We start from the raw sequence: 57,671 nt of genomic DNA on the forward strand, positions 1-57,671 counted from the left end.
CGGGCGGTTCGGCTCGCGCGGTTGCCGATGCCGTGGACGTCGAGCGGATCGGTGAGGATGTCGGCCACCGTCATTCGCGGATTGAGCGCGGTAGCCGGGTCCTGGAAGACGATCGAGATCGCCCGCCCGAACTCCTTGCGCACGCCCGCCGACCGGGTCAGAGCGCTTCGGCCGCGAAATACCACGTCGCCCGACGTCGGTTTCTGCAATCCGACCATGACTTTGGCCAGAGTGGACTTGCCGCAACCCGACTCGCCCACGATGCCGATCGTCGCCCCTCGTCGTACGACGATACTGACATCGTTGACCGCGTGAACCGTGCCGGGTTTGAACAGTGATCCCGAACGGGTCTTGTGGACGACGTGAATGTTCTTCAGTTCCAGGATGGGTGCTTCAGCTGTAGTCATCGCACGCTCTCCAATTCCGATTCTGCGTGTGCGGGAGTCGCGGACTGGTTCGCGAAGAAATGCTCGGTCTCGCCGATCCGAACCATCTCGGGCTTTCGGTTTGGATCGGAATCCGGACGCAGGGAACGTTCGGCAAAACGGTCACCGGTGGCGAAGCTGCCGGGCGACGGTACGGTTCCCTGGATCTGGTGGAGCCGCGGAGCCTCGTCCTCGATGGAGAGAACGGCGCCGAGGAGGCCCTGAGTGTATTCGTGACGCGGATCGACGAGTAGATCGCTGGTGGGCGCAGACTCGACGACCTGACCGGCGTACATCACCGTGATCTTGTGAGCGAGTGAAGCAACGAGTGCAAGATCGTGGCTCACGAAAACCATGGCAAAGCCGAGCTTTTCCCGAAGATCGTTGAGCAAGTCCACGACCTGCGCCTGGACGGTGACGTCGAGAGCGGTGGTGGGCTCGTCCGCGACGATCAACCGCGGACTGCGGGTGAGCGACATGGCGATCAGAACGCGCTGACGCTGACCACCGGAAAGCTCGTGTGGGTAGCTGGAGAGAGTGCGCACCGGATCGAGTCCGACGAGTTCGAGCAGTTCCTCGGCTGTGCGGGTACCGCCGCGCTTGGTGAGCTGCTTGAACTGCGCGCGGATCAGCATCGCCGGGTTCAAAGAACTCAGCGCATCCTGGTAGATCATCGCCATGTCGTGTCCGCGCAGCTTGTTTCGCTCCCGGTTGTTCAGTTCGAGGACATTGACGCCGTCGAACAGGATCTCGCCGGTCACCACTGCTGTCTTGGGCAGTAGACCCATGATCGCCAGCGAAGTGAGCGACTTTCCGCAACCGGACTCGCCGACCAGTGCCATCGTCTCGTTCGGGCGGACGGTGAAGCTCACGTTGTCGACGATCGCCGTGTCTCCGTAGCGTTCGGGGAACCGGATCGTGAGATTGCGGACCTCGAGGAGGGGCGCTGCATCGCCCTCGTACACAAGACGATCGGACCGAGACCGCTCGGTTTCTGCCAGGATCTTCAGGTGAGTTTCGAGAGGAGTCGGCTCGGCCGCCGGCTTCAGGACATCTTTCACGACGCTCGGGTCGGCGAAGTCGTCGATCAACTCCGGAGTGTTGGCGACCGATGCGGCTTCGTCCTCCAGAATGAGCTCGTTGGAGGTCTCCTCCGCTGCGGCAGTCTGCGCTGCTTCCAGTGCGGAGGGCGTCTTCTTGGTTTTCTTCAGACTCGGATCGGCCATCGCGTCCGTCAGGCCCTCGGCGAGCACGTTGAGGGAGAGCACCGTCAGAAGAATCAGCAGACCGGGGAACACCGTTGCCCACCAACCACCGAGAAGGACCATGTTCTTGCCGTCGGCGATCACCGATCCCCACGACGGATCCGGGGGACGGACACCTGCTCCGATGAACGACAGGCTGGCCTCCAGCACGATGGCGTCCGCGACCATGACAGTGCAGAAGACGAGAACCGGCGCAGCACAGTTGGCTACGACGTGCTTGACGACGATGTGTGAAGTTCTTGCGCCGATGACCTTTTCGGCCGCGACGTAGTCCTCACCGTACTGAGCGAGAACGTTCGCGCGAACGACGCGGGCCACCATCGGTGTGTAGAGGAACGCGATAGTGACGATCAGAACCGGAATCGAACCACCGAAGGCTGCGACGAGTACGGCAGCGAGCGCGATGCCCGGGAACGCCATGACCACGTCGAGCACTCGCATGATGGTCTCGTCGACGCCTTTTCGGCTCGTTGCGGCGACCGACCCGATGAGAGCACCGGCGCACAATGCGAGGAAGGTGGACCCGAGACCGATGGTCAACGACCAACGTCCGCCGTAGAGCAAGCGGCTGAACAGATCTCGGCCGAGACTGTCCTGACCGAACCAGTGATCGGCGCTGGGGCCCGCGGTACCCACCGCCTGTTCGAGCGGGGTGTACTGCGTGATCAGTGGCGCGAAGAGGCAGGCGAGCACGATGATCGCGAGAACCGCCATCGACAGCCAGGCCGAGAGAGGGAAGCGAGAAAAGGTGATGCCGGGTCGCGAAAGCTTCTCGGTGAGTTTTCTTCTCATCATGCTGCGCTCCGAAGTCGTGGATTGACGAGCAGGTAGAGGATGTCGACGGCGAGGTTGACGACGACGAAGCCGACCGCGATGACGATGACAACACCCTGAACTACTGCGGGGTCACCGTTGGTGACGCCGTTGATCATGAGCTGACCCATTCCGGGAAGACCGAAGATCTGCTCGATGACCACAGCGCCACCGAGGAGGTATCCGACCCGTAGACCCAGGACGGTGAGCGGGTTGATCAGTGCGTTACGCAAGACATTTCGCCCGATCACCACGTGATAGGGCAGGCCGCTGCCGATCGCGGTACGGACGTAGTCCTTGTCCAACTCCTCGACCATCGACGTGCGAATGATGCGCGTGAGTTGTGCCGCGACGGGCAGTGACAGGGACAGCGCCGGGAGCGCCATGTACCAGAGCCAGTCGGTGACGGAGTCGCTCGGATTGACGTAGCCACCGGTGGGGAACCATCCGAGTTGGACGGCCAGATACTGAATCATCAGCAGTGCCAACCAGAATGACGGTGCTGCCACACCACCGAGGGAGATCACTCGGATGACCTGATCCGGCCAACGATCGCGGAACAGTGCGCTGGTGACACCGAAGATCAGCGAGAGCACGATGGCGATCACCAGTCCGAGAACCGTGAGCTGAATGGTCAGTGGCAGAGCGGTGGAGATCGAGTCCAACACCGGGGTACCGGAAATCAGACTGTCACCCATATTGCCGCTGACCAGATCGGTCACGAAGTGAACGTATTGCAGCGGAAGCGGATCGAGCAGTCCGTTCTCTTCCTTGAACTGCTGCAACTGTTCCGCAGTCGGGTTGCCGCCGTTGAACGCCGCCGTTGCGGGATCGGTGGGCGCGAACTGCATCACGATGAAGACGAACGCGATGATGCCGAGGATCAGGGGGATCAGTATCAGTAATCGCCTGATCAGCATGGGGAGGACTCTTGCCATCGGGGAATCTCTCAGTTGTGGGAAACGGCCGAGCGGGCGGGTATCAGGCCGGCTTCGCCTGAAGCAGGTTGACGCCGGGGTACGGCAGCGGAGTGACGTCGGCGATCTTCTTCGGATCCCACGCAGTCAGGAGTTCCTGATGGAGAACCGGGTAGTAGACAGCGTTTTCGGCGATCTGGTTCAGGTACGACTGCACAAGGGTGCTGCGCTTTGCCGGGTCTGTCTCGCGGGTGGCCTCGTCCATGGTGGCGTAGATCTTCTGTGCCTCGGGGGTGTCGTCCCACTTGGCGTAGGTCTTCGTCCACAGGCCGCCCTTGCTGTACGTGTAGCGCACGAGGAGGTCGACGTCGCTGCCGAATGCCTGTGGGTTGGACGTACCCGCAGCGATCTGGAACTTCTGGCCGCTGTTGAGCTTGCTCACCATGGCGCTGGTGTCCTGCGGTTCGAGCGTCGTGTTGAATCCGACTGCGTCCCAAGACTCTTTGATGGTCGGCAAGCAGTCGGCCAACCAGCTGACGTTGGTGGAGAGCAGCGTCAGGTCGAGGCCACTGACACCGGCGGCAGTGAGGAGCGAGCGGGCCTTGTCCGGATCGTACGAGTAGACAGTGGACGCTCGCGCGTAGTCGGGGTTGCGCTCGTACAGGTAGCTCGTGGCCGGTGCTGCCTTGCCGCCGAGGGCGATCTCGATCATCTTCGGGGTGTTGATCGCATAGAACATCGCCTGGCGAACACGAACGTCGTCGAACGGTGCCTGAGTGGTGTCGAAGAGCAGGTACATGAGGTTCATGCCCGGGTTGCCCTCGACGGTGCGCCCACCGGAGGTGAGGGTGGGGACGTTGGCGACGGGGATGTTGTCGGCGAGTTGTGCACCGGCATTGTTGCCCGAGACGCGCGCGATGCGTGAGGAGGTGTCGACGATGGAGAGCCAGTTCATGGTCGCGAAGTTGGCCGGACGCGGCCCGTTGTACGCCTCGAACGCCTCGAAAGCTGTGTTGCTCTTGGGGGTGTGGCTCTTGAGCTTGTACGGACCGGAACCGACGACCAGCGCTCCGGACTTGGCCTCGTCCCAGTGGCCGTCGAAGACGTGCTTGGGCATGATCTTGGCGATCGAGAGACGCTGTGCGGCAGCGCTGAACGGGTAGTTGAAGTTCAGGGTCACCGTTTGGTCGTCGACCTTGGTGACGGACTGCAACCAGGAGGAGAAGAAGGAGCGGATCAGTACGTTCTGCTGTGGATCGAGGATGCGATCGAAGGTGAAGACGACGTCGTCCGAGGTGACCGGAGTGCCGTCGTGCCAGGTTGCTCCCTCGCGGATTTTCATGGTCCAGCTCGAGGCGGTGGCGTCGGTCGGGACGGCCTGTGCGAGCGCCGCATACGTCTCACCGGTGCCTGGATCGTTTTCGAGCAGTCCCTCGTAGACGTGGTTGATCGCTGCCATGAGGAAACCGGATGCAGTCTGCATCGGGTCGAAGCTCTGGTCGTTGCCGTATCCGATGGCGGTGGTCAGATCGCCGGTGCTCGCGGAACCGCCGACAACCGAGGTCGACGACGGGCCGCCGCCACAGGCCGCGAGAGTCGCGGTGATACCTGCTGCAGCTCCCAATAGCCCGGTGTACCGGAACAGGTCTCGGCGTGTGAACGCGGAGCTCAGCGGTCGTTCGTTCTTCAAGGCGGCCTCCAAGGCGGGGAGCGGGACATCAAGGGAGTGGATAGGGGATGTCCTATGTTCGACGTCCGATGTTGCGTAACTTACATTGTGGATCAGAAAGCGTCTAGAGAATCTTCGGAACTGGCGGCGCTGAACTTGGACGTTTCGCCGGTTTTGAACCAAAAATAGTGCGCTCACCTGCATAGATGAAGACTGCGTTACCGACGTCGAATTGACGACCGATGACGCTGGCCGTATAACATAGGACATCCCTCATCCAATCTTTGGAGACTTCATGACCCGATACAAAGTCGGTGTGGTCGGTTGCGGATTCTTCGGTAGTTCCCTCGCTCGCGAGCTGGCTGCCCATCCACGTTTCGAACTGGCGATGCTGTGCGACCGTGACTTCGAGCGGGCCAAGGACGTCGCCGCAGAGTTCTCGGCAACCCCGACAGACGATCACGACGCGGTGGCCGCTCACCCGGAGTTGGCCCTCGTTGTCGTCGCGACGCCCAATCACGCGCACGCCGAACCTGCCATCGCGGCACTCGAACACGGCAAGGCAGTTTTTGTCGAGAAGCCACTTGCCGTCGAACTGGTCGATGCGCAGAACATGATCGCGAGCGCCGACGCGAGCGGTTCGCCGTTGATGGTCGGGCACATCATGCGGATGATGCCGGGTGTACGACGTCTGGCGGACCTGCTGGCGTCGGGGGAGCTCGGCGAGGTCGCTGCGATCGAAACGTCTCGCTCACGCTGGATCGACACCGACGGCGCAGATCCACAGTGGTGGAAGCTCGACAAGAGCCGAACGGGTGGAGAACTGACTCACGAGATTCACGAACTGGACCTGATGTGCTGGCTCGGCGGCGAGGTGACTGCCGTGTCGAGCATCGCCACCGCAGACGACGGCTTCCGCAACACAGTGGTGTCGTTCGCCGGCGGCGCGATCGGCAGGCACACCATCTCGACGCGTTCACACACTTCTTCGTGGGAGCTGACGGTCGATGCCGCCGAAGGCTCGGTCCACGCGGACTTCCACACCGGCCGGGTCAGCCGACTGCGCGGGGGACGGGTCGAAGAGTCGTGGCAGATCTTCGACGTCGACGCCGAGAACCAATCGTTGATCGACTCTGCGAGCAGGACGCAGAAGTACAACTCGGGGAACGGAGGATCCTCGCTGTGGATGCAGGCTGCGATTCGCCACGAAATCGACGAGATGGCAGCAGTTCTCGACGGCAAGGCTGACTCCGGCTCACCGTTGACATACGCACGTGAACGCGCACTCGTCGTCGCCGAGCAGGTGCGACTCGGTGGCGGGGAACCGGCGGCGCTGTCGGGAAGTGCGAAGTGACCGTGCGTGTAGCCGTCATCGGCAGCGGCGCAATCGCGCGGGACCACGTCAGCGCTTTGGCGCGCATCCCGTCGGTCGAAGTCGTCTACGTATTCGGCAGTGACTTGGACCGTGCCGCATCGGTTGCGGCATTGGCGCCGGGCGCGAAGGCCAGTACCGATCTGGCGAAGATTCTCGCAGACCCGAGCGTGCACGCGGTCAACGTCGTCGGGGCCACTCCGGACCACGCGCCCGTGACGATAGCCGCAGGCCGCGCGGGAAAGCATGTGCACGTGGAGAAGCCGGCCGCGCTGACAGTCGCGGACTTCGACGCGATGGTCGAGGCCACCGAAGGTGGCGGCGCCTCACTGATGGTCGGACAGACCGTACGATTCCAGCCGTCGATCACCTCGATCGGAAACTCGGTTGCACAAGGCGCCATCGGCGACCCCCGGTTGATCCACCTCAGTTGGTACACCGGCCACGTCTGGCCAGGGGGCTGGCGAGGCTGGCAACACGACAAGGAACGCTCGGGTGGTCACCCCGTTCACAACGGAACCCACGCTCTCGATCTGGTGACGTGGCTGATCGGTCGTCGTGCGATCCGTGTGTTCGCTCGTAGTTTCCCCACCTTCGCGGCGGGGATGCCCGTGCACGACAGCTTCCATCTGACCGTTCGCTTCGAGGACGGATCGCTGGCGCTCATCGAATTGGCTTACGCACTGCCGCAATCGGGAAAGATGGTGCGCCGGATCGTGGTGTCGGGGACATCCGGCACGCTCGCGCACGACACCGGCGACGACCCGGGACTGATGACGGATACGACAAACGCGCCGCCGTCGTCGATCGAAGATGCGATGGCGCATCAGATGCGCCACTGGATCGCCACTCTCGACGGTTCCGCGACCCCGATAGTCGAGAACTGGCAGGTACGTGCAGCTCTCGCGACTGCCATCGCTGCACAACAGTCACTCGACACCGGCCGCGCGATCTCGATCGGAGAACACCAATGACCGGCACCGGTTCGATCCGCGTCGGATTTGTCAGCGGCGTAAGGCATGCCGGCTCCTATGCGGACCTGTTGCGCTCCGATCCTCGAGTGAGCTTGATCGGGGCCTCCGACGAATCCTCGGTCACCGATTGGATTCGTGAGGACGGAATCGCGATGGCAAAGGCCGCAGACATCGAGTGGATCGACGAACTCGGCGAGCTGCTCGACCCCGAACGGATAGACCTGGCGATCATCTGCAGTGAGCCGACCAGGCATGCACGGCTTGCGATTGCCGCACTGAACGCGGGACTCGACGTCCTGGTGGACAAGCCGGTGGGTATCGACGAGTCGGAGGCCGCGGCGGTCGAGGAAGCGGCACGGTCGAACGGGCGAATCTGTACGGTGGTGAACCGCACTCATTCACCTGCGCTCCGGCGACTGCGCCGCTGGATCGATGCCGGAAACCTCGGACTGCCGCGCCACGTGGACATCGAGTTCCTGGCAAGCGGAACACATTTCGCGACGTCCGTCGAGCGTCCCGAACTGGTGGTGGATCCCGCGCTTTCCGGTGGGGGAGAAGTAGTGAACTTCGCCGGTTACGCCGCCGACTACCTCAGATACCTCACCGGCCTGGACGTCACCGAGGTGTACGCCGAGACGAGCACACTCTACGGCGGGGCCCACCAGCAGTTCGGAGTCGAAGACACGGCGTTGATCTCGCTCGCCCTGGAAAACGGCGTCACCGCGACGGTGACCGTCGGAAGAATCCCCGCAGCACCGGGTTTCGGCGCGAATACCGCGACGGTTCGGGTCCTCGGCTCCCACGGATACGCGAGTTCCGACGACGACAAGCCCGCGGTGACCCACTTCGCATCCTCGGGAGACGTGACCGCACTACCCATCGGCGGCTTCGGTTCGGACAACGCGGTGTCGAGCTTTCTCTCTCACGTGCTCGATCGACTTCCCACACGGACCGAACCCGACTACACCGTGGCAGACGCCCGCGCGTCGATGCGCGTGATCGATGCTGCCTATCTGTCCGCCTCGAGCGGTCAGCCGGTCTCCGTTTCTCCCTGACAGCCGCACCCACAACTCAATCCGACAACCAACATATGGAGACCCCATGAGCACGGAAACCACCACCTTCAGCGGAATCGTCCCGCCGATCGTCACACCACTGACGCTCGAGGGCGAGGTCGACACCACGTCGCTCGAACGCCTGCTCTCACTGCAGATCGAAGCCGGAGTCGACGGCTTGTTCGTCCTCGGTTCCTCGGGTGAGGTCGGTTACCTCACCGACGCTCAGCGCGCCCAGGTGGTGCAGACGGCCATCGGTCACGTCGGCGGCCAGGTACCGGTCCTCGTCGGCGTGAACGACATGACCACCAACCGGGTCATCGCCGTCGCCGAGCAGGCGCGCGAAGCGGGTGCGGATGCCATCGTCGCGACGGCGCCGTTCTACGCGATCACCGACGCAGCCGAGACGGCAACGCATTTTCGCTCCATCCACGCCGCAGTGGATCTTCCGTTGTTCGCCTACGACGTCCCGGTTCGTGTCCACAGCAAGCTCAGCCCGGCAATGCTGGTCGAGCTCGGTCGCGAGGGAGTCATCGCCGGCGTGAAGGATTCGAGCGGCGACGACGTCAGTTTCCGTATGTTGCTCCGTCAGTCGGCCGGGCTCGAAAACTTCGCCGTCTTCACCGGGCACGAGGTAGTCGTCGACGGATGCCTGCTGATGGGTGCTTCGGGCGCTGTGCCCGGCCTGGCGAACGTGGACCCGCACGGTTACGTGCGACTGTGGCGCGCTGCGCAGGCAGGAAACTGGGCGGCGGCGAAGGCCGAGCAGGATCGACTCACCGATCTGTTCTCCATCGTCGAGGCACCGACACCGGGTCGCGTCAGTGCCGGTGCCGCGGGTCTGGGCGCATTCAAGACGGCTCTGGCCCTGCGCGGCGTCATCACCGGCAACACGATGTGCGCCCCGATGCTCTCGCTCGACGAGTCCGAGACCGCAACGATCAAGGTCGTTCTGGAACAGGCCGGGCTCCTCTGACATGACATCTGGGCAGAAGCGATGGATCGGCATCGACATCGGCGGCACCAAAGTGGCTGCCGCGATGGTGACGTCCGACGGATACGTGATCGACACCGTTCGTGCGGCAACACCGACGGCCGGTAGGGAGGCTGTTCTCGAGACCGCCACCGCGTTGGTCGACCGTTTGAGGGCGGATCACCCGGTAGCCGGAATCGGAGTCGGTGCACCGGGAATCATCGATCTGGTGCGTGGCCGCGTCGTCTTCGCCTCCGACATTCTGTCCGGATGGAGTGGCGCCGAGGTTCGCGGGGAACTCGAGGCGCACTCGGGTCTACCGGTGACGGTGGACAACGACGTGCGCGCGATGGCCCACGGCGAGAACATGATCGGCGCCGGTCGCGGTCGAAGCTCTGCACTGTTCGTCTCGATCGGTACTGGAATCGGTGGCGCGTTGACCGTGGGCGGACAGCTGTATCACGGCGCCCACGGAACAGCCGGCGAGCTCGCGCATCTGCTGGTTCCGGTCTCCGGGGCGATAGGTTGCGGTTGCGGTAGAACCGATCACCTCGAGGCAGTCGCCTCTGGCCCGGCGATGGAGGCCGAGTACGCAGCGCGGGCGGGTGTGCCCACTCAACCGTTGCAGAAGGTGGTGGCACTCATGCGCTCCGGCGACCCGATCGCCCGTGCCGTGGTCACCGACGCCGGTACTCTGCTCGGCCGAGTCCTGGCCGGCGTCGCCACCGCATTCGATCCCGAGGTGATCGTCATCGGCGGCGGCGCAGCCCAGATCGGAGCCGACCTCTTGTCGCCGCTGACGTCCGCTTTCCGGGTGGAAGCGATGGGTCCCATTGCCGAAACCGCCATTCTTCCTGCCCGTTTGGGCACCGATGCGCCGCTCGTCGGAGCTGCGCTCCTGGCCGCCGCAACACGAATCGAGGTAACACCGTGACTGTCGAAGAACTGCTCACCATCATCAGCGGGAAGCTGATCGTGTCCTGTCAGGCCGGACACGGCCATGCCTTGCGCGACACCGGGACCATCGAGAGGATGGCCCGCGCCGCGGTCGACGGCGGTGCAGTGGCGATCCGCTGCGGCGGTGTGGGCGGAACCCCGGATGTCGCCGCAGTCGTGTCGGCAGTGAAGGTACCGGTGATCGGTTTGACGAAGATCGGCTCGGAGGGCGTGTTCATCACGCCGACAAGGGAATCAGCCCTCGAAGTCGTGGATTCGGGTGCGCAGATCGTGGCTGCCGACGCCACCCTGCGACCTCGTCCGGACGGGCTGACCTTTGCCGACACCGTCGACGCGGTCCATGATCGCGGCGGCCTCGTCATGGCTGATTGTGGAACACTCGAGGACGGCATCGCTGCCGCCGCGGCGGGCGCCGACATCATCTCCAGCACACTGGCGGGATATACCGAGAACAGCCGACGCCTGGCCGGCCCGGATCTGGAGCTGATCTCGGAACTGCGGCAGGCACTTCCAGATGTAGTCCTCATCGCCGAGGGGCGATACCACAGCCCGGAGGATGCGGCACGCGCCATCGCCCTGGGTGCAGACTCGGTGGTTGTCGGAACCGCAATCACGGATCCGGCGTTCATCACGTCGAAATTTGCAGCCGCAGTATCGGGCGCCGAAGGGCAGAGGGTGTGACCCCGACGTCGAAGGCTTTGAAGTCCAAGACTGCTGAACGGATTCGACTGGAGACTTTGCTCGTAGACTCGTCGACGCCGATCCGGTGGGTCTTCACCGGCGACAGCATCACTCAGGGATTGACGCACACCGACGGTCATCGAAGTTACGTCGAACACTGCGCCGAGCGCGTCCGTGGTGAACTTTCCTTGTTCAACCACGTCCTTGTCAACACCGGGGTGAGCGGCAATCGATCCTCCGATGTGCGTGCAGGTTTCGCACACCGCATCGAAGTGTTCGAACCCTCGGTGGTGTTGATCATGCTCGGTACGAATGACGCATTGAATGGCGAAGAAGGACTGGAGCGGTTTCGAGACGACCTCTCGGACATGATTTTCCGGACGCGAGCGATCGGTGCGGTGCCGATCCTGCAGACGCCGCCACCGATCGACGTCGAGAATGCGCCCACCAGAGCGGGATTGGTTCAGTACGTCGAGGTCGTGCGGCAGGTTGCCGCCTCGACGCGTGCGGTGTTCGTCGACCACTACGCGCAGTGGACGGCCGATTCTCCCGAGGGTCCACCGCCGGCTCTCCTGGCTGACGCGTTCCATCCGAACGAACAAGGGCACTACGTGCTCGCGGACGCCGTGCTCCGTGAGTTGTCGATCGCGGATGCCGAAGTTCCCGTTGTACCGCAGGTGATGTCGTGACACTTCGTGGACAAATTCTGCGTGGACAATTGGTGACCGGTGGTCGATTGCTCTCGGACGGGGTTGTCGAGATCTCGGGTGATCGTGTGGTGTGGGCCGGACCCGCGTCGCAGCGAACCGACCCGTTACCCGAACGGGCAGCTGCGGGAACAACGATCATTCCGGGTTTGGTCGACGTTCACTGCCACGGCGCCGGCGGATTCGGTTTCCCCGAGGCAGACGAGTTCGGATCCACCGTGGCTGCCGATCACCATCGGACGAACGGCACGACCTCGGTGATCGGCTCGCTCGTCTCCGCGCCGCCGCAGATCCTGCGCAGTCGCATCGAGCTCCTGGCAGGACTGGTGGACGAGGGCACGCTGGTCGGAATTCACCTGGAAGGTCCATTCCTTTCGGTACTTCGTTGTGGCGCCCAGGATCCCGACAGCATTCTCGACGGCGACCCGGCTCTGCTCGAGTCGCTGCTCGAAGCCGGCCGTGGGCGCATTCGCTCGATGACGATCGCTCCGGAGACAGCACACTTCGACGAACTTGCCTCATTGCTGGAGCGTCACGGTGCCGTCGTGAGTATCGGACACACCGATGCGTCCAACCCGATTGCGACACGTTCGATCGCACACTCGGCGCATGCACCGCTCAGTGCCACTCACCTGTTCAACGGTATGGCGCCGATGCATCACCGTGCTCCCGGCGCAGTGGCGGCATGTCTTGCCGCGGCTGCGAAAGGACAGATGGTGGTCGAGTTGGTCGGGGACGGAGTACATCTGGCCGACGAGACGGTAGCGACGGTGTTCGATCTTGTCGGTCCGCATCAGATCGCGTTGGTCTCCGACGCGATGGCTGCCGCCGGAATGCCCGACGGCCGTTACCCGCTCGGGCCTCTCGACGTCGACGTGGTCGGTGGCGTGGCGCGATTGGCCGGCCAGGGGGAAACGGCCATTGCCGGCGGGACGAGTCGGTTGATGGACATAGTCCGCCGGGCTGTCAATCACGCCGGCGTCGATCTGCTTTCGGCTGTCATCGCAGCGACGGCAACGCCTGCTTCGCTGATGGGGCTGGCCGGAATGGTCGGCGATCTCGTGCCGGGTTGCCGCGCCGATCTGATCGTCACCGGTCCAGAACTCGAAACCCGCGCCGTCATGGCCGCTGGGAACTGGCTCATGAACTACACCGAAAGCTGAGGAATCAACCGATGGAAATTGTCATTGTCGACAGTGCGGATGCGGCCGGCACCGTTGTTGCCGACATCTTCGAACACGCGGTGCATTCAGGTTCAAGGACTTTGGGCCTGGCGACGGGGTCTTCACCGCTCTCTGTCTACCGCGAACTCGCGCGCCGTCACCGCGAGGACGGGTTGAGTTTTGCCGGCGTGCAGGCGTTCCTGTTGGACGAATACGTCGGCCTGCCGGAAGGCCACCCGGAGTCGTATGCCCAGGTGATCCGCACCGAGTTGGTGAATCACCTGGACCTGGACGCGGCAAGGGTATTCAGCCCCGACGGCACCGCGCCGGATCCATTTGCCGCCGCGGCAGCCTACGACCGGGCGATTGCGTCGAATGGTCCGGTGGACGTACAACTTCTGGGCATCGGCGGCAACGGTCACATCGGTTTCAACGAACCGACGTCCTCGCTGAATTCGAGGACCCGGGTCAAGACGCTGACGGAACAGACTCGAACCGACAACGCCCGATTCTTCGAGAGTCCGGACGAGGTACCACGGCATGTGATCACCCAGGGCCTCGGAACTATCTGCGAAGCAAATCATCTGGTGATGATCGCGACCGGCGAGCACAAGGCCGCTGCGATTGCCGCTGCCGTCGAGGGGCCTCTGGCCGCGGTGTGCCCGGCATCGGTTCTCCAACTGCATCCACACGCGACGGTGGTGATCGACGATGCAGCGGCATCACAGCTTCGGCTCACCGAGTTCTACAAAACGGTGTCTGCGCACAAACCGCTTGCTCAGCACTACTGAGATATCGGGCTAGACGGGCTCTCGCGTCTTCTCGAGGCCGAGTGCCATTTCGGGAGTGAGTAATTGGAAGTCGGATTCTCCGCGCCGGCGGATCCACACCGGATCGGATGTGTTCCATCGTTCGGCGCTCTGCGTTCGAGTGACCACCTTGAACGTCGCCGTTCTCGGGAACTCACTGCACACGCGGATCAAGGTCGGTTTCTGCTTCGGCCCGAGTTCCGGCCGGGAATCGATGTATTCGGCTACGGCTGCCGGGTCGAAGTTGTCGACGTCGCCGACCGGAATCACCGACGCCATGACGCGGTCGCCGACATCGCTGTCGGGGACTGCGTACACGGACACCTGCGCGAAGCCCGGGTAACCGACGAGCGAGCGTTCGATGGGTGCGGCGCCGATGTTCTCGCCGTCCACTCGTAGCCAACCGGAACTGCGTCCCGCGAAGTAGACGTAGCCGTCGACATCGGTGTACGCCAGATCGCCGCTCCAGTACTGGCCGTTGCGCATTCGCTCGGCGTCGGCTTCCGGGTTCTTGTAGTACCCGGCGAATGTGCCTGGGCCGGTGACGTTGACCAGTTCACCGGTTGCCTCGTCGGCATTGGTGATCCGGCCGTCAGCGTCGAAGACTGCAGGCGGGCATGGGGCTCCGGTCTCGGGATCGAGGATCTTGACCCCGTCCGGGAGAAGTCCGAGGGCGCCGGTCCGCGGCACCGGCGCCGCGGAAATCGAAATGCCGCCCTCGGTGGAACCGAACCCGTCGATGACGCGGGCATCGAAGCGCCGGACGAAGGTGGCGACGGCGGGCGCCGAACCCTCGTTGCCGTACATGATCTTCAAGGTGTTCTCCCGCTCGTTCGGCACCTCGGGGGTGGAAGCGATGAAGGACAACGGCTTTCCGACGTAGTTGGAGTACGTGATTCCGTACTTGTGAACGTCGGGCAGAAAGCCCGAAGCGGAGAACTTGCGGCGCATGGCAATTCCCGCACGAGCGTGCAGCGCGACCGTCCACGCCGCCATCATGGCGTTGGAATGGAACATGGGCATCGCCATGTAGACGACGTCGTCGGCGCCGAGCCCGAAACGATCGGCAAGCATGACTCCGGGAGAGGCCAACTTGTGGTGCGTGCACCGAACCGCTTTGGGATCACCGCTTGTACCGGAAGTGAAAATGAGCATCAACAGATCGTCGGGCTGCGCCGTCGACGCGTAGGTCGGCGTATCGGCGAAGGGCGCCAACAATTGCGTCCAGGCCGGAGAATCCACGTTGATCACCCGGACGTCACCGAGATCGACGTCGTCGAGTAGATGTGCCTGGTTGTTCTCGGTGAAGATGACCTGGCAGTCGGAGAGTTGGATGTCTCGCGCCAATGCCGGGCCGCGCCTGGTCGTGTTCAGTCCGGCAGCAACCGAACCCGAGAACGATGCTGCGCCGAGCAGTAGTGAGAATTCGGGGACGTTCTCCATCAGAAGACCGAAATGCCGGGGGCGCGTTCGATCGAGCAGCGTGTCCAGCAGCGCTGCTCGATCGAACGAGCCTTGAATGTGCTCGCGCCAGGTGATGACCTGGTCCTCGAAACGGATACCGCGGTCGTCGATCTCGCTGACTCCGAGGAGTAGATCGGAAACAGTGGGGCTCTGACTCATAGCTGCATCATCATCGATTCGTCTCGGACCAGGTCATGGATTTCCACTCGGTGGGACGCACTCAGGCAGGAACTGCGGCAAGTTCCTTACCCAGTGCGCGAAGCTGATCTGTTGCGTTGCCGAGCAGGAACTCGTGATGCTTGGCCGCGAGGAAGTAGCGGTGAACCGGATGGTCCTCGTCCAGACCAACACCGCCGTGAACGTGAACAGCGGTGTGCCCGACGCGGTGTCCCGCATCTGCAGCCCAGAACTTGGCCGTCTGCACGGCCCCGTCGGACGGAAGTCCTTCGCTCAGACGCCACGCTGCGGCCCAGAGAGTCAGGCGAACGCCCTTGACGTCGATGTATCCGTCGGCGAGGCGCTGGGCCACGGCCTGGAAACTACCGATCGGACGGCCGAACTGCACACGCTCGGTGGCGTATTCGGCGGTCAGCTTCAGCGCTTGATCGAGCACCCCGTACTGGTAGGCGCTGGAACCGAGCTGAATTCGTTCGACGATCCACGCCGCGATGTCGGATCCTTGGGCAACCGAGCCGAGAACACGATCGGCCGGGATCTGCACCGAATCGAACTCGACCAGGGCCGCACTCGAGAAATCCGTGGTCGATTGCCTGGTAATGCTCACGCCCGCGTCCGACGGTTCGACGAGGAAGACCGCGACACCGTCCTCGGTGATGGCGGGGACGAGGAACAGATCTGCGAGCGGAGCACTGTCGACGGTGATCTTTGCTCCGTCGATGCGCCAACCATCGGCGGTCTTCTCGGCACGCGTGATCGGGTGTGCCGGGTCGTCGTTGTATTCCTCGGCGAGGGCCGCGGTGAGTATCTTCTCACCGGCAGCGGCAGCGCTTGCCCAGTCGTCGCGCTGCTTGTCCGAGCCGAATTCGGCTATCGCTGCGGCGGACCCGACGATGGACGTCAGGAACGGAACAGCTGCGACGCCGCGGCCGAGTTCGGCCAGGATGCTGCACTGCTCGAGGACACCGAATCCGTCGCCGCCCACCGATTCCGGAAGGGCCGCGCCGAGAACGCCGGCCGAAGCCAGAGCGTTCCACAAGAGGGCGTCGAAACGGTCTTCGGCGGCGTCGAGTTCACGAAGGCGGTCGTTGGTGACCAGTTCGGTGACGACGGATCGTGTCAGTCCGGACAGGTCCTGCTGGGCCTCGGTAAGGGTGAATTCCATGATCGTTGGTCCTTATCGCTTCGATGCGGGAAGCCGCAGAGCTGTCATGCCGATGATGTCGCGTTGCACTTCGTTGGTACCGCCGCCGAACGTCAGGATCAGCGAAGAACGATGCATGCGTTCGATGCGTCCGCGTAGAAGAGCGCCGGGGGAGTTCTGCCTGATCGTGGCGGAGGATCCGAGGATCTCCATCAGCAAGCGGTAAGCCTCGGTGGCGAATTCGGTACCGAACACCTTGTTGGCCGACGCCGCTTCGGGACCTGGAGCGTGATCGGTTGCGGAGGCGATTTCCCAGTTCATCAACTTCAGGTACTCGGCCTTGGCATGCACGCGAGCCAGATTGATCTGCACCCATTCCTGGTCGATCATGCGTCGGCCGTCGGGCAGCTTGGTGTTCTGTGCCCACTCGCGGACCTCACGCTGCGCGGTCAGAATCGGTCCGGCCGAGGTGAGGGCAACACGCTCGTGGTTGAGCTGATTGGTGATCAGTGCCCAGCCGCCGTGTTCCTGGCCGACTATCGACGACGCCGGGACCCGTACGTCCTGGTAGTAAGTGGCGCTGGTGTCGGGGCCGGCCATGGTGTGAACCGGGGTGTAGGAGAAGCCTTCTGCGGTGGTCGGGACGATCAGCATGCTGATTCCCTTGTGCTTCTTGGCTTCCGGATCGGTGCGGCACGCCAACCACACGTAATCGGCGTACTGGATCAGGCTCGTCCACATCTTCTGCCCGTTGATGACGTAATCGTCACCGTCACGGACGGCCGACGTGCGCAGAGACGCCAGGTCGGTGCCGGCCTCGGGCTCGGAGTAGCCGATCGCGAAGTGGAGCTCACCGCGGGAGATCTTGGGCAGGAAGAAGGCCTTCTGCTCGTCCGTACCGAAATGCATGATTGTCGGCGCTACGGAATTGATCGTCAGGAACGGCACGGGCGCACCGGCAATGGCAGCTTCGTCGGTGAAGATCAGCTGGTCCATCGCGGAGCGTTCCTGTCCGCCGTACTCTTTCGGCCAACCCAGCGTGAGCCAGCCGTCCTGGCCCATCTGCGCGACGACTTCGCGGTACACATTGCCTTCGCCGTACTCACCCGTCGTGGCAGCGAGTGCTTCACGCCGCTCGGGAGTCATCAGTTGTGCGAAGTAGGCACGCAACTCCTCCTGGAGCTGTTGCTGCTCAGGGGTGTAGGTGATGTGCATGGTTACCTCTCCATAGAGATACGAATCAAAGCGCCAACCATTCGATTGACACAGGTTCTATCGATGCGTACATCGGCGACAAGGGACGCTCTCGCCGTCTCCGGCGGATCGTTCGACGTCCGTTCTCGGTACTTTTTCGAATCATTGCACACGACTGAAACAGGTTCTAGTGTTATCGCCAGGAACGGTGTGCGGCACAGCCCTGCGGCACTCGTTTCGTATCCGTGTTCGCGCCAGTAGTAGTGAGTAGAGAAGAGGAATCGCCATGGAGGTCAGGGTTGATCTGGACCGTTGCGAGGCAAACGGTGTGTGTGTAGGGATCGCACCCGATATTTTCGACCTCGACGACAACGAGGAGCTCGTGATCAGTTCCGTGCGTCCGCCGGAGGATCGCTGGGAAGATGTCCGTTCCGCGATCGCTCAGTGCCCGCGTGCGGCGCTGACCGAACATCCGTGACGATGGTTGCCCAAAACAAGAACACGTTCTAAAGTTGCGAACTCGTGGGTCACGGCAATCGAGCCGGGTAACTCGACACACGACCGCAGAGAACCGGGAGAGCGCTTCGATGAATGCTGTGAACAGCCCAGAAACCAGTCTCGAAGGCAAGGTCGCCATCGTGACCGGTGCCGGATCGGGGCTCGGAAAGTTCGAGGCCATCGGTCTGGCGAAGGCCGGTGCGTCGTTGGTCGTCAACGATCTGGCCCCGAACGAGGCCGTCGAAGCAACGCTCGAGGAGATCCGCGGTCTCGGCGCCAAAGTCGAATTCGTGGCAGGCAACGTCGGTGAGCGTTCTACCGCCGACGCACTGATGGAAGCAGCGCAGGGGCAGTTCGGCAGTGTCGATATTGTCGTCAACAATGCCGGCGTCGTGCGCGACCGGATGCTGTTCAACATGTCCGACGAAGACTGGGATCTGGTACTCGAAGTTCATCTTCGCGGCCATTTCCTCCTGTGCCGCAACGCCGCTGCCTACTGGCGGGCGAAATCCAAGGAAGCCGGGGCGCCGGTGTACGGGCGCATCGTCAACACTTCTTCGGAGGCGGGCCTTCTCGGACCGGAAGGGCAGCCCAACTACGGCGCTGCAAAAGCCGGAATCACGGCGCTGACGTTGTCGGCCGCACGTGGGCTCTCGCGCTACGGCGTTCGGGCCAACGCGATCTGCCCGCGGGCACGGACGTCGATGACCGAAGGTGTGTTCGGCGACGCGCCGGCGGACGGCATCGATCCACTCTCGCCCGAGCATGTGGCGTCGCTCGTCTCGTATCTGGCGTCACCGGCGGCCGACGCCGTCAACGGTCAGGTATTCGTGGTGTACGGACCGATGGTTGCGCTGATGGCGGCGCCCGTCGTCGAGCAGCGGTTCGACGCAGAGGGAGATTCCTGGTCGCCGGAAACGCTGTCCGCGGTGATGGGTGACTACTTCGCCGACCGTGACCCGGCAAAGATGTTCTCGGCATCGGCGGCCCTGCGCGCGTTGGGCTGATCGACGGGGCTGATTCTCGGGTGCGCGACACGTAGAACCGTTGTTCACACTTAGACGGTCTACGTGTCCACTTCCTGGTAGAAATAGCGTGTTCACGAGTCGGTGGGCGCGGCACTCTGCCTGCGTTCTACAACGAGACCAACGGTCTCGAAAAAACTAGACTGTGTTCCAATTTTGCATTCCTGTGAACGATGCGATATTCGATCGACGTGCCCGGTCAAGGCTGGCACGGCAGCAGGGTCTCGATCCGGCGCCGATAAGCGCAGATCATTCAAAAGTATTAATTTCCAGGATATTTCGGCGAAAATCCCACCGAATAGGGATGCTTCCCATGGTCCGAACCTTCGGGTTTCGGATCGGCGCCGTGAGGCTACTTCTTAGAGTTGGACACTTGTTTTTGACAGGTGAACACGTTCTAGTTAATATGACCTGAGTCACAAGCTGTCGGGGGCTGGACTATGAGAACAGACAGTACTGCGGCAACCAAGGACGAGGAGGGCGAATGGTAGACCTCGTCGAGGTGCCATTACGAGCGGTCGGTGGCTTCTTTCAGATGTCCGCCCAAACCTTGAGGGCAGTCTTCTCCCGCCCCTTCCAGCGTCAAGAGTTCATCGATCAGGCCTGGTTCGTGGCGCGAGTCTCGATGGTGCCGACGGTGCTGGTCGCAATCCCGTTCACGGTGCTGGTCAGTTTCACCATCAACATTCTCTTGCGCGAGATCGGTGCAGCCGACCTCAGTGGTGCCGGAGCTGCGCTCGGTACCGTCACACAGGTCGGCCCCATCGTCACCGTGCTGATCGTCGCCGGCGCCGGCGCAACCGCCATCTGCGCGGACCTCTCGGCCAGAACCATTCGCGAAGAGATCGACGCCATGAAGGTGCTCGGTATCAATCCGATCCACCGGTTGGTCGTTCCCCGGGTGCTCGCGTCGACGGGAGTGGCGCTGCTCCTCAACGGACTGGTCTGCACCATCGGCATCCTCGGCGGTTTCGTCTTTTCTGTGTTCATCCAGGACGTGAATCCCGGCGCCTTCGTCAACGGCATCACACTGCTCACCGGATTCGGTGAGCTCATGCTCTCCATGGTCAAAGCAGGACTGTTCGGCATGATCGCCGGCCTGGTTGCGGCCTACCTCGGACTCAACGTCAAGGGCGGCGCCAAGAGCGTCGGTGACGCGGTCAACCAGACCGTCGTGTTCGCGTTCATGGCGCTCTTCGTCGTCAACGTGCTCATCACGACCATCGGTATCAAGTTGACGGCCGGATGAGGCACACGGCAGTCGGAGAGATCGAAGTGGACAGAACGACGAACGACGGACGGGAGGAGATCTGATGGCGTTGGCCGCAGCGGGACGCTTCCCGCGCACACGTCGACAGATCGGCTCGATCTCTCGCAGTATCGACAGCATCGGTGATCAAGCGCTGTTCTTCGCGAAGGCTCTCGGTCACGCTCCCAAGGCGCTGATGCGTTATCCGCGTGAAACTCTGCGACTGATCGCCGAGATCAGCATGGGCACCGGTGCTCTCGCCGTCATCGGTGGCACCGTCGTGATCGTCGGATTCCTGACGCTGTTCACCGGTGGCACCATCGCCGTTCAGGGCTACAGCTCGCTGGGCAACATCGGTGTCGAAGCACTGACGGGCTTCTTCGCCGCCTTCATCAACGTTCGCATCGCAGCGCCGGTCATCGCCGGAATCGGCCTCGCCGCGACCATCGGCGCCGGCTCCACCGCGCAGCTCGGTGCGATGCGCGTCTCCGAAGAGATCGACGCCCTGGAGACGATGGCGATCCCGTCGATTCCGTATCTGGTCAGCACCCGCGTCATGGCCGGCATGATCGCGATCATCCCGCTGTACTCCCTGGCGGTGATCGCGTCGTTCGTCGCCAGCCGCTTTGCGACGGTGTTCCTCTACAACCAGTCCGGCGGCGTGTACGACCACTACTTCACGACCTTCCTGATACCCACGGACATACTGTGGTCGTTCGCCCAGGCGATAGTCATGGCGCTGGCCGTCATGCTCATCCACACCTACTACGGCTTCAACGCAACCGGTGGCCCGGTCGGCGTCGGTGTCGCGGTGGGTAACGCAGTGCGCGCCTCGTTGATCGCGGTCGTCACGGTCACCCTGCTCATCTCACTCGCCATCTACGGCGGGTCCGGCAACTTCAACCTGTCGGGATAGGCGGGCAAGCGATGACCGTACCCAGATGGCACAAGAAGTTGGCCGCAGCCGGCCTGGTCCTCGGACTCGTGGCGATCGTCGCCGTTGCTCTCACCATGTTCTCGGGTGGGTTCACCAAGAGCACGCCCATCACCGTGACGTCCACGCGTGCAGGCCTGGTCATGGAACCGAATGCCAAGGTGAAGCTTCGCGGAGTGCAGGTCGGCCGCGTCGAATCGATCTCCCTCGTCGGCGACCAGGCAAACCTGAAGTTGGCGATGGATCCGGGCCAGATGTCGAAGATTCCGTCGAACGCCCGGGTGGAAATCAAGACCACCACGGTGTTCGGTGCGAAGTACGTCAACATCGTGATTCCCGACGATCCGTCGACCCAGCCGATCCAGGAGGGTGCTGTCATCGCCTCGGACAGCGTCACCGTCGAGTTCAACAGTGTCTTCGAACATCTTTCGGACGTACTCGCGAAGATCGAACCGGAAAAGCTCAACGCCACACTCGGCGCGATCTCCACTGCACTCAACGGGCGCGGCGAGTCGCTGGGTGAGGTTCTCGAGCTCGGTGACACCTATCTGAAGAAGATGAATCCGGTTCTGCCGCAGCTCCAGGAAGACTTGGTCGGCGCCGCCGATGTCACCAACCTGTACGCCGACGTGGCACCGGATCTGATGCGCATCCTCGACAACGCCACCGCGGCAAGCGGATCGATCGTGGCGGAGCAGGCAAACCTCGACCTGCTGTTGCTGAACGTCACCGGCCTCGCGGACACCGGCAACGCGTTGTTGACCGACAACGAGCAGAACCTGACCACCGCCCTCGACACTCTGACCGCGACGACGACCCTGCTCGACAAGTACTCGTCGGGTCTGACGTGCTTCATCGTCGGGTTGAACGACGGCCGGATCAAGTTCGAGCCACTGGCAGGCACCGGGGACAAGGCGGCACTGATGCTGAGTGCGAGCTTCATGTACGGCGCCGAGGCGTACCAGAACCCGCAATCTCTCCCCAAGGTCGCGGCCTCCGGTGGACCCAATTGTTATGGTCTGCCCGAATTCGATCCGAAGGTCGACGGGCATGCCCCGTTCGCAGTCACCAACACCGGCAACGTGCCTTTCGTTCCCAACACCGAACTGCGCGTCACCGTGCCGACCATTTTCCAGTATCTCTTCGGTGACTCCTACGAGCAGGAAGACGGGAAGTGATGAGACCGACCACGGTCAAGCTGCTGATTTTCACCGTCGTCATGGCGGTCATCTTCGCCGGACTGGCGATCGTCTTCAGTCAGGTGCGCTTCAGCAGCAGCAACGGATTTCACGCCACGTTCTCGGACGTCTCGGGACTCAAGTCCGGCGACAAGGTACGTATCGCCGGTGTTCCGGTCGGGTCGGTCACCGGAGTGTCCATCGGTGACTCCAACCAGGCCGAGGTCGAGTTCGACGTCGATACCAAGTACTCACTGATGAAGAGCACCAAAGCGACTGTGCGCTACGAGAACCTGGTGGGCGACCGCTACATGGAACTGCTCGAGGGCGCTGGTTCCACCGAGACGCTTTCGTCAGGTGGATCGATTCCAGTCGACCAGACGTCGCCCGCGCTCGATCTGGATCTGCTGCTCGGCGGATTCAAGCCGCTGCTTCGCTCTCTCGACCCCCAGCAGGTCAACGACCTCTCCGGGGCCCTGCTCCAAGTACTCCAAGGCCAGGGTGGAACATTGGTTTCGCTTCTGGGAAACACCAGTTCGTTCACCAGCACGTTGGCGGACCGAGATCAGCTGATCGGGGACGTCATCACCAACCTCAACGACGTACTCGGCACGATCAACGACAAGGGTGATCAGTTCTCCACCACGATCGATCAGCTCCAGCAGTTGGTCAGTGGATTGGCGAAGGACAGTGGCCCGATCGGTAATTCGATCACCGAGATCGCCGGCGCGACCGGAGATCTCGCATCGCTGCTGCAGGCGACACGTCCGGACATCCAGACCCTGATCGGGGAGACCAACCGAACGATGACGCAGCTGGACCTGGGCAAGGACGACATCAATACCGCTCTCGGTCGTCTGCCGTCCGACTACCGGAAGCTGATCCGAGTGGGCACGTACGGAGCGTTCTTCCAGTTCTATCTGTGCGCCAACACTTTCAAGTTCTCCGGACCTGACGGAACGACGATCATCTTGCCCACGGCAGTCCAGGACACGGGAAGGTGCGCAAAAGTCTCATGACCCCTACCCGTGAACGCAATCCGGTACAGATCGGTGTCATCGGTCTCGTCCTGGCGGTGGCAACCGTGGGTGCCACGCTTCAATACGATCAACTCCAGTTCATCAACGGCGGCATTCGCTACTCGGCGTATTTCCAAGATGCCGGCGGCCTGGTCGCCGGCGACAATGTGACCATGGCCGGAGTGAATGTCGGCAAGGTCAGCGACGTCGAACTCGACGACCAGAAGGTACTGGTCACCTTCACCGTTCAGGACGGCGTCGCCCTGGGCGAGCAGACCGCGGCTGACATCAAGACCAACACGGTTCTCGGCCGAAAGTCGTTGGCGGTGCGGCCGGAAGGATCCGGACTGCTGCGCACGGACACGCCGATTCCTATCGAGCGCACCAACTCCCCGTACTCGCTCAACGACGCGCTCGGCGACCTCGGTACCACGGTGTCCGAACTCGACACGGACCAGATCAACGATTCGCTCAACGCTATCTCGGACACGCTGGCCGATACTCCGCCCGAACTGCGCACCGCGTTGGACGGAATGACGCGGCTTTCGCAGAGCATCAACTCACGCGACGAGAGCCTGCTCCAATTGCTCTCGCGGGCCGAAGATGTCACCAAGATCCTCTCCGACAGAAGCGGTCAGATCGATTCGTTGCTGGTTGACGGCAACAAGCTGTTTGCCGAACTCAGCTTGCGGCGTGACGCGATCAGCGAACTGATCGTCAACACCGGCGCAGTCTCACGTCAACTGTCAGCGCTTGTGCAGGAGAACGAGGCTCAGATGGGGCCGACCCTCGAGAAGCTGAATTCGGTCGCCGAGGTTCTTCAGCAGAACAAGGACAACATCGCCGGGGCGCTCGACGGCCTCGGACCGTACATCACCGCGCTCGGCGAGACCGTGGCCAGCGGCCCGTTCTTCGATGCCTTCATCATCAACATTCTGCCGAGTAACTGGTGGAAGACCTTGGTGGACACCAGCGTCGCGCCCGAGCAGGTTCCGGGCGACCTGGAAGACTTCTTCCCCGGCATTCCACCGACGATCAGGGGGCCGGGAGAATGACCGAGACCATGACTTCACAGGATTCACAGGGCTCCACCAACCCACGCAAGAAGTGGGTGCTGATCGGAGCGGGTGTGCTGGTCGCGCTGCTCGTGGCGGGTGCGGCCTACCTCTTCATCCCTGGCCTGGGCAAGACCAAGATCTCCGCGCACTTCGTCTCGACGACAGGTCTCTACGAGGGCGACGTCGTGCGAGTGCTCGGTGTCAACGTCGGCAAGGTGACGAAGATCGAACCGCGTGATCGGGACACGTACGTCGAGATGAAGATCGACTCGAGCGTCGACGTTCCGGCAGATGCCAAGGCGCTCATCGTTGCTCAAAGCCTCGTGTCCGCACGCTTCGTGCAATTGACCCCCGTGTACTCCGGCGGGGAACAGATGCCCAATGGCGGCGAGATCCCGATCGAGCGCACCGCCGTTCCGGTGGAGTGGGACGAGATCAAGACCGAACTGACCAAACTGTCTGACGCCCTCGGACCGGAGGGTCTGGACGATCAGGGTTCCCTCGGCCGATTCATCGACACCGTGGGAACGAACCTCGACGGTAACGGTGAGTCCATTCGGTCGACGTTGCGCGAACTCTCGGCCACGATGCACACGCTGTCCGAAGGCCGGACCGATTTGTTCTCCACCATTCGGAACCTGCAGGCGTTTGTCACTGCCTTGTCCTCGAGCAACGAGCAGATCGTGCAGTTCAGCGGTCACCTCGCTTCGGTGACAAGCGTTCTCGCAAGCAGCTCCGACGAGTTGGGCACCGCCCTCAGCGATCTCGACCTGGCGGTGGGCGACGTTCAGCGGTTCGTCAAGGACAACAGCGAGGGACTGAGCGAATCGGTCGCGCGTCTGGCCGATGCCACCCAGGTACTGACGGACAAGCGCCCGGAGATCGAGCAGGTTCTGCACTCCGGACCGACGTCGCTTGCCAACTTCTATCAGATCTACAAACCGGCTCAGGGCAGCATGACCGGTGCAATTGCACTGAGTAACTTCAAGAATCCGATCCAGTGGATCTGTGGTTCCATCGAAGGCATCGACAGTGGTAACTCCCAGAACAGTGCCGACCTGTGTAAGCAGTACCTCGGGCCGGTGCTCAGCACGATGATCGGCAACTACCCCGGATTCCTGTTCAACCCGGTCGCGGGCGTGCAGGCTTTCCCGGATCAGATCGTCTACACCGAACCGGGATTGGAAGCGGCAAGTCAGAATCAGCCGGAAACTGTCGCAGGACCGATGTCAGGTGCTCCCATGACGAGTGTTCCCAAGGATCTCGCCGAACTCTTCAACATGGGCGGAGGGAACTGATGCGGGTAGCTCGCAAGACCACGGTTGCTGTGTTGGCCACGGCAGTGGCACTCGGCGCCAGCGGTTGTGAATGGAACGGTCTCAACTCTGTGCCGATGCCAGGAACTCAGGGCCGGGGCGAAGGCGCATACGAGGTCCAGATCGAGATGCCGAACGTGACTACGCTGTCGCAGAATTCGCCCGTCCGGGTGGATGACGTGGCAGTGGGAAGCGTTTCGAACATCGAGGTTCAGGGCTGGCACGCTCTGGTGACGGTGTCGCTGAATCCCGAGGTTCAGTTGCCCGCCAACGCGACGGCAAAAATCGGCCAGACAAGCTTGCTCGGCTCTCAGCACATCGAGTTGGCGCCGCCGGTTGGAGAAGAGCCCGAGGGCCGACTCGAAGCCGGTGACCTGATTCCCATCGAGCGGGCGGGCGCTTACCCGACGACGGAACAGACGCTGTCGTCTCTGTCGGTTGTTCTCAACGGCGGCGGTCTCGCTCAGGTTCAGGACATCACGAAGGAACTCAACGCCGCTCTCGGTGGGCGTGAAGATTCCGTTCGAGACCTCCTGCCTCAGCTCGATCAGCTGGTCGGAAGTCTGGACAAGCAACGAGGCGACATCGTTTCGGCGATGGAAGGACTCGATCGACTGTCCTCGACCGTCCAGGCACAGCACGACACCTTGAACAAAGCGCTCGAAGGTATTCCGCCGGCCCTCGAGGTTCTTGTCGCTCAGCGTCAGGACATCACCAACGCGTTGACCTCCCTCGGTGGTCTCAGCGAGGTGGCGAGCCGTGTCATCCAGGAGAGCGGCGACGATTTCGCGACCAATGTTCGGGCTCTTTCGCCGACTCTGAAGGCCTTGGCGGATTCGGGTAACGCTCTCACTCAAGTTCTCGGAGTCCTCTTGACGTTCCCGTTCCCACAGAACGGAATCGACAACGTCATCCGCGGTGACTACGCCAACCTGGCGATGACCATCGACATCTCGCTGCCCCGACTCGACGCGAACTTCCTCACCGGAACTCCGTTGGCCGGAACACTCTCCGGCCCGGAAGGTGTGTTGGGTAAGCAGGCCGGGCTCGCCGGACAGACAGGCAACCCGTTGAGCGATCCGCTCAAGCCTGCCGCACCGCCGGCCCAAGCTCCCGCCGGACAGGCTCCCGCTGCGCAGGCCCCGGCAGCGGATCCGAATACCATTCAGATTCCGGGACTTCCGCCGATCAACATTCCAGGACTTCCTCAGGGGGCACCGGCACCATGATGCTCACAAAGTTCGTCCGTATCCAGCTCACCATCTTCGCCGTCTTGACGGTCGTCGGTTTGATCGTGATGGCCACTCAGTACGTGCGTGTTCCGGCGATGGTCGGTATCGGCCGTTACGACGTCACTGTCGAATTGCCCGCCACCGGTGGGCTGTACAAGAACTCGAACGTCACCTACCGCGGTCAGACCATCGGTGTCGTGAACGCGGTGGAGCTCTCGGAGACGGGTGTGAATGCGCGACTGTCTCTCGAGAGTGGCGTCAAGGTTCCGTCGGACGTCGATGCTGCGGTCAAGAGTGTGTCGGCGATCGGCGAGCAGTTCGTCGACCTGATTCCGCACACCGACAGCTCCGGAGCGATCGTGGTCGACGGGCATCTGGAAAACGGATCGGTGATTCCCGAAGACCGAACCAGCATTCCGCAGGATGTCGGCGCGATGCTTGATCAGGCAGATCTGTTGCTGCAGAGCATTTCCGACACCAAGCTCAAGACCGTCATCGACGAATCCTTCAAGGCGTTCAACGGTGCCGGCCCGGATCTGCAGAAGCTGATCGACTCGGCTCGGCTGTTCGTCGAGGAGGCGAACAACAACTCCGACGCGACCAAGACGCTGATCGAGCAGGCCGGTCCACTCCTGGACACTCAGGTGGTCAGCAGCGACGCCATCCGTTCCTGGACAAGCAATCTGGTGACGTTCACCGACCAGCTCCGAGCCAGCGACCCTGATCTGCGTGCCGTCATCCAGAAGGGTCCGGCCGCAGCGGCGGAGGCGAATGCTCTTCTGCAAGACATGCAGCCGACATTGCCGATTCTTCTGGCGAACCTCGTGTCCGTCGGACAGGTCGGCGTGATCTACAACAACGCGATCGAGCAGATTCTGGTCATCTACCCGCCGCTGGCCGCAGCGCTGGTCACGGTGGCAGGCTCCGGCCCGGCTGCGGATGGTGCACTGGTGGACTTCCACATGGAGGTCAACGACCCGCCGCCGTGCACTACAGGATTCCTGCCCGCAGAGCAGTGGCGCAGTCCGAAGGACGAATCACCGATCGAGACGCCGTCGGATCTCTTCTGCCAGGTTGCCCAGGATTCGCCGATCGCCGTGCGCGGCGCGAGAAACCTTCCCTGCGAGGAGTATCCGGGACGTCGTGCGCCGACGGTCGAACAGTGCCGTTCCGGCTACGTACCGATGGGCACGAACCCGCAATCCGGGCCTCCGGAACCGATTACCGCGACCCCGAGCTCGTACACGTCGACGCCTTCGGTCTCGGCTCGTCGGTACGATCCGATTACAGGCACGTACATCGGGCCGGACGGAAGGACGTACTCGCAACCGAACCTCGGTGGCGGCGACGTCAGTCTCGAACAGTTCATGAAGGGTCAGCAGGGTTGATGACAGACGAAGATCCACAGGCCGGGCAGCGGGTGCGCCGTCGCGCGTCCCGCAGCGCCGGACCCACGGGTGCGGATGCAGACGCTGCCGCGGTAGTAGTGCCCACCGAAAAGAAGTCGGCCGAACAGAAGCCAGCCGAGCAGAAGGCGACTGAGCAGAAGGTGGCTGAGCAGAAGGCGGCGGCGCCAGTTGCTTTGGGCAAGCCCGATACTCCACCTGAGAAGGTCGTCAGCGGTGATCAGGTCGCGACCAAGGCTGAGCAGGCCGGCACCGCCGAAACCCCCGCAGAAACTGCTGTGGACACCCCTGTTCGTTCGAAGCCCAAGGCCGGGTTGGTAGTCGGGATCGCCGTTGCTTCGGTGATCGCTGTTGCTCTTGCGGCCCTGACGGTGTTTCTTCTCGTCGACCGGAACAAGGCGTCCAATGCCGACGAGGACCGAGCCCGCTACGTGGCCGGTGCCCGGACCACCGCACTGAATCTGACGACACTGCACGCGGATACAGCGGCTGCCGACCTCGACAAGTTCCTCGCCGGCACCACCGACGAGTTCAAGTCGCAGTTCGACGGACGCAAGGATTCGTTTGTCAACGTCCTCGGGCAGGCCGGAGTTCAGACCGACGGCGAGGTACTCGAAGCCGGGTTCGAGAAGTCCGACGGCGATTGCGGGACTTCATTGGTCGCGGTGCGTGCGATGCAGAAGAACGGCGACGAAGCGCCCGCTGAACGCAACTACCGACTCCGAATCACCATGTGCGACGTCGACGGGCAGTTGCTTGCCTCGAATGTGGAGTTTGTGCCATGACCCCAGAAGTAATCCCCGAGACGTCCAAGCCCAAGCGCGTCTCACCGCTCGCCATCGTTCTGTGCGTCATCAGTGCAGTGGCCATCGCGTTGGCGGCAGTGTCGGCGTATCTCTACTTCGGTCCGGGTGGAACGCGTGACATTGCGGCGATCGATCAGACCAGAGACGAAGTGGCACAGGCCTCTTCCGATCAGGCGGTTGCGATGTTCCAGTACGACTACAACAACGTCGACCAGCAGTTGCACGCGGCCACAGACGGTTTGACGGGCGATTTCCAGGGCACGTTCACCAACCTGATCGAATCGGTGATCATTCCGGGAGCCAAGGAAAAGTCGCTGACCGTTCAGGTAGTCGTCCAGGGCGCCGCGGTTCTCGACGCCGAGGCAGACAGTGCGACGACGATGCTGTTCCTCAATCAGATCACTACGTCTTCGGAATCACCCGAAGCCGTCGCCAGTGGTAGTCGCGTCAAGATGAGTCTGGAGAAGCAGGACGGGCGTTGGCTCGTGAACAACGTCCAACCCTTCTGATCGATCACCTGAAACAGGCTGGGGTCGATCACCTGAAACAGGCTGGGGTCGATCACCTGAAACAGGCTGGGGCCGCGGAGATTCACTCTCCGCGGCCCCAGCCTTTGTGCACTGTCCTCAGTGGTCTTGTGCTTCGGCCGGGGCGATCAGCGCCGGACCTGCGGCACCGCCGTGCGCGAGCGCGTCGAGGAACGAGCGTGCCCAGCGGTCGACGTCGTGGGTCAGGACCTGACGACGTAGCGCACGCATGTGGCGTCGGCCGTCCTCTCGCGGTTGATTGAGGGCCTTCTCCATCGAATCCTTGACGTCGTCGAGGTCGTGGGGATTGCACAGGAAAGCCTGGCGGAGTTCTGCTGCAGCGCCGGTGAATTCGCTGAGCAGCAATGCGCCGCCCAGATCACTGCGGCAGGCGACGTACTCCTTGGCGACCAGGTTCATACCGTCACGCAGCGGCGTGACCAGCATGAGGTCGGCAGCGACGAAGAACGCGACCAGTTCGTCGCGGGGGATCGGCCGATGGATGTAGTGGACGACGGGGCGACCGACTTCGCTGAACTCGCCGTTGATCCGGGAGACCTTCTGCTCGATGTCTCCGCGCATCTGTACGTAGCTTTCGACACGTTCGCGGCTCGGGGTCGCCAACTGCACCATGACCGTGTCGGCGGGATCGATGCGCTTCTCCATGAGAAGTTCGTGGAGTGCGGCGAGCCTGACGTCGATGCCCTTGGTGTAGTCGAGGCGGTCGACGCCCAGCATGATGTGCTTGGGGTTTCCGAGTTCTTTGCGAATCTGCTTGGCGCGGTCTCGAATTGCCTTGGTGCGTGATAGCTCGTCGAGCTTGCCGGAGTCGATGGAGATGGGGAATGCACCGACGCGGACGCTACGGAAACCTACTTGCACCACACCGAGTTTGGAGCGGACGCCGACGGTTCCGCGTGAAGTCTGCTGTCCGGCAAGGCGTCTGGCCAGATAGAGGAAGTTCTGTGCGCCACCCGGAAGGTGGAAGCCGATGAGGTCGGCGCCGAGGAGGCCTTCGACGATCTCGGTGCGCCACGGCATCTGCATGAACAGCTCGACCGGGGGAAACGGAATGTGCAGGAAGAATCCGATGGTGAGGTCGGGGCGCAGCATCCGCAGCATCTTCGGTACCAACTGCAGCTGGTAGTCCTGGATCCAGACGGTTGCGCCCTGAGCCGCTGCCTTGGAAGTGGCTTCGGCGAACCGCCGATTCACCTCGACGTAGGCGTTCCACCATTCGCGGTGGTACTCGGGTTTGACGATGACGTCGTGATAGAGCGGCCAGAGGGTGGCGTTGGAGAACCCCTCGTAGTACTCGTTGATCTCCTCGGCGCTCAGCGGCACGGGGTAGAGCTCGAGTCCGTCTTCGACGATGGGGTCGAGATCGGCGTCGGGCACGCCCGCCCAGCCCACCCACGCGCCCTGATTGCTGCGCAGAATCGGCTCGAGAGCGGTGACCAGTCCACCGGGGCTCCGCTTCCAGCGGGTGGTGCCGTCGGGAAGCCGTTCCAAGTCGACGGGCAGGCGGTTCGCTACGACGACGAACTCAGCCTGCCCGGACACGGTGTCACCGGTCGAAGAAGCAAGTGCGCTGTCAGAAAGGGTTGAACTGGTCGAATCCGGACTGACAGGCACGTGGTTCCTTCTCGGTCGGTGAGGGAAAGATTCAGTCGAGCTTGGCGGCGGGAGAGATACCGAGCATCGAGAGCAGCATCCTGCACTCGTCGGCATCCTCCGCGTATGCAGCGACAACGTGCTGCGCCATGCGCGCTGTTTCCTCGGCGACGGTCTCGATTTCCTCGTCCGCGATCTCGGTTTCGACGGTCGTGTTCTCAGCCATCATGTTCCTCTCGTGCTTGCCTGCACGGCGCAAGCAATGTTTCTTACTCGCGACTCTATGAGAACTGGGCGTGTCGACGCTAGTTGCTCATGTATTAGGGTCGACTTACTTATCTCTGTACTCAACTTTATCGCTTCCATCGATGCTTGGAGTTCCATGAGTTCGACCCCCTCGAGTGTGACCGTCGACTCGGACGAGCCCGATAGTGGCAATCACAGTGGTGCTGCGATTTTGCGACGCGTCCTCGTCCGCAACCGTCGCCCGCTCGCTATCGGCACGGTTCTGGTCTGTCTGCACCAACTGACCGAGACGGCGGTGCCGATCTCCATCGGTGTGATCATCGACCGTGCGGTGGAGACTTCAGACACCACGGCCCTGATCGTCTCCATCGTCGGCCTCGCGGCTCTGTTTCTCGTTCTGACGGCCGCGTGGCGCTTCGGTGCACGCTTCATCGTCACCGCGATGCAGCAGGAGGCTCATCGCCTCCGGCTCGAGGTGGCGCACCGCGTCCTCGATCCGCGTGGGGTGCGCACCGATCTGCGTTCAGGTGAACTGCTGACTGTTTCGACATCGGACGCCGAGCAGACTTCGTGGATCGCGGACATCGTCCCGCGCGCGGCTGCGGCCCTGACGGCTGCGGTCGCGTCGGCCGCGGCTTTGGTGTGGATCGACCTCTGGCTGGGATTGGCCGTTCTGATCGGAACGCCGGTCATTCTCGGTCTGCTGCAATTGGCGGCGCCGCTCATCACGTCGAGGGCCACCGGTCAGCAGGCGTCGATCGCGCGGGCGTCGGCGATGGCTACGGATCTGGTCAGCGGATTGCGTCCACTGCGCGGTATCGGCGGTGAGAAGACCGCGTCGGCTCGCTATCGCACAGTCAGCCGTCAGGCGCTCGCGTCGACGATCGGCACGGCCAAGGCGACCGGTATCTACACCGGCGTTGCCGCGACCGTCAGTGCGTTGCTCGCGGTCGGTGTTGCGGGCTTCGCCGGGTACTTCGCGTTGCAGGGCCGGATCACGGTCGGTGAACTGATCACCGTGGTGGGGCTTGCGCAGTTCATCATCGAACCGCTCGGATTGCTTGCGTCCATTCCCGGATACTTCGCGGTGGCGCGGGCGTCGTCGGATCGACTGGCATTGGTCTTGGACGCGGAGCCACTGCGGGGCGCGGGTTCGCAGACCGAACTCGAAGGCACCGACCTGACCCTCGACGGAGTCGAGTACAAGTCGCTCAAGGGCATCGACTTGCACCTGCCTGCGGGAGAACTGCTGGGCGTCGTGGCTTACCAGCCGCAGGACGCCGACGCTCTTGTCGCGGTCCTGTCCGGTCAGCTGGCTCAGGGCGCGTATCGCGGAGTGGTGAGGGTTGGCGGAATCAGCCTGTCCGACATGGACTTGCGATTGGCGCGTCGGACGGTGTTGGTGGAGCCGCACATCACCGATCTGTTCTCCGGGTCCCTCGCCTCGAACGTCACTGCGGGCGCCGGTGATGCCGCTGCTCTCGACATCCAGAGCGCTCTGGCAGCGTCGGCAGCGGCGGATGTCGTCGACGCACATCCGGACGGTCTCGACCTCGAAGTGACCGATAGAGGCGCCAGTTTGTCGGGAGGTCAGCGACAACGCGTCGCCCTCGCGCGCGCCTTGGTGGCACAGGCACCCGTGATGGTCCTGCACGATCCGACTACGGCAGTGGACGCGGTGACCGAGGCGTCTATCGCCGAAGGAATCGCAGAACTGCGGCACGAGGGTGCCGGTGGCATCCACACGACGGTATTGATCACCAGCAGCCCCGCTTTGCTGGCTGTGACGGATCGAGTGATCGTCTTGAACGACGGAGTGATTGCCTCGATCGGCACACATTCCGAACTCTCTCGCGGCGACGCGAACTACCGAGGAGCGGTGCTGCGGTGACGGCCACGGACATGACTACCGATATGCCGGCCGGGGAGAACGCGGAGAAGGTGACCGAGCGCGAGCTGTTGCCGATCGCGGGTGGTCGACAGACCTGGAAGTGGTTGCGGGCAGCGCTGGCCGAACACCGGATGCAGAGCCTGTTGGTCCTGATCGTCGCGGCTTCGGCGTCGGCGATGGCCTTGGTGCCGATTTACGTATTCGGTGTCCTGGTCGACCGGGTCCGGGACAACGCGCCCACGTCGACGATCGTCGGGGTGGTCGTGATCATCGCCGCCGCCGCAATCGTGGGCGGTGTGTTCACCGGTGTGGCCGCCTATCTGATCAAGCGACTCGGCGAGACGATTCTGGCGGACCTGCGCGAGCGAACCGTGGACCGGGCACTGCGCCTGCCGATCCAGACCGTCGAGAAGGTCGGCAAGGGCGATCTGCTCTCACGAGTCGGCGACGACGTGTCGGTGATCGCCAAGGCCGTGTCCGACGTGGTTCCCGGCATGATCGCAGCAGTTCTGCTCGTGGCTCTGAGCATGGTGACCATGCTCGGACTCGACTGGCGCCTCGGCCTCGCCGGAATGGTCGCGCTGCCGATGTACGCGTTGGCGCTCAAGTGGTACCTGCCACGATCGGCTCCCATTTACGCTGCCGAGCGGGTAGCGATGGGCGCTCGTTCACAAGCGCTCATCAGCAGCCTCCAGGGTGCCAAGACGGTCCGCGCGTACAGCCTCGAGAAGGAACACCTCGGTCAGATAGATGCGGCGTCGGCAAAAGCGCGTGATCTGGCCGTCGGCGTGTTCGGCCTGTTCACGAGGTTCGCCGGTCGCGGTAACCGCGCCGAATTCGTGGGCTTGTCCATGATTCTTGTCGTCGGATTCCTGCTGGTCCGTGAGGACGTCGTGACAGTAGGCCAGACGACGACTGCTGCTCTGCTGTTCCATCGCCTGTTCAACCCGATCGGCTCGCTGCTTTACACCTTCGACGAAGTGCAGTCGGCCGGCGCCAGCCTCGCGCGACTGGTCGGCGTCGTCGAGATCGAGGAAACGGAGCCTTCGACGGATGCAGGTTCCGTTCCGGCCGACGGTTCGCTGCGTCTGGACGACATTCGGCACAGTTACGACGGTGGCCATGAGGTTCTCCACGGAGTGAGCCTCACCCTGCGAGCGGGGGAGCGCGTGGCGCTCGTCGGTTCGACCGGAGCCGGAAAAACGACGCTCGCGGCGATCGCTGCCGGTTCGATCACCCCGACGTCGGGGCGGGTGTCGATCGGTGGTGTCCCGCTTGCCGACCTCGACGACCTACGACGCCACATCGCGATCGTGAGTCAGGAGGTCCATGTCTTTGCCGGACCCTTGATCGAGGATCTGAGATTGGCCGCTCCCGAATCCTCGGACGAGGACGTAGCCGCGGCACTGCGGACGGTCGGCGCGTACGAGTGGGTGGAGGCTCTCGACGAGGGAATGCTGACCGTCGTGGGCGAAGGCGGGCACGAGATGACGGCGGCACAGGCGCAGCAGTTGGCTTTGGCGCGACTGGTGTTGGCCGACCCGGCCGTCGCGGTACTGGACGAAGCAACAGCGGAGGCGGGCAGCGCCGGAGCACGGGAACTGGAAGCGACTGCCGACGCCGCTACGGAGGGCCGCACCACTCTGGTTGTCGCACACCGGCTTACACAGGCTGCGGGCGCCGACCGAGTGATCGTGCTCGAACACGGACAGATCGTAGAAGAAGGCCCGCACCGCGAACTGGTGTCCGCGGGCGGGCGTTACGCACAACTGTGGGCGGCCTGGGAAGGTCGCGACTGAGGGGTTTGTACTGGGGTTTGTACTGAGGGGGTCTGATCAGACGATCAGGTGAGGTACCCGCCGCCGTGGGGGAAGAACTCGGCGGCGGTGTACTCGCTGCCGTCGTCGAGTCGGACGCGCTCGATCCGCAGTCCCTTGTTCTTGCCCGACCATGCGTCGGGGCCCGCGACGATCACCATGCCGTCATCTTCTTGAATGAACACTCGGCCGGGGGTTCCTCCGTAGTGCCCGCGTGAGACGGACGCCTTCAGGATGCGGATGCGCTGGCCCTTGAACTCCGCGAAAGCGTTGGGGTACGGATCGGACTGTGCCCGGACGAAACGCTCGATGACCTCGGCCGGCCAGGACCAGTCGACGTGGCTGTCCTGTGGTGCACGCTTGTGGAAGAACGTGGCCTGCGATCGGTCCTGCGGCGTCCAGTCGGTCCGCCCGGACGCGATCAGATCCAGGGCGTCGAGTGTGATGGGGCCGATCATGTCGATCGTGCGGTGGAACAGATCGGTGACGGTGTCGGTCGGGCCGACCGTCGTCGAACGCTGCAGCACGATGTCGCCCGCATCGAGTTCCTCGTCCATCAGGTGTGCCGTGAGGCCGACTTCTTCTTCGCCGTTGATCAGAGCCCAGATGAGCGGGGAGAATCCCGTGTACTTGGGTAGCAGCGAATCGTGGATGTTGAGGGTGCCGTACTTAGGTGCGTCGAAGACCTCCGCCGGCAGCCAGGTACGCCAGTTGTTGGCGACGATGATGTCGGGAGCTGCTTCGGCCAGCGCGGCTTTGAAGGCGTCGTCAGGCTTGTTCGCCACGTGAACGGGTACACCGTTCTCGGCCGCCAGATCTGCAACCGAGTCCGCCCACATCTGTTCGTAGACGTGCTCACTCTTCGGGTGTGTGATTGCCAGCACGACCTCGTGATCGGAGTCGATCAAGGCCTGCAGGGTACGGTGGCCCCAGGTTTGGTATCCGAGCGTAGCGACTCTCAACGGGGGTCCTCCTGGACGAGCATGGGCTGGGGTTGCGGTCACACGACCGCCCATCAGCTTAGGCTATCCAACCAAAATTGTTGATCACACGTACGAGGAGGAAGGCTGACATGACGGTCGCCACAATCAACGGAATCCCCATCAATTACCAGGTCAAGGGTGATGGAGATCTGGTGGTGCTCATCATGGGGACCGGCAGCCCCGGCCGCGTCTGGGATCTGCACCAGACCCCGGCGCTGGTGGCCGCCGGCTACCGAGTCTGCACCTTCGACAACCGCGGAATCGCACCGTCCGGCGAGAGCCTCGGCGGCATCACGATGCCCGACATGGTTGCGGACACCGCCGGACTGATCGAGCACCTCGGTGGCGGCCCCGCCCATGTCATCGGAACCTCGATGGGCGCCCGGGTGGCGCAGGAACTGACGCTCGCCAGGCCCGATCTGGTTCGCAAAGCAGTGTTCCTCGCCGGCCACGCCCGGATGGATCATTTCCAGCAGGTCCTGACCGAGGGTGAGCGCCAGTTGTTCGACAGTGGCGTCGCTCTGCCGGCCAAATACCGTGCCGCAGTGACCGCGGTGATGAACCTTTCGCCGGCCACGCTGGCAGACGATCACTCCGCGCGCGACTGGATGGATATCTTCGAGTTCACCGGCGGCGCAACGTCACCGGGTGTTCGCGCGCAGCTCGGTATGGACCGCGCCTTCGATCGACGGGGCGCGTACAAGTCGATCATGCGCCCCTGCCTGTCCGTCGCTTTCGCCGACGACCGCATGATCCCGCCCTACCTCTCCCGCGAGGTGGCGGACTGCATCGCGACGGCGTCGTTCGAAGAGATTCCCGACGCCGGACACTACGGGTACCTCGAGCGTCCGGAGGCCGTGAACAAGGTGCTGATCGACTTCCTGGCGAAGTAGTTTTCCGCATGCGAGAAAGGGCCTGACCTGCTGACTGCAGGTCAGGCCCTTCTCATATTTCAGGCCAGTGCCAGGAACAGCTTCTCGAGTTCGGTCTCGGTCATCGGTTCCTGACCTTCCGCGCTGTCACCGCTCAGGCATTCACGCAGCCCGGAAGCGACGATCTTGAACCCTGCTCGGTCCAGCGCCTTCGACACGGCTGCGAGCTGCGTCACGACGTCCTTGCAGTCGCGGCCGTTCTCGATCATCGAGATGACCCCGGCAAGTTGGCCGTGAGCACGCCGCAGTCTGTTCAGTACGAGCGCAATGCTCTCTTCGTCGCCGGTCATGGTGGCCCCTTCTCGAGTGTTCGTGCTGCGACCGAGGGTACCCCTGGGGGCATGTCACTGCTTGTTTCAGTGTTTGATCCGGCTGCGGTGTCAGATCAACGAGTCGACGGCTGCCCGCAACTTGACGGCGGCGTCGGCCGCCACGGACTCCAGGCCTGGTTCGCCGGAAACCTGAACCATGAGAGCGGGATTCATCGCTTCGACGAAGAACGAATTCTCGGTAGTCGTATCTTCGCGGACGACAACGTTGCACGGCAGCAGGAGGCCGATCTGACGATCCACCGAAACTGCCCGATGGGCCAACGGCGGGTTGCAGGCACCCAGGATCAGGTACTTTTCCATGTCCTCGTCCAGCTTCGCCTTGAGTGTTGCCTGCATGTCGATCTCGGTCAGGATGCCGAAGCCCTGCTCGGCGAGAGCAGCACGAGTTCGGGTGACGACGTCGTCGAAAGTTCCGGTGACCTTGGTTGCGATCGCTATCGGTTCTGTGGGTGTTGTCATTGCCCGCTCCTTGTCGTCGGCTTCGGTGCCATTGGCTTCGATGTCGTTGGCTTCGATTTCTCTTGTCTCCATCATACCCCTGGGGGTATCAAGAAGACAGTGATGTCGGGTACACGGTCAGCCATGCGAGAAGCTGATGTTCGGCAGGATGCGTCGTAACCATGCCGGCGCCCACCAGGCTGCCCGGCCGCTGAGGCGCAGGAGAACGGGCAGCAGCACCAAGCGGACGAGCACCGCGTCCAGGAGGACAGCTACACCGAGAATGATGCCCATTTCCTTGGGTGGCAAGGGATCTGCGAGCGCAAAAGTGAAGAAGACCGCAACCATCACTGCTGCTGCCGCCGCAATGACCCGACCCGAATGTGCGAGGCCGTCGATGTGTGCGGTCTCGGGGTCACCTGTGCGTTCGTAGTGCTCCTTGGCGCTCGAGAGCAGGAACACGGTGTAGTCCATCGCGATGGCAAAGATCATGGCGAAGAAGAAGACCGGACCCCACCCGTTGAGAAACCCCTGGGGATCGAAGCCGAGCAGGCCTGCTCCGTGGCCGTCCTGGAAAATCAACTTCGCGATTCCGAATGCGGCCCCTGTGGACAGCAGGCTGACCAGCGTGCCGATCAAGGCAATCAAAGGTGCCTGGAGGGCGATCAGCAGCAACAGGAATCCGAGCGTCAGAATCACGACCACCACGAAGGGAAGGTAGTCGTCGAGCGCCTGCTGAAGGTCGAGATTTTCAGCCGGAGCGCCGCCGACGAGCGCCGATTCCGGCAGTTGCGACCGAAGGTCGGCAAGGATGGTTTCCATCGCAGGATCTGACGGGTCGACGGTGGGAACTGCTTGCAGCATAACCAGATCGGATCCGTCGGCCGCTTGTTGCGTCGGGGTGATCATTGCGACGCCATCCACGCTCATGGCAAGACGCGAGGTGTCGGCTGCATCGTCGGCGGACGTGACGATCTGCAGCATTCCGGGAGCGCCGTCACCGAACTGCTGCTGCACCAATTCATAACCCTGCCGAACCGGGGCGTCCTCGGGAACCACGGCGATGGAGGGCATTGCAACCTTCAGGCCGAACACCGGAACAACGAGAGCGATAAGGACGATCAATGCGCCGATGCCGAAAGGCCACGGGTGCTTGTGCAGCAGTGATGCCCAAGCTGCGAACATCGGGGAGCGGTGCTGCTGGCGCTTTGCATACGGTAGTGAACCGCCGTTGACCTTGGCGCCGATCCGGCCGAGCACGGCAGGTAGCAGGGTGAGTGTTGCGGCGAGAACGAAGATCACAGCGAGCATGATTCCGACAGCCATCGTGCGTACGGCCGGGGCTGGAACGATGAGCACCGCAGACAAACTGACCAGAACTGTGAGGCCGGAGAGGACAACAGCTTTGCCGGCGGTGTCCATCGTTTGAGCCACGGCGGCCCGCGGATCCGGATCGGTTCGCAGTGCTTCCCGGAACCTGGCGACGAGGAAGAGTGCGTAGTCGATGCCGAGTGCGAGAGCGAACATCATCGCGAAGTTCATGGCCCACACGGAAATCGGCGTGATCTCGTTGAGGATCACAAGCCCGCCCGCCGAGGCGACCAGACCTGCGAGTGTCAGAAGCAGTGGGAGTCCTGCGGCAACCAGGGAGCCGAAGGCCAACACCATGATCGCGAGAGTGACGGGCCACGACATCATTTCGGCCTTGATCATCGCTTCGTGATTGGCCTTGTTGAAATCGCTCCACAAAGCCGACGCGCCGGTGGGGTACACCTCGATGGTGTCCGTGGACAATGCAGTGAGTTCCTTGCCGAGTTCGTCTACCGCACTGACCATCTCGTCGGTACTTGCGTTGGCGCCCGCGATCATGATGCCGGTATGTCCGTCCGGGCTGATGGTCATGCCGGCCTGCGGGGCGACCACTTCGCCGAAACGAGGGTCCGCGGAGAAGATTTCCGTTGCCGCCGCCAGCGTTTGCTGCATCGACGGATCGGTGATGGGTAGAGAATCCGAGTGAACGACCACCTGCACTGCAGCGGAGGAGTTTCCACCGAAATGCTGCTCGGCCAACTCGCGAACCTGCACTGATTCGGATCCGTTTGCCTGCCAACCTGCGCCGGCGAGGGAGGTGAAGACGCTGGGTGCTGCGGCGCCGAGTGCGACCAACGCGATCAACCAGACGCCGATGACGAGGCGGGTGTGCGCCGCCATCGATCGACCGAGGCGCGCGAGTATGCCGTCGGATTGGGCGGGTGGGTCCGCGGTGACTGTTCTGGTCGCTGACATCTTCGCTCCTGATACGGGTGGGGGTATTCCTGACCGTCACCTGTATACCCCCAGGGGTATGTGTCTGTCACGTTTGAGGGTTCTCTATGCTGCTCGTTGCACCGTCTGATCGGAGACAGTGAAACGAACCGCGGTGAAACGAACCACGAGGAGCAGTGATCATGGACGCACACGACTGGGATGAGCGATACCGGGCGGTGACGGAGCCGTGGGGAATCGACCCGGCGGGAACCGTCGCAACACGAATTGCCGACCTGAAGCCGGGCACTGCGATCGATCTGGCCTGCGGCGACGGCCGTCACGCGCGGTGGATGGCTGGGCAAGGGTGGTCGGTGACTGCCGTCGACTACTCGTCGGTGGCGATCGATCTGGCACGGGCGAGTGACTTGGACAAGGCTGTCGACTGGCAGATCGGCGACGCGACCACGTGGCAACCGGAAGGGGTAGTTGACCTGGTGTTGGTCAGCTTTCTTCACCTCGAGGTCGACGAGCTGGCCGACACGCTCAAACGCGTCGGGGAGTGGCTGACGCCAGGCGGGCGCGTCCTCTATTTGGGGCATTCGATCGAGAACTTCCACCGTGGTGTGGGCGGCCCACCCGAACCGACCATTCTGCCCGGTATTTCCGATCTCGCTCGCGCCGCGGAGGGATCGAGGGTCTACGCCCTCGAACATGTCGTCCGGCCGCGGGACGGTAAGACGGCAATCGACGTTTTGCTCGAATTCGGTCCGTGGGAACAGGTCTGACCAGGGCGGGAGCGCACCTTCACGTTCCTGGGTAGCCTACCCTAAACTTGCGAGGGTGTTCGTCGTTCGATGAGCATGAACGACGATGATCGGATTTCTCGATGTCTGACCACTCTCAGGTAGCTCACCCGTCTGTATCGGGCGGTGGCGATCTGGACGCAGCGCTCCCGGCGACGGCCGCTCAGCGTGAGGTGTGGGTTGCTCAGAACGTCGATCCGAGCAGTCCGGTGTACAACATCGGACTTGTCGTCGAGGTCGACGGGACGATCGACGTCGAGCGCGCGGCAGCGGCGATCAAGGCCACAGTCGGACGCGTCGAAGCGCTGTTCGTGCACTTTCGGGTGGATGCTGACAACCAGCTGATCCAGGTGCCGATTCCGGATGCGCGCTGGGACGTGGAAATTCTCGACCTTCGCGCCGAGGCGGATCCCGATTCGACTGCGCAGTCGTGGATGGACACCGATATGGCTCGGGTCTTCGGTGCGGACGATCTGCTGTTCCGCCAGGTGCTTCTGCGAACTGCTGACGACCGAGTCATCTGGTATCAGCGCTATCACCACAGCGTGGTCGACGGGTACGGCATCTCGCTCATCGTCGCCGACGTAGCCGAGCGGTACGACGATCCGAACCTCGAGACTGCGGCGCCGGTGTGGTCGCTCGATGCGGTGGTGGCGGCCGATCTGGAATACCGGAACTCTCCGCGGTTCCAGCTCGACCGTCAGTACTGGGTCGAACGAGTTGAATCAGGACCGGAAGCAACGCGGATTCTGCATGGGCAGGTGGATGATTCGCTGCCGCCGATCGCGGCGATGCTCACGCTCGACGTCGATCGTGCAGCGCAGCTCTATCGCTATGCCGCCGACGCCGGGATTCGGCGAACTCGCCTGCCCATGGCTGCGCTGATCGCGTACATTGCACGAACCACCGGACAGCACGACGTTGTCGTCTCGGTGCCGATGGCCGCTCGGGTGGGTCGCGACATGCGGCGCACTCCCTCGATGGCGTCGACGATTCTGCCGCTCGGTATTCGGGTCGAACGCTCGGAAACCATCGGCCAGTTGGCAACTCGTCTCGATACCGCCTTGATCTCGATACTCAAGCACGGGCGGTACCGGGGAGAGGATCTCGCACGCGACGTGCGAGCAATCGATCCCGACCGCCAGGTCTTCGGTCCCGGCATCAACTCGATGATGTTCGAACACACACTCACCTTCGGCGGCTGCCCGGTGCGCGTGCGTAATTCGGTGACCGGTCGAGTCAGTGACCTGGATCTGAGTGTGCGCGGTGGTCAGGACGGGGAACCGATCGAGATCGACGTCCGCGCCCCGGCCGGATTCGACAGGGAGTTGGCCGATCACACCGCCAGAATCGAACAGTTCCTCGATCGATTCGTGGCCGAGCCGCAGCTTCCGATCTCGGCACTCGACCCCATGTCGTTCGCGGAGCGTGAACTCGTGCTCCACGGGTGGAACGACACCGCAGAACCGCAGCCCGTGACGACGGTGCCGGATTTGTTGCGCAGCAGCTTCTCTGCCGATCGGGGCGCGGTCGCCGTGGTCGACGGCGATATCCGGCTGACCTACGGCGAGCTCGAAAGTCGGGTATCGCAGCTCGCCGCGCACTTGATCTCGCGCGGTGTCGCACCCGAAACCGTTGTGGCGATCGGCCTTCCGAGATCCGCCGAGATGGTGGTGGGGTTGTTGGCCGTCATGTGCGCCGGCGGCGCCTTCGTGCCACTGGATCCGTCCTGGCCCGCAGAGCGCCGCGAATCGGTACTCACCGATGCCGGTGCCACATTGGTGCTCACCTCGGACGGCGTAGACGACTCCGTATTGGTCGATCTCTCCGCGTGGGCGTACGAGGACGGGCCTTCGGACCTGTTCGAGGTAATGACCTCCGACATTCGTATTCACGGTGCCCAACTCGCGTACGTCATCTTCACGTCCGGTTCGACCGGACGTCCGAAGGGCGCCATGATCCGCCACGAGGCAATCTGCGCAAGGTTGCTGTGGCAGCGGGAGCGGATTCTCGGGTTCGGGTCCGGCGATGCCTCTCTGTTCAAAGCCCCACTCTCGTTCGACATCTCGATCAACGAGATCCTGCTCCCGCTCGTCTCCGGCGGTCGATTGGTGATCGCGAAGCCAGAGGGGGAACGCGACCCGCAATACCTGCTCGACCTGATCGCCGGAGAATCGGTCACTTTTGTCTACTTGGTTTCGTCGATGCTCGACATCCTTCTGGATCTGGCGAACGGGACCGATCAGCTCGATTCGTTGAAGCACGTGTGGTGCGGCGGTGAGGTTCTCACGCCTGAACTCTTCGATCGGTTCCGTGCCCAACTGTCCACGACGCTGTATCACGGCTACGGGCCGGCGGAAGCGACTATCGGTGTCTCCCATGTGATCTACCGCGAGGACGCGGAACGAATTGTCACATCCATCGGGCGCCCGAACCCCAACACTCGCCTGTACGTGTTGGACGGTGACCTGCAGCCGGTTCCGGTCGGCACCGGCGGCGAACTCTACGCAGCGGGCTTCTTACTGGGGCGCGGATATGTGGGCGCGTCGGCGTTGACCGCGTCTCGTTTTCTCGCGGATCCCTTTGTTTCCGGAGATTTGGCCGGATCCCGGATGTATCGCACCGGTGACTTGGCCCGATGGACCGCCGACGGCACCCTCGACTTCCTGGGGCGCACGGACAATCAGGTGAAGATTCGTGGCATGCGTCTCGAACTCGAAGACGTCGAAGCCGCCGTGATCTCACACCCCGGAGTGCGCCACGTGGCAGTTCTGGTGCGTCAAGCACCCACAGGTGCAAAGTATCTCGCCGCGTACGTGAGTGCAGCGTCGGGGACGAACCTTGCGGTCGACTCACAGGACATTCGCGAGTGGGCGGCGAGCAAGCTGCCCGACTACATGGTCCCGACCACCGTCACTGTCCTCGACGAGTTTCCGCTCACGGCCAACGGCAAACTCGACCGTCGAGCCCTTCCTGAGCCCGATCTCGCCGAACTGAGTGCACACGTCGCCGCGAGAAACGAAGTCGAACAACAATTCTGCACGTTGATCGCGTCGGCGGTAGGTCTCGAATCGGTTGGCGTGACCGACGATTTCTTTGCACTGGGCGGTGACAGCATCGTCGCGATCTCGCTCGTGACCGCGGCTCGTGCAGCCGGTTTGTCGATCAGTCCACGCGAGGTGTTTCAGCTGTGCACCGCCGAGGCGATGGCGCGCGCCCAATCCGGCCGAACGGCTGAGATCGTCGATCATTCGGACGAACCGATCGGCCACGTAGCCACGACGCCCATCGCTGCCAGGGCCCTCGGGACGCCGGACGTAGCACGAACCTTCCATCAGCGAGCGCTGATTCAGACTCCGTCAGCTTTGACGTCCGAGCATGTCGAGGCGGCGCTCGATGCCCTGGTGGCACGCCACGATGGACTTCGTGCGAAGTTGACTTCCGAAGGATCGCTGCTTGTTCCGGCCACCAACGAATTGGCTGTGGTCTTCGAGACCCGTGCACTACCGGTGCCGCTCGAAGAATGCGGACCGCTGATCGTCGCCGAGACCGAGCGAGCCGTCAGGCGTCTGAACCCGGCAGACGGCACGATGGTCAGTGCTGTTCTTTTCACCACTGCGACCGGTCCCGGAAGACTGTTGCTTGTCATCCACCACGCGGTCGTCGACGGTGTCTCCTGGCGCATCATCCTCGAAGACCTTGCGCGCGCGGGTATCGCAGCGATACAAGGCGACGAACCCTCACTCGCTTCGGTCGGCACGTCGGTGAGAAGGTACGCCGAACTCGTTTCGGAGGCGGTCGGAGCCGGGCGACTGGACTCGGAGATCGAGTTCTGGGACTCGGTGACTTCCGCACAACAGTCACCTCTCGGCCGTCGGGCACTCGACCCGGCAGTTGACCTCGCGCGCACCGCCGCGGCGCGATCGATCACCCTGCCTCCGGAATTCGCCGATCGATTGTTGGGCAGTGTCCCACGGGCATTCGGGGCCGACGTGAGCGAAGTGCTGATCACCGCATTGGCCGTTGCGCTGACCAAGTGGAGCGGTGCCGCATCGGTGACCATCGACTTGGAAGGGCACGGACGCGACGAAGACATCGTTCGCGGTGACGGCGCTGCGCACGTCGACCTGACACGTACTGTCGGATGGTTCACCACGGTATTCCCGGTTGCACTCGAGATCGGTACAGCCGCTCCGGATCTCGAAGCGAGCGGCGAGTTGGCGGCGGTTCTCAAGAGTGTCAAGGAGCAACTTCGATGCGTCCCGAACGCAGGCTTCGGGTACGGCGCATTGCGATACCTCGGCAGCTCGGATCAGTTGCGTAGCGTCGCAGCACCCGAGGTGGTGCTCAACTATCTGGGGCGCACTGCAGTTGCAGAGGGGGACTGGTTCCCGGTGTCGATGGACGGCGCTGCCGATCCGTCCATGCCGTTGGGTCACGCGTTGTCTGTCGACGTCGTAGCCGAGGAAGCGGCCGGTGGGCCACGACTGCGGGCCACTCTGACCTGGGCGTCGAATATCTTCCTGCGTAGCGATATCGACAGGTTTGCGCGGTTGTGGCTGGACTCGCTCAAGGCCGTGTCCGGGCTCGCAGCCTTCGGCGGCGCGACACCGTCCGACTACCCTCTGGTGGCGCTCACTCAGGCCGATGTGGACGGGTTGCCGAAGGCAGAAGAGATTCTCCCGCTCACTCCGTTGCAGGAAGGGATCTACTTCCATTCGGCTTTTGCCGATCCGGGGGCTGATCAGTATGTCGTGCAACAGGTCGTGGAGCTGACCGGCGCCGTGGACAGCGCGGCTCTGCGCCGTGCGCTGCAATCCGTCGTGGATCGACACGAGGCGCTGCGCACCGGATTCTCGGTCCTGGGCGACGGCCGGGTCGTGCAGGTGGTGCACCCGAGCGTCGTCGTGGAGATGGTAGTAGTCACGGATGCCGGCGCCGATGTGGATGAACTGCTTTCCGCCGAGCGTGCGCGTGGGTTCGACCTCGCGCAACCGCCGCTCGTCCGTTACACACTGCTCCGTGCTTCTTCGGAGAAGTACCTTCTGCTGCAGTCGATTCACCATGCGGTTGCAGACGGATGGTCGGTCCCGGTGATGCTGCGGGAGCTGATGGCGTCGTACAGCGTTGGCGATTCCGGCGTGGTGCTCCCGAGTCCGGCGCCGTACCGCAGCTACCTCGAATGGTTGGCCGGCCACGATCACGAGGCTTCGGCAGCGGTGTGGAGAAAAGCACTGAACTCTCCCGGGCCCGCGGTCGAACTTCCCGCGCCGAGCGCGAGCAGCAGCGGAATCCATGCTACCCGAGTCGAGCTGTCCGACAGTGATACTCGCGCGCTGTCGACCACCGGACGCTCCCACGGTTTGACGCTGAGCACGCTCGTGCACGGCGCCTGGGGACTGGTGCTCGGCCGAATGACCGGCCGAACAGACGTGCTGTTCGGATCAACCGTATCGGGACGCGGTGGAGACCTGCCCGGCATCGAGTCCATGGTGGGCTTGTTCATCAACACTGTGCCGGCTCGGTTGCGCTTCGATCCGGCAGAGACAGCCGCGCAAGCACTTTCTCGTTGGCAGAGGGAACAATCGGAACTACTCGACCATCAGTACCTGGGGCTACCGGAACTGCGGCGGACCGGCGGACTGGAGCAGAACTTCGAATCACTGGTCGTTTTCGAGAACTATCCACTCGGTGACACGGCAATCGCTGATCCGACGAACTCGGTGCGACTGACGGGAATTCGATTCGACGAGCGACCGGCCTACCCGCTGACCCTGATCGTCGTCCCCGGCGATCAATTGGCGTTGGAGCTCAAGTACGACACTGCTCAGGTGGACGGCGATGCCGCTGCGTCGCTGGCCGAAGCTCTCGCAGTCGTACTCACCGAGCTCTCTCGCGATCTCGACCAGGTCATCGGCCGGATCGCGCTGGCACCCGCACAGCCGGGGAGCATCGGCAGTGCCTTGGATCGGCCGCGCGCAACGCTGACCGAGCTGCTGCAGGATCAAGCCGGGCGTACGCCCGAAGCCACCGCAGTGATCTTCCGTGAAGAGTCGCTGACCTACGCCGAACTTCACTCTCGCGCTGATCGTTTTGGGCATCTGCTGCACGAACGTGGCGTCGGACGCGAATCATTGGTGGCGGTTGCCTTGCCGCGCTCGGTCGATCTGATGGTTGCGATACTCGGCATCGGGAAGGCCGGGGGAGCATACGTTCCGCTCGACACCGGCTATCCGGCGGAGCGGCTGACGTACATGCTGGACGACGCCGATCCGGTGTGCGTCGTGGTGTCGGAAGATTCTTCACTCGATTCGGGTTCGGTTCCGCGGGTGACGGTATCGGAGTCCGCGCAGTTCCCAGCCGAACCGCTGAGTGTCCCAGGATCGCCCGCGGATGCCGCGTACATGATCTACACCTCGGGTTCGACCGGTCGTCCCAAAGGCGTTGTGGTCACCAACGAGGGTGTGGTCAACCGATTGCTCTGGGCACAGCAGATACGTCCGCTGGACTTCTCCGACCGGATGCTGCAGAAGACCCCGTCGAGTTTCGACGTCTCCGTCCCCGAATTCTTCTGGCCGTTCCTGGTGGGGGCAACTCTGGTGATGGCCGAGCCGGACGGGCACAAGGATCCGGGCTATCTGGCCGACGTCATCGTCGAACATTCCGTAACCCGAGTGCATTTTGTTCCGTCGATGCTCGAAGTGTTTCTTGCGGAGCCGAAAGCAGCACTGTGCTCTTCCCTCGAGATCGTCAACTGCAGCGGTGAGGCACTGCCCGTTCACGTTGCGCGCAAGGTTGCCGAGATCCTGCCGAACGTTCTGGTGGACAACCTCTACGGCCCCACCGAGGCTGCCGTCGACGTCAGTTGGCAGCCATCGGTGCAGGACACTCCGGCAGACGCGGTGAGTGTCCCGATCGGCGCACCCGCCGTCAATACCGGCCTGTTCGTTCTCGATCCGTATCTGCAGAACGTTCCGGCCGGTGCCACCGGTGAGCTGTATCTGGCTGGACCACAACTGGCGCGTGGTTACCATGGACGTGGGGGATTGACTTCCGAAAGATTTGTGGCGAATCCGTACAGCGACGGCGGCTCGCGGATGTACCGGACCGGTGACAGCGTGCGGTGGAATGCCGACGGCGTTCTCGAGTACCTCGGCCGTGTCGACGAGCAGGTGAAGGTTCGTGGATTCCGCATCGAGCTCGGTGAAATCGAAGCGCAGTTGGCATTGTGCCCCGGAGTCTCGGCAAGTGCCGTGATCGTCCGAACCGACGGTCCGAGTAACCGCGCACAGGTGGTCGCCTATCTGGTCGGAGATGCTGATGACGCTGCGGTTCGAGGGCAGTTGTTGTCCGTGCTACCGGAGTTCATGGTGCCGAGCGCGTTCGTGCGGCTCGAGTCGCTGCCGCTGAGCCCGAGTGGCAAGCTCGACCGAAAAGCCCTACCGGCACCGGATTTCGCGGCACAGGTGGGCGAAACGACGGGAGTAGTTTCCTCGGGCGTTGCCGACCTCCTCGCCAGGCATTTCGCGACAGTTCTCGGCCTGCCACGCGTCGGGGCACGCGACGACTTCTTCACTCTCGGCGGCGACAGTATCCTGGCGATCCGACTGGTCAACCTGGCTCGTCGTGATTCGGTAGTACTGACCCCGCGTCAGATCTTCGAATTGCGCACTCCCGCTGCGATCGCCGCAGCGGTGGGTGATGTCGCCACGTCGGTCGCCACCGTCACGGCCGACATCGGCGTGGGTGAGCTGGTTCCGCTGCCGGTGGTTCACCGCTTGTCCGAATGGACGGGTGGTACCGATCGCTTCAACCAGGCAGTTCTGATCCACTCTCCGGCAACATCTTTCGATTCGATCACCGGTGCAATGCAGGCCGTGCTCGATCACCACGACGGACTTCGCCAAACCTTGATCCGACATGACCGCGGAATGTGGTCGGCGCGGATCGAGGAACCCGGCAGTATCCGGGCAGCGAACCTTGTCGTACGCGTTGATGCTCGGGGACTGGATGACGCCGAGTTGCGGACGCTCATCACCGAACGTTCCGAGTGGGCGACCAGTCGTTTGGATCCGTCTGCAGGACGGATGGTCTCGGTGGTCTGGTTCGATTGTGGCGCTGAGAATCTGGGCCGACTCGCTATAGTCGCGCACCACCTGGTCGTGGACGGGGTTTCGTGGGGAACGCTGCTCGAGGATCTCGCGATGGCCTGGGTGGCCGTCGAGGCCGGAGAGCCCGCAGCACTGGATGCCGTCGGAACTTCGCTGCGTACCTTCTCCCGCACGGTGGCCGAACACGCAAGCAGCGCTCATCGATTTGCCGAACTCGATCACTGGTTGACCGTGACCGCTCCGGGCGCGGAGTTGATCCCCGGTACCGCGAGCTATGCCGTTGTATCCGGAGGCTCGAGGCGCACGGTCACGGTGGACGGAGCAATCTCCGAGGCGGCACTCGGAACGGTTGCGGCCATGCTGGGTGCCGAGGGAACGGATGTTCTGTTGGCTGCGTTGGTGATGTCGGTCGAGCGCTGGCGTCGTTCCACCGGTCGCAGTGAGCGCGAACTGCTGGTCGATCTCGAAAGGCACGGCCGCGAGGAATTGGTACCCGGGACCGATCTGTCGCGAACAGTCGGCTGGTTCACCACGATTGCCCCGATGCGACTGCTCGGCGGAACCGACCCGGTGGACACTCTGCGCGAGGTGAAGGAGAGCCTGCGGGCGGCTCCGGACGGCGGTATCGGCTACGGGATGTTGCGGTACGTGAATGCACGTACGGCATCGAGATTGGCGGGGCGCTCCGAATCTCAGATCCTGTTCAATTATCTCGGACGTACGACGACAGCTGGATCGACAGCATGGTCCCTGGCAGCGGAATCCGAAGCCATGTCCACCGATCCCGACGCAGACATGGGAGGTCCGTATCGGCTGATCGTGAATGTCGTCAGCGTGGATTCGGAACTCCGTGCCGACTTCGCCTGGGCAAGTGAAGATTTGTCCGAGGAGGATGCGCAGTCACTCTCCGATGGCTGGGTTTCGGCGCTCGGCGATCTGGCGGCTGCGGCCGCGGAGCATGACGGGCCTCCCATCCTGACCCCGTCCGATGTGCCGTTGCTCGACCTGAGTCAGGCCGAGATCGACGCGATATCCGATGCGAGCCCGGCGGGTGTCAGTAGCATCCTCCCACTCTCACCGTTGCAGGAAGGCCTGTACTTCCAAGCCGGCTACGCAGGCAGCAGCGACAGCCGCAGTGGTGGGGACATCTACACGGCACAGTTCTCGATGGACTTCGGGCACACCCTCGATGTCGACAGGTTGGCTGCGGCCGCCCGGACACTTCAACGACGAAATCCCACGTTGCGAGCGGGATTCGTGAGCGAAGGACTGAACGAGCCTGCGCAGTTCTTCAGTGCGGGACTCGATGTTCCCGTCGCCGTCCACGATCTCCGTGAACTCGACGACTCGGCTGCTCGTGAGCGCGCCGAGGCCGTCGCCGCCCAAGACAGAGTGACTCCATTCGACCTGACCGCGCCGCCGCTGTGGCGGATGAGCGTGCTGCATCTGCCCGGCGGACATGATCGACTGGTGATCAACCGGCAGTTCCTGTTGTGGGACGGCTGGTCCAACGGCCTTGTCGTCAGCCAGCTTCTGGCGCTGTACGACACCGGCGGGGATGACAGCGCATTCGGCGAACCCGAGGGGTCGTTCGAGGCCTACCTCGCCTGGTTGGCCGACCGCGACGGTGCAACCGCCGACGCGGGGTGGCGCGGAGCGCTCGCAGGACTCGAGGAGCCGACGCTTGTTGCGGAGCCTGCGCCCGGCGTCGAACCTCAGCTTCCGGATCGCCGCGATGCGGTTCTGTCGGAACCGCTTTCGCGTGCATTGCGTGAGCGCGCTGCCGCATCCGGCGTCACGTTCAACACGGTACTCAACGCAGCGCTGGCTATGGTGCTGGCGTCGGCCACCGGTCGACAGGACGTCGTCTTCGGCTCCACGGTTGCCGGAAGGCCGCCGGAGGTACCGGGAATCGACACCGTGGTGGGCATGTTCCTCAACACCGTTCCCGTTCGGCTGCAACTGGATCCGAACGAGAGCGTCGAGGAACTTCTTCGTCGCACTCAGGCGGATCGACTTTCGCTGATGCCGTTCGACTATCTCGGATTGGCCTCGATCCAGCGTGTTTCCGAGCATCGACAACTGTTCGACGTGCTGATGGTCCTGCAGAACTTCGTGGACGAGAAGCAAGTCGACGCACTCAATGCCGCACACGACGTGAGCGGCAGCGACAGTATCGATCACACGCACTATCCGCTGACTGTGGTGGTCACCCCGGGTACCACCGTCAACGTCAAGTTCGAGTTCCATCCGCATCTGGTGACCGCGCGCCGAGCCGAGGACCTGCTCGGTCACTTCGTCGACCTGCTCCAGAGTTGGTCGCAGGATATGACAGGTTCGGTCGTTGCGGCGCCGACTCCCGTGGTAGCGCAGCAGACGCAGATCCGAGAGTTGCCGGAGCGCACCATTGCCGACCTGTTCGAAGAGGTGGCGTCGGCGCAACCGAACGACACGGCACTCGTGTTCGGGAAGCGTCGGATGACCTACGCCGATCTCGACGGCGAGATCAATCGGATGGCGCGGTTGCTGATCAACTACGGCGCCGGGCCGGAAAGGATCGTGGCTCTTGGTCTGCCGCGCTCGGTGGACATGGTCGTCGCGCTCTTCGCCGTATTGCGCACGGGCGCTGCCTATTTACCCCTCGAACTCGACCATCCGGCCGAACGGTTGGCCGTGATGATCGACGACGCAGATCCGGTCGTGTTGCTGACGACTGTCGCCGCCGCACCGAAATTCGAAGGCGCGGACGTCCGCACCGCGGACATTCGGACCATCGTGCTCGACGAGCCGGACACTGCGGCAAGGCGACTGACGATCTCGGCGCGGGCACTCTCCGCGGCGGAACTCGGAGCATTCGCCCCGGGAGCACCGCATCGGCTCGACCACCCCGCGTACGTCATCTACACCTCCGGTTCGACCGGCAAGCCCAAGGGCGTGGTCACCGGTTACCGCGGCTTGACGAACATGCAGTTCAACCACCGCGAGGCGATCTTCGAACCGGTGATCGCCGCGACGGGCCGGCGCCTGCGGATCGCGCACACCGTGTCCTTCGCCTTCGACATGTCGTGGGAGGAACTTCTGTGGCTCGTGGAAGGTCACGAGGTGCACATCTGTGACGAGGATCTGCGTCGTGATGCCGAGGCACTCGTTGCATACTGCGACGCACAGGAAATCGACGTCGTGAACGTGACACCGACCTACGCGACGCACCTGATCGACAGCGGGCTTCTCGACGACGTTGTGGGACAACACCGTCCGCCGCTGGTCCTGCTCGGCGGTGAAGCCGTTCCGGATTCGGTGTGGAACAGGTTGCGCGAGACCGAGGGAACCGTGGGCTACAACCTCTACGGTCCGACGGAATACACGATCAACACTCTCGGCGGCGGAACGGCCGACAGTGACACCCCGACGGTGGGCAAGCCGATCTGGAACACCGCCGCGCACATTCTCGACGGCTGGCTGCGACCGGTCCCCGATGGAGTTGCCGGCGAACTGTACATTGCCGGAGCCGGTTTGGCTCGCGGCTACCTCGGACGCTTTGCGCTCACGTCCGAGCGCTTCGTCGCAGATCCGGCCGGGACCGGAGAACGTATGTACCGCACCGGGGATCTGGTGCGGCGACGCGCTGACGGCAACCTGGACTTCCTGGGCCGCACCGACGACCAGGTGAAGATCAGAGGTCACCGCATCGAGCCGAGCGAAATCGTCTCCGTTCTCGAATCCGACGAGCACGTGCGGCAAGCAGCGGTCGTGGTCGACGTCGGGGCGGGCGGAGTCAAGAGGCTCGTCGGCTACGTGACACCCGTGCAACTCGGCGCCGTGCACGACTACCGCGCGCAGGCGCGAGTTCTCCTACCCGACTACATGGTTCCGGCCGTGGTGATCGAGGTGGAGTCACTACCGATGACCGTCAACGGCAAGCTCGACGTCAAGGCACTGCCCACGGCCGATTCGGTGCTGGGGGAGCGGAGTGGGGAGTCGATTGCACCGCGGAACCACACGGAAGAGGTTCTCTGTGAGCTCTTCTCCGACGTACTCGATGTGGACGACATCGGTGTCGACGACAACTTCTTCGACCTCGGTGGGCACTCGCTTCTGGCCACCAAACTGATCAGTCGAGCTCGGATCGCCATTCCGAACAGTCTGACCATGCGTGATCTCTTCGAAGCGCCGACCGTCGCGGAACTCGCGGAACGCATTGTGGCCGAGCAGGGATCGACGCGACCGATGCTGGCAGCGAAGCCGCGGCCGGACCACCTTCCACTTTCTGCCGCTCAACAGCGTTTGTGGCTGATCGGACAGATAGAAGAGAACTCCGCGGCCTACAACTTCCCGATCGTGCTCCGCTTGGACAGTGCATTGGACGCGGACGTCTTCGCCGCGGCGCTGGGTGACGTCGTTGGACGACACGAATCCTTGCGTACGGTGTTCCGGTTGGTGGACGGAACACCGGAACAGATAATTCTCGAATCGGCGAAGGTTCCGGTCGAGACAGTTCATTCACGGGAATCCGGTGTCGCCGGCGAAGTTGCAGTGGCAGTGGGCCGTCCGTTCGACCTTTCGAACGAGATTCCGATTCGCGCCCGTCTGATCCGAGTAGACGGTGCCGTAATCGTCGTGATCGTCCTGCATCACATCACAACGGACGAATGGTCCGATCGGCCGTTCCTGCGCGATCTGATGTCTGCCTACTCCTCTCGGATTCAGGGCGAGGAGCCAGCTTTCGAACCGCTACCGGTTCAGTACGCGGACTACACCCTGTGGCAACGGGAATTGCTCGGCAGCGCCGACGATCCGTCGAGTGTCCTGAGCACGCAGTTGGACTTCTGGGCGAAGAGTTTGGACGGAGCCCCCGAAGAACTGCTGCTTCCCACCGACCGGAGCCGACCGGCCAGACCGAGTTTCTCCGGTGGCGCAGTGGTAACACGGTTGGGTGTGGACACAACTGCCGCACTGCGAGACCTGGCGCGCGGGAGCCAGAGTTCGATGTTCATGGTCCTGCACGCGGCGTCGGCGGCGTTGCTGACTGCGCTCGGAGCGGGTGAGGACCTTCCCCTCGGCGCTCCCGTAGCCGGACGTAGTGAACAGGGGCTCGACGACTTGGTCGGCTTCTTCGTCAATACGATTGTGCTGCGCACGGATACGTCAGGTAACCCGACGTTCCGGGAGTTGGTGGATCGCATTCGCGAGAGAGACCTCGAGGCCTTCGCCAACGCCGACGTTCCCTTCGAAACTGTGGTGGAACGCCTCAATCCGTCGCGCACCTTGGCACGCAACCCGCTTTTCCAGGTCATGGTCGGCTATCACAGCCGCGAGGAGATGGGCGGGGATCCGCTCGAACTCGAGGAGTACACGGCCAAGTTCGATCTGGTGTTCAACTTCACCGAGTACCTCGGCGACGAAGGCTGCATCGACGTCCGACTCGAATACGGCAGCGACCTCTTCGATCGCGAAACAGCACAGCGAATTTCGAACCGATTGGAATCGGTGATCGCGGCAGTTGTGGAATCGGCCGACATTGAGATCGGCGACATCGACATCTTCTTGCCCGGCGAACTCGAACAGGTTGTCACCTCGTTCAACGACACCGCCGTCGACGTGCCGGAGGAAACGTTCTACGACGCCTTCGCGCGTGGGGTCGCTGCTACACCCGAGGCGATCGCGGTGCGCGACGAGGCGGGGCAGGCCACGTACCGCGAGCTCTCCGAGCAATGTGATCGGATAGCCGGCGTGCTGTATCGGCGCGGGGTCTCGGTCGAAGACGTGGTGGGACTTGCCGTCCCGCGTTCGGTGGAGATGGTCGCGTCGGTCCTCGCCGTGCTCAAGCTGGGGGCAGCGTATCTACCCCTGGATCTGAGCCACCCGAGCGAGCGCATCGCCTACATGCTCACCGATTCTCGCACGTCGGTACTACTGTCCACCTCGGAGGAAAGCTCGCGGATCGAGGATGTGGTCGGCGTCGAGCGAATCCTCTTGGACGATCCGCTGATACGTGCGGAACTGGACGAGGCAGTGATCGTCGAAACTCCCAGGCCACCAGTTGGCGTCAACCACGCGGCCTATGTCATCTACACTTCGGGATCGACCGGCAAGCCGAAGGGCGCTGTCCTTTCTCATGACGGTATTCCGAGTCTTGTTGCGACAGCCGAGGTTCGGATGCGACTGGTACCGGGTTCGGTGGTGATGCAGTTCGCTTCGGTCGGCTTCGACGTTGCGGTATTCGAATTGGCGATGGCTCTGTGCACGAGCAGCACCCTGGTGATCGTGCCGCAGAGCGCACGAGTGGCCGGCCCGGCGTTGACCGATTTCATGACGAGAAATCGCGTGACTCATGCAATCATCCCTCCCTCGTTGCTGGCCGCACTGCCGGCAGGATGTGAAGTACCGCAGGGTTGCACGGTGTTGGTCGGAACCGAGACGGTTCCGCCCGAGCTGATCGGGCGATGGGCGGAGCGGCTGAATTTGCTTGCTGCGTACGGACTCACCGAAGCCACGGTGAACAACACACTGTGGCAGGCGGAACCCGGTTGGAACGGTGCTGTGCCCATCGGAGTCCCAGACCCCAACGAACAGGCGTACGTGCTCGACGATCAACTGCGTCCGGTTCCGCCGGGAGTATCCGGCGAGCTGTACATCGCGGGACGCGGCCTGGCGAGAGGCTACCTGGGCCGATTCGATCTGACGGCACAGAGATTCATCGCCGATCCCTTCACCGCGGGCGATCGCATGTATCGCACCGGCGATCGAGCGCGGTGGCGCTCGGACGGAAACATCGACTTCCTCGGCCGCGTGGACGATCAGGTCAAGATTCGCGGTTTCCGAATCGAATTGGGTGAAATCATCGGAGCTCTCAGTGCCCATCCTTCGGTGAAGCAGGCAACGGTCGTCGCGGATCGGCAGGGCGAAATCACGCGCCTGGTCGGTTACGTGTCACCCGAACCCGGTGCTGTGGTGGACACGACGGCAGTGCGAAATCTCGCTGCAATGTCGTTGCCCGACTACATGGTTCCGACCATGGTTGTCGCTCTCGATGGTCCGCTCCCGTTGACGCCCAACGGAAAGCTCGACCGCAAGGCGTTGCCCGCTCCGGACTGGTCGGAGTTGGCGGGTGATATTGCTCCTCGCACTGCCGTGGAGTCCACGGTTGCAGCTGCCTTCGCGGAGATATTGCAACTCCCGAGCGTCGGAGTCCACGACAGTTTCTTCGAACTCGGTGGGCATTCGATGGCTTCGATGAAACTGGTCGGTCGCATTCGTGAAGCGTTCGGCGTGGACGTCAGTATTCGAGACGTGTTCGACGCACCGAGCGTTGCGGAGTTGGCGGCAGTCGTTGCGCGTTCGGAGGGTGGACGCCCGGTCCTGGCGCCGGCGGCGAGGCGTCCGGAGACCATGGGTCTGTCTGCGCCGCAACGTCGTCAGTGGGAGTTGTTCCGCGCAGCCGGCGAGCACCCGCAAGCAAGCCACGCGCTGGCGCTGACCCTGAATTCGAAGATCGATCCGGAGATTCTCGGGCACGCTTTGGACGACGTGACGTCGCGCCACGAACCCCTGCGGACCACCTTCGTCGAGGTCGACGGCATCGTCGTGGCAAGAGAATCGGTGCGGCCGACTGTCGATGTGGTCGATGTCGGCGCCGGCGATGTGGGTCGAGTGGTGTTCGAACTCGCTCAACTTCCGATGGATCTGCGTGAGCAATCGCCGTTGCGGGTTCATCTGGTTCTCGGTGAAGACGGCTCTCGGACACTGCTTCTCGTCATGCACTACATCGCCGTCGACGAGTGGTCCGTAGTGCCGCTGCTGGGAGATCTGGTCTCTGCTTATGCAGCCAGGTCGCAGGGAGATCAACCGATCTGGGACGAGCTTGCGTTGACGTACGCCGACTACACCGTGTGGTCGGACGAGCTGTTGGGTGACCCCCTGGACGTCGACAGCCGTGCCTCGAAGCAGCTTGCGTACTGGCAGGATGCGCTCGACGGAATACCGACCAGTGTGAATCTTCCGTTGCCGGAAGATGACTCGGAACTTCGGGGTGACGTGGTCTCTGTCGACATCGACGCGGATCTGCACGCCAGAATCGACGCGCTGGCTGCGCGCACCGGGACGAGCATGTTCATGGTTCTTCAGGCTGCGCTGGCCGCCGTTCTCACGAAGGCTGGGGCGGGTACCGATCTTCCGATCGGTTCATTGGTTGCGGGCAGGTCGGATCCCCGTCTCGAACCGATGATCGGATCCTTCTTCAATGTTGTTCTC

At 62.9% G+C, this 57,671-nt stretch carries 39 protein-coding genes (2 of these 39 only partly in view); 26 read left to right on the top strand and 13 right to left on the bottom strand.

The features are described 5' to 3' along the window. The 4 genes in view from R4P70_RS20255 to R4P70_RS20270 are tightly spaced (at most 43 nt apart) and all read right to left on the bottom strand, a layout consistent with a single transcriptional unit that may run on beyond the window. Positions 1 to 407, bottom strand: partial view of an ABC transporter ATP-binding protein gene (locus tag R4P70_RS20255; protein WP_283309522.1) — the 5' portion only. 412 nt of this gene lie to the left of the window's left edge; the window shows 407 of its 819 coding nt (coding positions 1-407); the start codon lies at positions 405 to 407; its stop codon lies off the left edge, out of view. Then, entirely contained in the window at positions 404 to 2,482 is a 2,079-nt protein-coding gene (locus R4P70_RS20260) for a dipeptide/oligopeptide/nickel ABC transporter permease/ATP-binding protein (protein ID WP_283309652.1), read from the bottom strand. Before R4P70_RS20260 ends, R4P70_RS20255 begins: the two co-directional genes overlap by 4 nt. After that, on the bottom strand, positions 2,482 to 3,441 hold the full coding sequence (locus R4P70_RS20265) for an ABC transporter permease (RefSeq protein ID WP_020906304.1): 960 nt from the start codon (positions 3,439 to 3,441) through the stop codon (positions 2,482 to 2,484). Before R4P70_RS20265 ends, R4P70_RS20260 begins: the two co-directional genes overlap by 1 nt. A 43-nt stretch (positions 3,442 to 3,484) precedes the next feature. Beyond that, entirely contained in the window at positions 3,485 to 5,110 is a 1,626-nt protein-coding gene (locus R4P70_RS20270; protein WP_317831377.1) for an ABC transporter substrate-binding protein, read from the bottom strand. Between the two features lie 274 nt (positions 5,111 to 5,384). Here R4P70_RS20270 and R4P70_RS20275 point away from each other — a divergent pair, with 274 nt between their 5' ends. Genes R4P70_RS20275 through nagB form a run of 9 tightly spaced genes read left to right on the top strand, consistent with a single transcriptional unit; the run spans position 5,385 to position 13,762 of the window. Continuing rightward, positions 5,385 to 6,443, top strand: coding sequence for a Gfo/Idh/MocA family protein (locus tag R4P70_RS20275; protein ID WP_113682150.1), 1,059 nt, complete (start codon positions 5,385 to 5,387; stop codon positions 6,441 to 6,443). Continuing rightward, the gene (locus R4P70_RS20280; protein ID WP_317831381.1) at positions 6,440 to 7,435 is read left to right on the top strand and encodes a Gfo/Idh/MocA family oxidoreductase; all 996 of its coding nucleotides are present in this window, start codon (positions 6,440 to 6,442) and stop codon (positions 7,433 to 7,435) included. Before R4P70_RS20275 ends, R4P70_RS20280 begins: the two co-directional genes overlap by 4 nt. Further along, a complete protein-coding gene (locus R4P70_RS20285) occupies positions 7,432 to 8,490 on the top strand; it encodes a Gfo/Idh/MocA family protein (protein WP_195791475.1) in 1,059 nt (352 codons plus the stop codon). The genes R4P70_RS20280 and R4P70_RS20285 overlap by 4 nt, the downstream gene beginning before the upstream one ends. Before the next feature lie 46 nt (positions 8,491 to 8,536). After that, positions 8,537 to 9,466, top strand: coding sequence for a dihydrodipicolinate synthase family protein (locus tag R4P70_RS20290; protein ID WP_020906308.1), 930 nt, complete (start codon positions 8,537 to 8,539; stop codon positions 9,464 to 9,466). A 1-nt stretch (position 9,467) separates the two neighbouring features. Then, on the top strand, positions 9,468 to 10,397 hold the full coding sequence (locus R4P70_RS20295; RefSeq protein ID WP_317831386.1) for an ROK family protein: 930 nt from the start codon (positions 9,468 to 9,470) through the stop codon (positions 10,395 to 10,397). After that, positions 10,394 to 11,101 (top strand): N-acetylmannosamine-6-phosphate 2-epimerase, encoded by a 708-nt coding sequence (locus R4P70_RS20300; RefSeq protein WP_047889266.1) that lies wholly within the window; start codon positions 10,394 to 10,396, stop codon positions 11,099 to 11,101. Before R4P70_RS20295 ends, R4P70_RS20300 begins: the two co-directional genes overlap by 4 nt. Then, positions 11,098 to 11,790, top strand: a complete 693-nt coding sequence (locus tag R4P70_RS20305; RefSeq protein ID WP_046377970.1) for an SGNH/GDSL hydrolase family protein — start codon at positions 11,098 to 11,100, stop codon at positions 11,788 to 11,790. The genes R4P70_RS20300 and R4P70_RS20305 overlap by 4 nt, the downstream gene beginning before the upstream one ends. After that, positions 11,787 to 12,971 carry an N-acetylglucosamine-6-phosphate deacetylase gene (locus tag R4P70_RS20310; RefSeq protein ID WP_097387844.1) on the top strand — a complete coding sequence of 395 codons (1,185 nt, stop codon included), beginning with the start codon at positions 11,787 to 11,789 and terminating at the stop codon, positions 12,969 to 12,971. Before R4P70_RS20305 ends, R4P70_RS20310 begins: the two co-directional genes overlap by 4 nt. 11 nt (positions 12,972 to 12,982) lie before the next feature. Beyond that, positions 12,983 to 13,762 carry a glucosamine-6-phosphate deaminase gene (gene nagB / locus R4P70_RS20315; protein ID WP_020968501.1) on the top strand — a complete coding sequence of 260 codons (780 nt, stop codon included), beginning with the start codon at positions 12,983 to 12,985 and terminating at the stop codon, positions 13,760 to 13,762. A 9-nt stretch (positions 13,763 to 13,771) separates the two neighbouring features. Here nagB and R4P70_RS20320 read toward each other — a convergent pair whose 3' ends face one another. The 3 genes from R4P70_RS20320 to R4P70_RS20330 form a co-directional block, all read right to left on the bottom strand. After that, a complete protein-coding gene (locus tag R4P70_RS20320) occupies positions 13,772 to 15,403 on the bottom strand; it encodes a long-chain-fatty-acid--CoA ligase (RefSeq protein ID WP_113682152.1) in 1,632 nt (543 codons plus the stop codon). Positions 15,404 to 15,464: 61 nt separating this feature from the next. Continuing rightward, a complete protein-coding gene (locus tag R4P70_RS20325) occupies positions 15,465 to 16,586 on the bottom strand; it encodes an acyl-CoA dehydrogenase family protein (RefSeq protein WP_020968503.1) in 1,122 nt (373 codons plus the stop codon). 12 nt (positions 16,587 to 16,598) lie between these two features. Next, positions 16,599 to 17,780 (bottom strand): acyl-CoA dehydrogenase family protein, encoded by a 1,182-nt coding sequence (locus tag R4P70_RS20330; protein WP_003945878.1) that lies wholly within the window; start codon positions 17,778 to 17,780, stop codon positions 16,599 to 16,601. A 265-nt stretch (positions 17,781 to 18,045) separates the two neighbouring features. Here R4P70_RS20330 and R4P70_RS20335 point away from each other — a divergent pair, with 265 nt between their 5' ends. The 12 genes from R4P70_RS20335 to R4P70_RS20390 all read left to right on the top strand — a co-directional run bounded on the left by R4P70_RS20335 (position 18,046) and on the right by R4P70_RS20390 (position 29,989). Continuing rightward, positions 18,046 to 18,237 (top strand): ferredoxin, encoded by a 192-nt coding sequence (locus tag R4P70_RS20335; RefSeq protein WP_007734330.1) that lies wholly within the window; start codon positions 18,046 to 18,048, stop codon positions 18,235 to 18,237. Between the two features lie 109 nt (positions 18,238 to 18,346). Further along, the gene (locus R4P70_RS20340; RefSeq protein WP_007734334.1) at positions 18,347 to 19,264 is read left to right on the top strand and encodes a 3-oxoacyl-ACP reductase; all 918 of its coding nucleotides are present in this window, start codon (positions 18,347 to 18,349) and stop codon (positions 19,262 to 19,264) included. A 502-nt stretch (positions 19,265 to 19,766) separates the two neighbouring features. Continuing rightward, complete coding sequence (locus tag R4P70_RS20345; protein ID WP_003945687.1) at positions 19,767 to 20,531, top strand: MlaE family ABC transporter permease; 765 nt, start codon at positions 19,767 to 19,769, stop codon at positions 20,529 to 20,531. Positions 20,532 to 20,595: 64 nt separating this feature from the next. Beyond that, on the top strand, positions 20,596 to 21,447 hold the full coding sequence (locus R4P70_RS20350) for an MlaE family ABC transporter permease (RefSeq protein WP_003945759.1): 852 nt from the start codon (positions 20,596 to 20,598) through the stop codon (positions 21,445 to 21,447). An 11-nt stretch (positions 21,448 to 21,458) separates the two neighbouring features. Beyond that, complete coding sequence (locus tag R4P70_RS20355; protein ID WP_317831393.1) at positions 21,459 to 22,643, top strand: MCE family protein; 1,185 nt, start codon at positions 21,459 to 21,461, stop codon at positions 22,641 to 22,643. Next, positions 22,643 to 23,662 carry an MCE family protein gene (locus R4P70_RS20360; RefSeq protein ID WP_019746999.1) on the top strand — a complete coding sequence of 340 codons (1,020 nt, stop codon included), beginning with the start codon at positions 22,643 to 22,645 and terminating at the stop codon, positions 23,660 to 23,662. The genes R4P70_RS20355 and R4P70_RS20360 overlap by 1 nt, the downstream gene beginning before the upstream one ends. After that, positions 23,659 to 24,717: an MCE family protein gene (locus R4P70_RS20365; RefSeq protein WP_021332433.1), complete on the top strand. Its 1,059-nt coding sequence runs from the start codon at positions 23,659 to 23,661 to the stop codon at positions 24,715 to 24,717. Before R4P70_RS20360 ends, R4P70_RS20365 begins: the two co-directional genes overlap by 4 nt. Continuing rightward, positions 24,714 to 26,018 (top strand): MCE family protein, encoded by a 1,305-nt coding sequence (locus R4P70_RS20370; RefSeq protein ID WP_019747000.1) that lies wholly within the window; start codon positions 24,714 to 24,716, stop codon positions 26,016 to 26,018. Before R4P70_RS20365 ends, R4P70_RS20370 begins: the two co-directional genes overlap by 4 nt. Beyond that, on the top strand, positions 26,018 to 27,265 hold the full coding sequence (locus R4P70_RS20375; RefSeq protein ID WP_020968506.1) for an MCE family protein: 1,248 nt from the start codon (positions 26,018 to 26,020) through the stop codon (positions 27,263 to 27,265). The genes R4P70_RS20370 and R4P70_RS20375 overlap by 1 nt, the downstream gene beginning before the upstream one ends. Next, positions 27,262 to 28,656 carry an MCE family protein gene (locus tag R4P70_RS20380; protein ID WP_019747002.1) on the top strand — a complete coding sequence of 465 codons (1,395 nt, stop codon included), beginning with the start codon at positions 27,262 to 27,264 and terminating at the stop codon, positions 28,654 to 28,656. The genes R4P70_RS20375 and R4P70_RS20380 overlap by 4 nt, the downstream gene beginning before the upstream one ends. Then, positions 28,656 to 29,459 (top strand): hypothetical protein, encoded by an 804-nt coding sequence (locus R4P70_RS20385; RefSeq protein WP_092764633.1) that lies wholly within the window; start codon positions 28,656 to 28,658, stop codon positions 29,457 to 29,459. Before R4P70_RS20380 ends, R4P70_RS20385 begins: the two co-directional genes overlap by 1 nt. Continuing rightward, positions 29,456 to 29,989 carry a twin-arginine translocation pathway signal gene (locus R4P70_RS20390; RefSeq protein WP_019747004.1) on the top strand — a complete coding sequence of 178 codons (534 nt, stop codon included), beginning with the start codon at positions 29,456 to 29,458 and terminating at the stop codon, positions 29,987 to 29,989. Before R4P70_RS20385 ends, R4P70_RS20390 begins: the two co-directional genes overlap by 4 nt. A 117-nt stretch (positions 29,990 to 30,106) precedes the next feature. Here R4P70_RS20390 and R4P70_RS20395 read toward each other — a convergent pair whose 3' ends face one another. Together R4P70_RS20395 and R4P70_RS20400 are read right to left on the bottom strand one after the other, a co-directional pair. Next, positions 30,107 to 31,570, bottom strand: a complete 1,464-nt coding sequence (locus tag R4P70_RS20395) for a trehalose-6-phosphate synthase (protein WP_020906320.1) — start codon at positions 31,568 to 31,570, stop codon at positions 30,107 to 30,109. 103 nt (positions 31,571 to 31,673) lie between these two features. Further along, positions 31,674 to 31,847 carry a hypothetical protein gene (locus R4P70_RS20400; protein WP_020968508.1) on the bottom strand — a complete coding sequence of 58 codons (174 nt, stop codon included), beginning with the start codon at positions 31,845 to 31,847 and terminating at the stop codon, positions 31,674 to 31,676. Positions 31,848 to 32,003: 156 nt separating this feature from the next. Between R4P70_RS20400 and R4P70_RS20405 the strand changes: the two genes are divergently transcribed. Together R4P70_RS20405 and R4P70_RS20410 are read left to right on the top strand one after the other, a co-directional pair. Beyond that, complete coding sequence (locus tag R4P70_RS20405; protein WP_080712656.1) at positions 32,004 to 33,758, top strand: ABC transporter ATP-binding protein; 1,755 nt, start codon at positions 32,004 to 32,006, stop codon at positions 33,756 to 33,758. 11 nt (positions 33,759 to 33,769) lie between these two features. Then, positions 33,770 to 35,557 (top strand): ABC transporter ATP-binding protein, encoded by a 1,788-nt coding sequence (locus tag R4P70_RS20410; RefSeq protein ID WP_372507593.1) that lies wholly within the window; start codon positions 33,770 to 33,772, stop codon positions 35,555 to 35,557. Positions 35,558 to 35,601: 44 nt separating this feature from the next. Here R4P70_RS20410 and R4P70_RS20415 read toward each other — a convergent pair whose 3' ends face one another. Further along, on the bottom strand, positions 35,602 to 36,537 hold the full coding sequence (locus R4P70_RS20415) for a methionyl-tRNA formyltransferase (RefSeq protein ID WP_007734348.1): 936 nt from the start codon (positions 36,535 to 36,537) through the stop codon (positions 35,602 to 35,604). A 110-nt stretch (positions 36,538 to 36,647) separates the two neighbouring features. On the opposite strand from R4P70_RS20415, the gene R4P70_RS20420 reads away from it, so the two are divergent. Beyond that, a complete protein-coding gene (locus tag R4P70_RS20420) occupies positions 36,648 to 37,451 on the top strand; it encodes an alpha/beta fold hydrolase (RefSeq protein WP_020906324.1) in 804 nt (267 codons plus the stop codon). Positions 37,452 to 37,510: 59 nt separating this feature from the next. Here R4P70_RS20420 and R4P70_RS20425 read toward each other — a convergent pair whose 3' ends face one another. The 3 genes from R4P70_RS20425 to R4P70_RS20435 form a co-directional block, all read right to left on the bottom strand. Continuing rightward, the gene (locus R4P70_RS20425; protein WP_317831403.1) at positions 37,511 to 37,780 is read right to left on the bottom strand and encodes a metal-sensitive transcriptional regulator; all 270 of its coding nucleotides are present in this window, start codon (positions 37,778 to 37,780) and stop codon (positions 37,511 to 37,513) included. A 90-nt stretch (positions 37,781 to 37,870) separates the two neighbouring features. Next, entirely contained in the window at positions 37,871 to 38,281 is a 411-nt protein-coding gene (locus R4P70_RS20430) for a DUF302 domain-containing protein (RefSeq protein ID WP_020968512.1), read from the bottom strand. A gap of 117 nt (positions 38,282 to 38,398) precedes the next feature. Further along, complete coding sequence (locus R4P70_RS20435) at positions 38,399 to 40,546, bottom strand: MMPL family transporter (RefSeq protein ID WP_317831405.1); 2,148 nt, start codon at positions 40,544 to 40,546, stop codon at positions 38,399 to 38,401. Between the two features lie 161 nt (positions 40,547 to 40,707). On the opposite strand from R4P70_RS20435, the gene R4P70_RS20440 reads away from it, so the two are divergent. Together R4P70_RS20440 and R4P70_RS20445 are read left to right on the top strand one after the other, a co-directional pair. Beyond that, positions 40,708 to 41,292: a class I SAM-dependent methyltransferase gene (locus R4P70_RS20440; protein ID WP_317831407.1), complete on the top strand. Its 585-nt coding sequence runs from the start codon at positions 40,708 to 40,710 to the stop codon at positions 41,290 to 41,292. Between the two features lie 101 nt (positions 41,293 to 41,393). Continuing rightward, positions 41,394 to 57,671, top strand: partial view of a non-ribosomal peptide synthetase gene (locus R4P70_RS20445; RefSeq protein WP_317831409.1) — the 5' portion only. It continues 417 nt past the right edge of the window; 16,278 of the gene's 16,695 nt are visible here — the first part of the coding sequence; the start codon lies at positions 41,394 to 41,396; the stop codon falls past the right edge of the window.

This window comes from Rhodococcus sp. IEGM 1241 (genome assembly GCF_033142365.1).
Lineage (GTDB): Bacteria > Actinomycetota > Actinomycetes > Mycobacteriales > Mycobacteriaceae > Rhodococcus_F > Rhodococcus_F erythropolis.

Coding starts and splice junctions, on each gene's coding strand:
- R4P70_RS20365 (WP_021332433.1), top strand. CDS start 23,659: ATGACCCCTACCCGTGAACGCAATCCGGTACAGATCGGTGTCATCGGT.
- R4P70_RS20360 (WP_019746999.1), top strand. CDS start 22,643: ATGAGACCGACCACGGTCAAGCTGCTGATTTTCACCGTCGTCATGGCG.
- R4P70_RS20290 (WP_020906308.1), top strand. CDS start 8,537: ATGAGCACGGAAACCACCACCTTCAGCGGAATCGTCCCGCCGATCGTC.
- R4P70_RS20385 (WP_092764633.1), top strand. CDS start 28,656: ATGACAGACGAAGATCCACAGGCCGGGCAGCGGGTGCGCCGTCGCGCG.
- R4P70_RS20370 (WP_019747000.1), top strand. CDS start 24,714: ATGACCGAGACCATGACTTCACAGGATTCACAGGGCTCCACCAACCCA.
- R4P70_RS20380 (WP_019747002.1), top strand. CDS start 27,262: ATGATGCTCACAAAGTTCGTCCGTATCCAGCTCACCATCTTCGCCGTC.
- R4P70_RS20390 (WP_019747004.1), top strand. CDS start 29,456: ATGACCCCAGAAGTAATCCCCGAGACGTCCAAGCCCAAGCGCGTCTCA.
- R4P70_RS20335 (WP_007734330.1), top strand. CDS start 18,046: ATGGAGGTCAGGGTTGATCTGGACCGTTGCGAGGCAAACGGTGTGTGT.
- R4P70_RS20325 (WP_020968503.1), bottom strand. CDS start 16,586: ATGGAATTCACCCTTACCGAGGCCCAGCAGGACCTGTCCGGACTGACA.
- R4P70_RS20425 (WP_317831403.1), bottom strand. CDS start 37,780: ATGACCGGCGACGAAGAGAGCATTGCGCTCGTACTGAACAGACTGCGG.
- R4P70_RS20410 (WP_372507593.1), top strand. CDS start 33,770: ATGACTACCGATATGCCGGCCGGGGAGAACGCGGAGAAGGTGACCGAG.
- R4P70_RS20330 (WP_003945878.1), bottom strand. CDS start 17,780: ATGCACATCACCTACACCCCTGAGCAGCAACAGCTCCAGGAGGAGTTG.
- R4P70_RS20420 (WP_020906324.1), top strand. CDS start 36,648: ATGACGGTCGCCACAATCAACGGAATCCCCATCAATTACCAGGTCAAG.
- R4P70_RS20340 (WP_007734334.1), top strand. CDS start 18,347: ATGAATGCTGTGAACAGCCCAGAAACCAGTCTCGAAGGCAAGGTCGCC.
- R4P70_RS20405 (WP_080712656.1), top strand. CDS start 32,004: ATGAGTTCGACCCCCTCGAGTGTGACCGTCGACTCGGACGAGCCCGAT.
- R4P70_RS20345 (WP_003945687.1), top strand. CDS start 19,767: ATGGTAGACCTCGTCGAGGTGCCATTACGAGCGGTCGGTGGCTTCTTT.
- nagB (WP_020968501.1), top strand. CDS start 12,983: ATGGAAATTGTCATTGTCGACAGTGCGGATGCGGCCGGCACCGTTGTT.
- R4P70_RS20295 (WP_317831386.1), top strand. CDS start 9,468: ATGACATCTGGGCAGAAGCGATGGATCGGCATCGACATCGGCGGCACC.
- R4P70_RS20265 (WP_020906304.1), bottom strand. CDS start 3,441: ATGGCAAGAGTCCTCCCCATGCTGATCAGGCGATTACTGATACTGATC.
- R4P70_RS20440 (WP_317831407.1), top strand. CDS start 40,708: ATGGACGCACACGACTGGGATGAGCGATACCGGGCGGTGACGGAGCCG.
- R4P70_RS20350 (WP_003945759.1), top strand. CDS start 20,596: ATGGCGTTGGCCGCAGCGGGACGCTTCCCGCGCACACGTCGACAGATC.
- R4P70_RS20375 (WP_020968506.1), top strand. CDS start 26,018: ATGCGGGTAGCTCGCAAGACCACGGTTGCTGTGTTGGCCACGGCAGTG.
- R4P70_RS20275 (WP_113682150.1), top strand. CDS start 5,385: ATGACCCGATACAAAGTCGGTGTGGTCGGTTGCGGATTCTTCGGTAGT.
- R4P70_RS20355 (WP_317831393.1), top strand. CDS start 21,459: ATGACCGTACCCAGATGGCACAAGAAGTTGGCCGCAGCCGGCCTGGTC.
- R4P70_RS20435 (WP_317831405.1), bottom strand. CDS start 40,546: ATGTCAGCGACCAGAACAGTCACCGCGGACCCACCCGCCCAATCCGAC.
- R4P70_RS20320 (WP_113682152.1), bottom strand. CDS start 15,403: ATGAGTCAGAGCCCCACTGTTTCCGATCTACTCCTCGGAGTCAGCGAG.
- R4P70_RS20260 (WP_283309652.1), bottom strand. CDS start 2,482: ATGAGAAGAAAACTCACCGAGAAGCTTTCGCGACCCGGCATCACCTTT.
- R4P70_RS20285 (WP_195791475.1), top strand. CDS start 7,432: ATGACCGGCACCGGTTCGATCCGCGTCGGATTTGTCAGCGGCGTAAGG.
- R4P70_RS20400 (WP_020968508.1), bottom strand. CDS start 31,847: ATGGCTGAGAACACGACCGTCGAAACCGAGATCGCGGACGAGGAAATC.
- R4P70_RS20430 (WP_020968512.1), bottom strand. CDS start 38,281: ATGACAACACCCACAGAACCGATAGCGATCGCAACCAAGGTCACCGGA.